Here is a 57671-nt window from a genome sequence, read left to right on the forward strand (position 1 = left end):
CGACTTGCATGTGTTAAGCACGCCGCCAGCGTTCGTCCTGAGCCAGGATCAAACTCTCCAACAAAATCTTTGGAAAAGCGTCCCGGCAACAAAAAGTTGCCAAAGGAATTTCCCTACCCATCCCCAAAGAGATAGGCCGGGGTAATGCCATAAATGGCACTGGCTTATCAAGCACCCTGTTGAGTTCTCAAAGAACAACCGCACATCGAAGTGAACCTCAGCTAAGAGGCTCGCAATCGAGGCAACCGTTCAAGATTACCTGGTCGGTTTTCGCCTCTCGGCATCGCCCAGGTCATGTGGCTCTAGCAGACGGCCGGATTTTCATCTCGCCCGTTTCCTGCTGGCTGAACCACTCTAGCCGGTCAGCGTCGCGGCCGCAAATCCAATTTCTTGGAACTCGCCGCACCACCCGGCTGTCGAGGTCAAGCTTAGCTCGCTCTCGACTGCTCCCGAGGCACCTTCCGGATTGTCACTTTCGTGCCGCTCCGTACCGGTTTCCCGCTTGCAGAGAAGAAGTTACGGGACTTGGGTAGCTGACTGCAAATCGACGTTCATGGTCCGTCCGGGCGGCGCGGCGACACACGGCGAATCGAAACCGTGACAGAGTGGCGTCATGGACGCTTCCGGGACGCTGGCGGTCGACGCGTTTCTCGGCCTCATCGTGCCGCTCTGGCAGATCGTGATCGGCTTACTTGTGCTGGTCACGGTGGTTGTCTCGGTCCATCGCATGTTCTTGCGAGGCCCCTCCCGGATGGGTGGGGCTCTTCTTTTGGTCGGCAGCGCGGTGGTCGGACTCGCCGTCGTCAGCTACCTCGTACAGAGTTTGTGACCTGGGCCTCAAAGCCGGCGATTAGCCAGGCTCGGGAGCTCGGCACGGATCGTTTCCAGCCTCTCCAGGTCCAGATCCGCGATCGCAACGCCCACCGCGTCCGGCGCCTGGGCGAGCACCGTCCCCCACGGGTCGATGATCATGCTGCGACCGAAACAGGTCCGTCCTGGCTCGTGGTCGCCGATCTGGCCGGCGGCCAGGACGTAACACTGGTTCTCGATCGCGCGGGCGCGCAGCAGGACCTCCCAGTGGTCACGCCCGGTGTGCAGCATGAAGGCGGCCGGGACCACCAAGACTTTCGCGCCGGCGATGGCGAGCTGCCGGTACAGCTCCGGGAATCGCAGGTCGTAACAGATGCTGAGACCGACCGGGACACCCGCCACCGCGGCGACCACGGTCTCCTCCCCCGGCGCCACGGTTCGTGACTCCTGGTAGGAGACACGACCCGCGATCTCCACGTCGTACAGATGGATCTTGCGGTAGGTGGCAGTGAGCGTGCCGTCCGGCGCGAAGAGCAACGTGGTGTTGTAGGTCCGGTTTTGATCGGGCCCGGTCTCGTGGAACGAGCCGGCGTGAACCCAGATCCCGAGCTCGCGGGCGGCCGTCGCGAAGAACGTGCCGAATTCACCGTCGACCGGTTCCGGCTCGGGCGTGTCGGACCCCTTCCCCAGGAAGTCCACGTACTCCGGGAGGATCGCGAGCTCGGCGCCGCCCGCGGCGGCTCGCTCAAGCAGGTCCCGGGCGACAGTGAGGTTCTGGGCACGCTCTTCGCGTGAGTTCAGCTGGCAGACAGCGACGCGCATAAGTCGAAGCGTACGACCCCGGCCGGTGAAAGAGAGCAGCAAAAAGCCGCCGCCCGGAGATCGGGCGGCGGCGTAGAGAACTCAGGCGGACTTTTCCTCGCGGTCCGGCCGGCGTCGCCGGCCGACGAATTCGCGCGGGACGATCGTGGGGTTCACGTTCTCCAGGACCACCTCGCGGTTGATCACCACGCGGGCCGCATCGGGGTTGCTGGGCACCTCGTACATCACGGAGAGGAGGACCTCTTCCATGATCGCGCGGAGACCACGGGCGCCGGTGCCACGGAGCATGGCCTGGTCGGCGATCGCCTCGAGTGCACCCTCGTCGAACTCCAGCTCGACACCGTCGAGCTCGAAGAGACGCTGGTACTGCTTCACGTAGGCGTTGCGCGGCTCGGTGAGGATCTTGATGAGAGCCTCACGGTCGAGGTTGCGCACCGTCGTGATGACCGGGAGACGACCGATGAACTCGGGGATGAGCCCGAATTTCAGCATGTCCTCCGGCATCACTCTGCTGAAGATGTCGTCGGTGTTCCGCTCCGAGATCGACCGCAGGCGAGCGCCGAAACCGACGCCGCTCTGGCCGACGCGCTGTTCGATTATCCGGTCGAGGCCGGCGAAAGCACCGCCCACGATGAACAGCACGTTCGTCGTGTCGATCTGGATGAACTCCTGGTGCGGGTGCTTGCGGCCGCCCTGCGGCGGAACGTTCGCAACCGTGCCCTCGAGTATTTTCAGCAGGGCCTGCTGGACGCCCTCGCCGGAGACGTCCCGCGTGATCGACGGGTTCTCACTCTTGCGAGCGATCTTGTCGACCTCGTCGATGTAGATGATGCCCTGCTCAGCGCGCTTGACGTCGTAGTCAGCCGCTTGGATCAGCTTGAGCAGGATGTTCTCGACATCCTCGCCGACGTAACCGGCCTCGGTCAGCGCTGTGGCGTCCGCAATGGCGAACGGCACGTTGAGCATCCGCGCCAGCGTCTGGGCCAGGTGTGTCTTACCGCAGCCGGTGGGACCGATGAGCATGATGTTGGACTTGGCAACCTCGACGTCACTGCCCCCACCGGGCGCACCGTTCGACTCGGCCTGAATGCGCTTGTAGTGGTTGTAGACCGCGACGGAGAGCGCCTTCTTTGCCTGCTCCTGGCCGACAACATAGTTGTCCAGGAACTGGCAGATCTCCATCGGCTTGGGAAGCTCTTCCCACTTCACCTCGCCGGTCTCGGCCAGCTCCTCTTCGATGATCTCGTTGCAGAGGTCGATGCACTCGTCGCAGATGTAGACCCCAGGGCCTGCGATGAGTTTCTTGACCTGCTTCTGCGACTTCCCACAGAAGGAGCACTTGAGTAGGTCGCCACCGTCGCCGATCCGTGCCACCTACGTTCTCCCTGCGTTCAATGGCCGATCGCCGACCGGTCCGTTTACGAGGACGGAATGCCTCGTTGCCATCTCATCGTCCGCCGACCCGCGTAACTGAGGATGCAGACTCGACGTTACCCGCTGTGGAGCTGTTCTCCGACCCCCCAAAACGGGCGTGTCAGGGGTCGGCCAGTCTAACCACCACCAGCCGGCCCCTCACGCGGCGCACTAGTTGCCGGCGCCGACGCCCTGCAGGCTCTTCTTACGCGTCGCGAGGACCACGTCGACCAGGCCGTACTCCTTGGCCTCGGCCGCCGTCATGATCTTGTCGCGGTCGATGTCCTTCTTGACCTTGTCGAGCGGCTGGTTGGAGTGGTGCGAAAGCATCTCCTCCAGCTGGGTCCGCATCCGCATGATCTCGCGGGCCTGGATCTCGATGTCCGACCCCTGGCCGTAACCACCCTCGGTGGCCGGCTGGTGGATGATGATCCGCGAGTGCGGAAGCGCCATCCGCTTGCCCGGCGTGCCGCCGGCGAGCAGGACGGCCGCGGCGCTGGCCGCCTGGCCGAGGCAGACCGTGCTGATGTCCGGCCGGACGTACTGCATGGTGTCGTAGATGGCCGTCATCGCGGTGAACGAGCCACCGGGCGAGTTGATGTACATCAGGATGTCGCGGTCCGGGTCGGTGCTCTCCAGCGTCAGCAGCTGGGCCATCACGTCGTTGGCCGACGCGTCGTCCACCTGGACGCCGAGGAAGATGATCCGGTCCTCGAACATCTTGTTGTAGGGGTTCGACTCCTTGATCCCCCACGAGGTGCGCTCGGAGAACGAGGGCAGCACGTAGCGGTTGTGCACCGGAGCGAAGCCGGGAGGCATAGAAAGGTCGGTCATGGTTCAGCTCCTCAGTTCAGCGTTCCGGCACCGTCCGGGACCTGAGTGGCCCCGGTGATCACCTTGTCGATGAAGCCATAGTCCTTCGCCTCCTGCGCCGTGAACCAGCGGTCACGGTCGAAGTCGGCAGCGATCTGCTCCTGGGTCTGTCCCGTGTGAAACGCGATGCGCTCCTGGAACATCCGCTTGGTGTAAAGCATCTGCTCGGCCTGGATGGCGATGTCGGCGGCCGTGCCGCCCATCCCGCCGGACGGCTGGTGCATCATGATGCGCGCGTGCGGCAGGGCGTAACGCTTGCCCGCGGTCCCGGCGCAGAGCAGGAACTGTCCCATCGAGGCCGCCATGCCCATGCCGACGGTCGACACGTCGTTGTCGATGAACTGCATCGTGTCGTAGATCGCCATGCCCGAGTAGACCGAGCCACCGGGTGAGTTGATCCAGAGGTGGATGTCAGCCTCGGGGTCCTCGGCGGAGAGCAGCAGCAGCTGCGCGCAGATGCGGTTGGCGACCGCATCGGTCACCTCGCTGCCGAGAAAGATGATGCGCTCACGCAGCAGGCGGTTGAAGACCGAATCGTCGAGGTTGCCACTGAGTGCTTCGCCCCGCCGCGCCATGGGGGTGGCGGGGATGTGGAGATCGGTCATGGCAGCCCTTCACAGCTGACTGTGTCGGCCGAGAGATCCGGCCGGCAGGTTGTCCGTCGTACGACCAACCTAACTGGTCGGATGCGCATCAGCTTCCCGCTCAGGCGGGTGTTCGCTGACAGCGCACCCGCCTCTGGGCGTACCCATGAAACGGCAGCGGCCACCGTGCAGCGCGAGCGCTGCACGGTGGCCGGCTGAACGGTGTTATCAGTGGTTGTGCCCGGCGTGCTCGTCCTCGCCCGCGGCACGCAGGTCGTCGAGCGAGAGGACGTTGCCCTCGCTGTCGGACATCGAGACCTGCTCCATGACCGACGCCAGCGCCTTGCCCCGGCGCACGTCGCCGAAGACGGAGGCCGCAGCGCCGGAGCGCACCAGCTGGTCGTAGTACTGCTGCGGCTGCATCTGGGCGCGCTGCGCCCGGTGCACGATCTCGTGACCGAACTCGTCGTCGGAGACCTGGACGTCCTCGGCGTCGGCGACGGTGTCGAGCAGCAGCTGGATCCGGACGCCTTCCTCGGCGGCCTCGGTCAGCTCCTGGTCGATCTGCTCCTCGGTCTTCTCCTCGGAGGCGAGGTAGTCCGTGAGCGTCGCGCCGATCCGCTCGAGCTGGTCGGTCATGGCCTGCTTGCGGCCCTCGACCTCGTCCTTGACGACGCCCTCGGGAGCCGGGATGTTCGCCGCCTCGACGAGCTGCTTGAGAGCCTCGTCACGGGCCGCGTAGATCTGCTCGACCTTCTTCACCTTGGTGAGACGCTCGCGCAGGTCGCCCTTGAGCTCCTCGAGGGTGTCGAACTCGCTCGCCAGCTGGGCGAACTCGTCGTCGATCTCGGGAAGCTGCTTGTCCTTGACGGTCCGCACGACGACCTTCACCTCGGCGTCCTGCCCGGCGAAGTCACCGCCCACCAGCTGCGTGGTGAAGGCGGCCTCCTCGCCACCGGAGAGGCCGACGAGCACCTCGTCCAGACCCGGCAGCAGCTGCTTGCTGCCGACCTCGTGGGAGATGTTGGTGGCAGAGCCGCCCGGCACCTCCTCGCCGTCGACGGTGGCGTTGAGGTCGAGCTGCACGTAGTCGCCCTCGGCGGCGGGCCGTTCGACGGTCTTCAGGGTGGCGAAGCGCTCACGCAGGCCGTTGATCTGCTCGTCGATCTCGTTGTCGCCGATTTCGACGGCGGGAACCGTCACGGCGATCGTGGAGAGGTCCGGGACGGTGATCTCCGGGCGGACGTCGACCTCGGCCGTGAACTTCAGCGGCGCGTTGTCGGCGAACTCGGTGATCTCCACCTCGGGACGGCCGAGCGTCTTGACGTCATGCTCCTGCACCGCGGCGAGGATCTGCTGCGGGATCGCCTCCTGCACGGCCTCGTTGAGGACCGCACCACGGCCGACTCGCTGGTCGATCACCGCTGCGGGGATCTTGCCGCGACGGAAGCCCGGAACCTGGACCTGCGCGCCGATCTCCCGGTACGCCTTCTGCAGGCTCGGCTTGAGCTCGTCGAACGGCACCTCGATGGCGAGCTTCACCCGAGTCGGGCTCAGAGTCTCGACGGTGCTCTTCACAGGCGTACTCCTTGTTGCTGCGGACAGTTGATTTCAGTCGGGGTGGCGGGATTTGAACCCACGGCCCCTCGCTCCCAAAGCGAGTGCGCTACCAAGCTGCGCCACACCCCGTGGCGTCGGCCAGTGTATGCGGTCGGCTTGCCCACGTGTGCGCTGGAGTCACCTGCTGGGGAATCCGGTTCGCGCGGACGGCAGATGATTCAGTAGAGTGTGCCTGTGCCCCCGGGTGAAACCAGGGTCATGCGGGCGTAGCTCAATGGTAGAGCTTCAGTCTTCCAAACTGACTACGCGAGTTCGATTCTCGTCGCCCGCTCGGTTACATCGGCCCTGGTCAGCGGAGATATCTCCGGACCAGGGCCGACGTGTTTCACCCCTTGGTGGATCTTGCGTGCCGATAGCGCTGCTAGTTGGCCCTCCGGGCGTCCGCGCCTCCATCGGGCCGAGGGCACCTGGTGATCCTCTTGCCATGCTGTCGGCGATCCCCTAGCCCCGGTCGCTGGATGCGCGCTGATAAATCAGCGCGGCCCGCCCATCCGGTGCATCAGCTCGCCGGTTCGAGCGTCTTGATCGGAGACGGTTGCGCTGTCGGCTCCGGCTGGACGGGCCGGGACGAACTTCGACAGACGGGGATGCCACGGCCGAGTCAGCCGCGAGCAGCCAGTTGAACGGGCTCGAGCAACAGCGAGTTGAGCTGTCAAAAGACAGGCACTCCGCGCAGACCCGCAGGAACATCGGATGGCCGGACCGAGCCATCGGTCCAGCGACGCCAAGCAATCACCGATGTCCGAATTTCGGATGACGCGATCACCAATAGGCAAGTCAGGATGCACGCTGCTGGCCGCTCTATCCATCCGGAATGGAGTGGCGCACCTGGAACGTCAGGCGGACCCTGAGCGTCGTGACAACGATCCCGAGCTTGCAGCCCCCGTACAGCCTTGCCCTTGGTCACGCCTGGCTCTGGGCAAAGGCCTGCGAGGTTCCGGCTGCTCGCCTACTCGGTGACGGCTTCGGTCTGCCGGACGCCCTTCTCCTCCTGGTCGCCCTACGTAACGTCCGGCGGGCCGCTGAGTTGGCTGGCAAGTCACTCACGAAGCCCGAGGCACAGCAGCACCTCGCGGATGCGCTGTCTAAGTTCGATGCGGCTTTGCCGGGGCTAAAGGAGGCTCGTGATGTCATCGAGCACCTGGACGAGTACGCCATCGGAGTCGGCACCGAACAGAAGAAGCTGCAAGCAGCGACACCGAGTCTCACCACGGCTGAACTTGCCGCTCGATACGCGCTTCGACTTGAGGGCACTTATAACGAGCCAATCGTGCGCGTCGGCCCCCACTCGATCGAGGCGATCAAGGTGCCGGGTGCAGCAGGCTGGTTGTTCGAGGGCATTCGGGCCGCTGTCTACGCGGAGCAAGGACACAAGAGCCTGTAGGGAACCCCGCCGAGCAGGACAGGGAGTAAAAAAAATCCTCGATCGCGTGCCGGCTCCCCGGCATCACGCTCAGCAAGGTGCGCCCGTCCGCGTTCAGGGCCACTTGGCGGTCAAGTTGGTTTGAGCGAGGTCCAACCGTTCTTGAAACAAAACGGCCGACAGGAAAACGCTCACTTGATATCCCTCATGCTCCGGCAGCCGGCTCTTGGCTCGAACAGACGTGGCCCATCACAGCGGACGAAGATCTCCCGGCGCTCAGTCGCGGCGCCTGAGCTGTCCAGGACGTATCCGTGGATCCAGGCCCACCCCTCATAGGTCGGCCTGCGGCTCACCGAGATCACCCGGAACACCAGTTGACGTAGGTCTGCGAATTGCACTGATGCCTGACGGTCAACGATCAGCACTTCACCCGGGCGCGGAATCACAGACATTTTGGTTTAGGCGGCACCGGGGCCAGCGGGCATCACTGCCAACACCTGCCTCGGTGCCGGATCATGAGAGCGTCGCCACCGACTCGCCGGTGTCCCCGGTAGTCCGCGCAGGAACGGCGTTCCATCAGCCAGGAATCACGGCGCGACTGGGCCACCATACGCAGCACGGTTCGGCGGGTCGTGTACTTCCGACCCGCCCCAGCGCATGAGCGCCAGGAGGAGGCAGCAGCGGCGGAAACAGTCATGGAGACAGGCTGTGGCCGAAACCGCCCCAGAACCCGGAAAATCATTCCGGGGTCGCCGATCTCCAAACGGGGAGGGTCAGCACATGCGCGGCATGACCATGAATCTGACAATCGGCGAGCGAGTCGCTTGGTACCGACGCAGGCGCGGCTTGTCTCAGGAGGTACTGGCCGGCCTCATCGGGCGCACCGCGGACTGGCTCGGGAAGATCGAGAACAACCGGATCGAACTGGACCGTCTGTCGGTCATCAAGTCGCTCGCCGACGTCTTGGACGTCTCGCTCGGCGACCTCCTCGCGGAGCCATCGCTGGTCGATTGGAACGCGGACAGCGGCATGGAGACCGTGCCGGCTCTGCGAACCGCGCTCATGGAGTACCAAGCGCTCACCTCACTCGGCACCCGGAACCAGGAAGCGGAGCCTCCGAGCCTGGACGGGTTGAAAACGGAAGCCGGCAAGCTCTGGGCGGCATACCAGGCATCCCGATTCGGGTACGTCACCGGCCAACTTCCCGGGCTCCTTCGTCGGGCGCAGGCAGCCGCAGACGTCCTCGACGGCCGAGACCAGGACGAAGCCCGGGGTCTCCTCGGACTGACCTATCAGCTGGCCGCTACCCAGCTCACGAAGCTGGGTGAGCCGGATCTCGCGTGGATCGCGGCCGATCGCGGCCTGTCTGCCGTGCGACCGGTCGGGGATCCGGCCATCACCGGCTCGCTATTCCGATCCGTCAGTCACGCGCTCCTGTCGACGGGGCGCTACCAGGACGCGGTGCGGTTGACCACGGACGCAGCTAACTTCCTGGATCAATACCTCACCGACGCCGGGCCGGAGTTGCCCAGTACTGCGGCGCGCACCGAGTCCGCGAACCGCCTGGTCCGCACCATTTCGCCGACCGGCACGCCGGTCGCCTTCTCCGCCTCGATGATTCGATCGAAGTCCGGTAACAGGCTGAGCACCGTCTGTTCTGCGGCTCCCGGGTTCCAGAGCAGATCCGCCAACTTCTGACACTGCGCCTTCGCAATCCGGGGGTTGGCAGGTAGTCGATCCGGACCGAGGATCCGCCATCTCAGCGCCGCCAGGATGTGATAGCGGGCCGGCCGGAAGGCTGCTCTGATCCGGCGAGTCCGGAGGAGCCACTCGATCCGGTAGTGTCCCGCCGCCGCGGCGTAGTACGGATCCGGAAGATGCTCCTCCTGGAACAGCTCGTCCCGACGCCGCAGCGTCAACTGCCGGTATCGAGCGGTCGCTGACGGATCGCCGAGGAACATCGCGGCATACGCCCTGGTGAGCTGGGCACGGTTCACAACCCTGGTCTTCTCCACGTCCTGCCGGGTCGCGTACTGCTTGGAGCGCCGTTCGTACCAAAGTCGGTGCGGCTGGGGCTGGGCGGAGAACCAGTCCTCGAGTCGGATGTGGAAGTCCTCCCGGACCGACAGGTCCTCCTCGCTGACCGCTGTCTGCCGGTTCGTCGCGGCGATGATGCCGGCGATGACCTGCTCCTCCTCGCTGTGCACGATCCGCACGCTGACCTGGACGTCCGGTGAGAGCCTTTCGCGTTCGTCGAACAGGACGTGGCAGGTCTGGCAGCCGTTCACCACCTGGAAGTCCCGGATGTGCACCTCGTCTCCGACAACGCTGAGGCTGCGGGTGACGATGGTGACCCCGTTGTTCAACACGGCGAACCGGCGATGACCGGACTCGTTCCGGATGGTGTCCCGGATCTGCGCGTTCACGCCGTTGTATCCCTGGAAGTCGCGGACGTTCTCGTGGAACAGCGCTTTCCTGATGTGACCAGTCGGATCGGTGAGCACCTTGGTGACAAGTTCCCCGGCCGGCAACAGGCCGAAGAGTGACTGCTCGACACCGGGCATCCTGGGTAGCGAGAGCTTCTTCGGCATCTCGAACGTCGCGTCGACCGCCTGAGTGGCACGCTTGTAGAGATCGCATAGCTCGTCACGTGTCACACATCGCACGTCAACCGAGTCGAACCGGCCAGACCGCATCAGCGACTTCTCGGCCGAGGTGCCCTTCCGGAACATCAGCAGTGCTACTTGATTGCCGGTCGTCGCGTACCGCACGTGCAGCCGGGGCCGCCCGCCGGCGAACTTCGCGATGTTCGCGTAGACGGCTTCCAGGCAGCCTCGGATGTTGTCGATGTCGGGCGAGGCGGGATAGGGCAGGTCCGATTTCGCTGTCAGGTGCACGAGGTTGTCGGCCAGATCCGAGATGACTTTGGCTTCGAACCGCGGGCTGGTCTTGGCCTGGACAACGATGATCCGTACGTCCAATTGCTTGGCCTGCTCGGTCGCGAGCCGGACGTCAGCCTCGTCATACATCAGCTCGCCGTTCACCATGATGCCGAAAGCGTCGATGCCCAGGTCGTTGCCGCCACCCATCCGATGCAGGTCAGGGGCGAAGTCGCTTTCATAGTACGAACTCAGTACGCAGAAGCCGGCGAACGCTTCGAACGCTTCATCGGGCGGCAGCGAGTCGAGGTCCTGGTCCGCCTGGAACCGCTTCACCAGGCTCTCGATGACGATGTCCATCCACTGCTCCTTGTAATGTCAGCCCTTGGCGCGGAGTAAGACCTCGTCCTCAGTCAGCGCGCTCTCCGGGTGATGGGACAGGCACATCGGCGTGTCCAGGCGGCGGAACGACATCCCCTCGGAGACCGCGTAGAACTGGCCGGCCTTGAGCCGAGAGATCTCGAGAACCGCGCTGCCTTTGGCCTGTGCCACCTCTTTCGCCGCGGCGATCTGTGTCGGGCTGTTGAGAAACCCGTAGAACTGGGTCGCGGCATTGCCGACGATCCTGTTGTGGATGCCTTTCGGCGCCTGCGTGGCGAAGACCAGGCCTAGGCCGTATTTGCGGGCTTGGCTGGCCAGCGCGAGGGTGCTCTCGGTACAGACGGTCGCCTGCCCGGAGGGTGCGAAGTTCTGGGCTTCGTCCATGACGAAGAGGCCGCCCAGCGGCCGATCACCCGCTGGATTCCGCTTAATCCAAGCGAAGAGGGCCATCTGCAATTGGTTGACGAAGCTTCGCCGCTGCTCGAGGTTCGGCAGCCCGATCAGGCTGATCACCGAGACTCGCGCCCTTCGCCCCGGCTCCGGGCGCAGCAACTCGCCGGGGTCCAGAGGGGTACCCACCCCGCCGAAGAGCGGATCGTTGATCATCGCCGCGCGAAGCGTTTCCGCCATGTCCGCGGCTAGATCCCGTGCACGGCCGAGCGCTGCGGCTTCGTCGGGTAGGTTGGCAAGCAGATCGATGAAGTCCGGTAGAGCCTGTCCCCCGCCCCGAGCGAAGTGTTCAAGCGCGACCCGGAGCACGGCGCGGCCCCGATCCGCTTTCGCCGTGCCGGCGTCCATCCGGGCGCGCGGCGCCAGTGCGGCCACCGAGCTGTCCAGAGCGAGGGCGAACTCGTCTGGTTCGCTGAGCACCGCGCCGAAGTCCGGCAGTGGTTGCAGGCTCAGCGGGCGTCCCGATTCGCGGCGTGGCGTCCAGACGACTACGTCCGTACCGGCTAGGTACCTGTCTGCGTCCTCGGCGTCACCCGGGAGCCACGACGCCGGCGGTTCCGGCCAGGAGTCGCCGAGACGGGCAAGGTCATTGTTCGGATCCAGCACAATCGTCGAAATGCCGCGCAACGCGCACTGCTCGATGAGCCGCCGGATCAGCACGGTCTTACCGGAACCGGAACCGGCGAAGATCGCCGTGTGCTTCCGCAACGCCGCTAATGGCAGCGGCACGATGCGGCCGTTCTCGGCCACCGTTCCGAGCACCAGGTGGTCGGCGGAGGCGACCACCTCCACTGGGGCGCGGCCAACCGCCGGCATCGGCTTCGGGCCGATGCCTGTCGCCGAACCGGGAGTCTGATCAGTGCCCGCCGAGCCGAATACCTCTCGGAAAAGGCTGCTCCGCCCAGCCGGATGGGCAGTGGTCAACCATCCGGGAAGCGCCGGATCCTGCTCCCTCAACAGCACGTCGAGAGCGGCGTAGGTGCGCAGATCGTCGGCCGATACTTTGGTCATCACCCCTCCCGCATTTAGGAACTCGCGCTTTACCCGCTGGCTGACCGGACCGTTCGGCCATTCCGGCTGACGCAGCAGGATCGCCCGGCGTTTAGAGATGCCCGGCGTCGGTTGAGCCAGTGAACGCAATCGCTCAAGACGTGCCTGTACCGCCCGCGCATGAGTGTGCGAAACCGCTCTGAAGTACCAATGCGCTTCGTCCTCGGTGTCGTCGTCCAGGATCTCGGAGAACCAGGCATGCATTGAGGGGTTTCCGCCCTCGCCGACGAGGACCCGGTAGCGGTCGGCGGGATCACCTCGCTCGATCGCCAACGCCCGAAGCCCCGCACCCAGCAGGCGGGACATCTCGCGGTCTTCGGTCGCAGGCGAGAGCGCCTGCTCGATGGTGGCCTCGGCGCGAAGCTGTTCGAACCTGCTGGTGAATTCGGTGGCCTGCTCCGGCGAGGGTGGTGGTGTTTCCGGACCGATGGGCACCGGCTCACGCAGGTCAGCAAGAGGGATCACCTCGTCGCGATCGAGGCAGACACGTACGTGCTCGTCAGCCCGTTGAAGCAGTGATCTCGGCGTGAAATCGGGCGCTGCGACGAAAGCCTCGGATAATAGCGGCCAGGTGGGGTACGGAGGATCAAAACCGGCAGCTTCGAAGAAGGGCCCGAACCGAGCCGCGACCAGAGCTGCGCCGACGTCCGCCGACGGCAGCCGGCTGAGCCGGGTCTCCTGCCGGAAACGTTGCGGCACCGGGGCCGAGGTCTGATCCCTGATCAGTGCCCAGGACGTCGGGAGGCACGCTACGACGGTCACCGTGCGGAGGAGTTTCTCCCGCAGGTCCATCAGCCCGTGCCCGAGATTCTCGGCAAGCGCGAGCGGCTCGATCGTGGCCGAGACCTGACCGGACACGTCGTCGATCACGGACGTGCGGGCCTGGGCGAAGATCGTGTCGATCTGGTCGACGGCGAGCAGCGCCGGCCCGGTGCAGGCCAGCAAGCGGGAGATCTGCACGGCGACCGACTCCGCTGATTCGTTGTCGGCCGGCAGGCCCCATCGAACGCGATCGGCGGCATCCTCTTCATCGGCTCCGGTGAGCCACGCCTCGGCAAGGTCGGTGGTGGCATGGTCCGCTGAACCGAGCATGGCCAGCGCGCGAAGGGCGTTCCGGCACTCCCGCCCGACGTCGGGTTCCGCACGGCGGAAGGCATCCACGAAGGCGTCGAGGGGTTCTCGGGCGAGCACCTGGCCGCCGCGTACCTGCTGACGCAGAACGGTCGGCACATTGGCGTGCTCGCACAGCCGGTCGAGCAACACGGCGAGTTGACTCCGCCGGTACGACCCGGAACGCCGCAGCCCTCGCAGCAGGGTCTGTACGAGGTTCGGCCAGAACATCCGGCCGTCAGAGATGCCGAGCAGAAAGAAGTACCCCCGGTTGAGCTGCACCTGTTCCCGTGCCCAGCGAAGCAGATGCGTCTTGCCGGCGCCCTGTTGGCCTTCCACGACCAGGCCGAGAGGGCTGCGTCCGCGGCTTTTCGCGGCCTCACCGAACGCCCGGAGCACCGCTGCTCCGGCATCACCGTTCAGCGCGTCAAGGTGGATGTCCAGCGGTGTCCAGACGTCCTCCTGGGTGGGTGCCCAGTCAAGGCGACGCAGCTCGGTGAGAGCTCGGCGCGCCTCCGCGTCAATCACGGCCGACCTATGGAAATCAGGTGCTTGTCCTCCCCGCCGATGGCGATCGCGGCTTCCTTCGCCCGGTCGGTCAGAGCCTTGCGGTTCGGATCCGGGTCAAGGTGAATCTCGCGCCGCCTGTCCATCTCGTGCAGGATCCGATCCAGTTCCGCTCGCGGGACGTCGGTGAGCTTCGCGCGCAGCGCGGCGAGGCTGACCAAGTCGCCGCCCTGTTTTGCGAGACCCGAGTACGCCTCCCGTATCCGCTCTTCGACACCGTCCGGTCCGGCGTACACGTCGGCGAGCCGGTAACCGGCACGCGCTGACAGCCGTGCGATGTGCCGGAGTGTGGCGTAGTGCAGCAGCCAAGGCGCGGTGAGCCCAGCCGGCGGCGGCGAGGTCAACTCGCGTTCCGCGACAGCCCAGCCCTCGTCTGTCAGTTCGTGGAAGTTGGCGTTCCGCAAACCCTTACGGACGGTGATGAGCCCGGCCTTCTCCAGCTCTTCCCGGGCCTCCCGCGTGATCGTGAACCGGTACCGGCTTCGCAATTCAGGATTCGACGCCACTTTCACGTGCACCATCAGCGCGACCAAGGCCTGACGGGCAGCTGTACCGAGCTCTTTGGGCATGTGCGTTACTCCGGATTCGAGTGGGCAAGCAGCGCCCCAGAATCATTTCGGACGCACTGCGCCTCCGCGAGACCTGAAAGGCTCGATCACTCATCGCACTTGTCCGGTAGCCGATAGTTGAGATGGCCTCGCACTCGATTGACACCTCACCCGAACGATGACCGGCTTGACAGGTGACCAAATGGTCACATAACTTTGCGTCATGACGGACGACGATCGGGTGTTCAAGGCTCTGGCCGACCCGAGCCGTCGCTTTCTGCTCGATCTCCTCTTCACGCGTGACGGCCGCACGCAGTCCGAGCTGGAGTCCGAGTTGGAGATGACGCGGTTCGGCGTCGCCAAGCACCTCAAGGTGCTGGAGGAGGCGGGTCTCGTCGTCGTGCGCCGGTCCGGCCGGGAGAAGTTGCATTTCCTCAACCCCGTGCCGATCCGGCAGATCCACGACAGGTGGATCGACAAGTTCACCGAGCACCAGGTCACCGCACTGATCGATCTCAAGCGACAACTGGAGGAAGAGCCATGAGCACGACCCAGGTTTTCCGCATCTGGATCAAGGCGACCCCGGAGAAGATCTGGACCGCTGTCACCGACCCGGAGTGGAACGCGCGCTACGGGTACGCGGCGCCCCAGTTCTACGAGCTGAAGAAGGGCGGCAAGTTCTACTCGACCGCCAGCCAGGAGATGAAGGACTACGCGGCCGCCAACAATTTCCCGATGGCCGACACCATCCTGGAAGGCGAGGTCCTCGAAGTGGATCCGCCCCGGCGCCTGGTGCAGACCTGGCGGATGCTGATGGACCCGAGCACCGCGAGCGAGCCGTTCACCACGCTCACCTATGACATCGAGGACTCCGGCCCCGGCGTCTGCCGGGTCACCATCACGCACGACGTCACCGGCGCGCCCTCGACCGGCACGATGATCAAGGGCAACCCGGAGGCCGGCGCCGAGGGTGGCGGCGGATGGGCCTGGGTCCTCAGCGACCTCAAGTCGCTGCTGGAGACCGGCACGATCCTGGCTTCCTGACGAACGAGCCTGCGGTGACCGGCCTTGTCCAGGCCGGTTACCGTCGGCGCATGACCACCTTCTTCATTCTCGCCGCGATCGCTCTGGTCGGTCTGGGAGTGTTCGTCTTCCTTCGCGACCGGCGCACCAGCAACGCCGGCGACCGCCCGACCGAGACCCGCAAGGCGGACTGGCTCCACAAATCGGAAGGCATCTGAGGCGCCTCCCACCGGGACTGGCACACTGGCCGCGTGAGTGACGGGGAGTTGGAGACGTACAGTCTCGTCGAGCTTGCCGTCGATCGACTGCGGCGAGACATCCTGAGCGGGCGCACCGATCCTGGTGAACGCCTGGTCGAAGAACAGCTGACCCGCCGCCTCGGTATCAGCCGCGCCCCTCTTCGTGAGGCGATGCGCCTGCTGGCCGAGCAGGGCCTGGTCGAGCACATCCCCCGCCGCGGCGCTCGGGTCGCCACCCTCTCCGACTCCGACGTGCGGGAGCTCTACGAGGTCCGTGACGTGCTGGAACGCCACGCCGTCTCGACGATGCCACCGGCGCCGGACCTGGCCCGGCTCCGCGTCGCGCTCGACACGATCCGCAAGGCCACCGAGGCCGACGACCGCCTGGAGCTGGCGAACGCGCACCGCCGTTTCCACGCCGAGGTGGTCGCCCTGAGCGGTAACCGCCAGCTCACCGGTTTGTACGAGTCGATTTTGGTACGCATCCAGCTGTACATGGCCGTCAACATGCGCCGTGAGGCCGAGACGGCGGCACCGGCGGACGGCGTGGTGCGCCACGAACGCCTCTTCGCGGCCATCGAGTCCGACGACCACTCCGAGATCCTCGCGGTTCTGGGCGCTCATGGAGCTCGCACCTACCTGAGCTGAGAGCAGCGCCTTTTCGGGCCCATCGTGCCTCGCCCCGCGAGTCAGGAGCACACAGACGGGTTGTGTGCGCGTTCATCAACGCTCGACGGCTCTTCCGTAGGCGCTCGGCCTCTCTGAACCGCTCTTGTGTGCGACCCCGCCGCCGCGACGAGCACTGGCTTGCGCTCGTGGTCGCGACAAGGGCTCATGCGCGACCACGGGCACAAGCCGACAACGACCGGCTTGTGCCTGTGGTCGTGAAATGCGCCCGAAAGCGACCACGAGCACGAGCCGACAGTTGTGGCGGCGCACGGCGGGCCAGCCTTGTGGCGGCGCACTGCGGGCCAGCTGTGCGTCGGCGCACGCGCGATGCCGCATACGGGGCGATGAGCGCACGACGAGAGGGCGCCCTGAACACAGCCTGGACAGGAGCCGTCCGCGCGAACACACGAGCTTCCGGGAGGCCGCCTGCGGTGCGCGGTCAACGAAGTGATCCGCTGCCACCACGACCGTGGAAGTGATGCCGCCGGCAGGTAGCTTGACCCGGCACCGGTAGCGATGGGCGCGCAGCGGCCTGGACCAGGCGATCAGGTCGCGGTGTAGTGCGGTGCGCACGTTGATGCGCTTGGGTCACGCCGAAAAGGCGTACCGAAGAAAGATCGCTCCGGGAAATCGGCGCGTAACCGGCCGTGCGCTTTTCCTGAAACGAAACTGTCGACAATCGACGATGTGAGTGTTGATGGGTCGGGTGTTTGGATCAGCCGGTTCGACGATGGCGAGCTGCGGAAGCGGGCCGCCGGAGTGGATCCGGGACTTCCTCTTGCGGGGCTGACGTTCGCGGTCAAGGACAACATCGACGTTGCCGGGCTGCCGACCACCGCGGCCTGTCCGGACTTCGCCTACCAGCCGGAACGCAGCGCCGCGGTGGTCACGCGCCTGGAGAACGCCGGAGCGATCGCGGTCGGGAAGACCAATCTGGACCAGTTCGCGACCGGCCTGACCGGCGCGAGATCGCCCTACGGATCGCCGGAAAGCGTCTTCGGCGGCGGGTTGATCTCCGGTGGGTCGAGCTCCGGATCGGCGGTCGCTGTCGCGAACGGATCAGTGGACTTCGCGCTCGGTACCGACACGGCGGGCTCCGGCCGGGTGCCCGCGGCGCTCAACGGGATCTACGGCATCAAACCCACCCGTGGCCTGCTCAGCACGCTCGGTGTGGTGCCGGCCTGCCGCTCGCTGGACTGCGTCTCGATCTTCGCGCGGGACCTGTCGACGGCGCGGCGGGTGATGCGGGTGGCGCGCGGGCCGGAGCGAGACGATCCCTGGTCGAGGGAAGGGCGCCGGCAAGGAAAACGAGGCCGGCCTCGGATCGGCGTTCCGGAGAGCATCGAGGCGGACGCCGGGCAGGAGAAGGCGTTCGCGCGGTTCGCCGGTGACACCACGGTGGACATCAGCCCTCTGCTGGAGGCCGGTGACCTGCTCTACCGCGGCCCGTGGGTGGCGGAGCGGCTGGCTGACCTCGGCGATTTCCTCGCGAGCAACCCGGATGCGTTCCTGCCGATCACCCGGGAGGTCCTCAAAACCGGGCTGGGGTACACCGCCGCTGATGCGTTCCGGGCACAGCACCGGCTTCAGGAACTGCGGGCGGCCGCCGACCGGATGTGGGAACACATCGACGTGCTGGTGCTGCCGACGATCGGGACCACGTTCACGCACGACGAGATCGCCGAGGACCCGATCGGGCACAACCTGACGCTCGGGCGGTACACCCAGTTCGCGAACCTGCTGGATCTGGCCGCGGTGACCGTGCCGAACGGGTTCACCGAGGACGGCCGGCCCGCGTCGATCACGCTGTTCGGACCGGCGTTCAGTGACGACACCCTGATGGAGCTGGCCCTGAGTCTTCCGCGGGAGGACGTGATGACGCTCGCCGTCGTCGGGCTGCATCTCCGTGGCGAACCACGCAACGACGAACTCCTCGACCGTGGCGGACGGCTGCTGCGGACGACGCGCACCGCGCCCTGCTATCGCCTCTATCAGCTGCCGAGCGGCGCTCCGGGTCTGGTCCGCGACAAAGGGGGCGCCTCGATCGAGGTCGAGCTCTGGCAGCTGCCGGCCTCGAAGGTCGGCGGCTTCCTCGCCGGCATTCCGGCGCCGCTGGCCCTGGGCCGGCTCGAGCTGGAGGACGGCGCCCAGGTCACCGGCTTCCTCTGCGAGGCGTACGCCGCGAACGGCGCACCGGACATCACCGCCAGCGGCGGCTGGCGGAACCACCGCCTGAAGGGATCTCACTCATGACCGCACGCATCGGCCCGGTCGAGGCCAACCCGTACACCTGGCCCTACGACGGCTCGGTCCCGGTGGAGCGGACCGCGCTGCTCTGCATCGACTGGCAGACCGACTTCTGCGGGCCCGGTGGATATGTCGACGCGATGGGTTACGACATCGAGCTGACCCGGGCCGGCCTGCCGAACACCGCGAAACTCCTCTCGCACGTCCGCGAGCTGGGGATGCTCGTGATCCATACCCGGGAGGGTCACGACGCGGACCTCTCCGACCTGCCGGCCAACAAGAAGTGGCGGTCGGCTCGGATCGGAGCGGGGATCGGCGATCCGGGCCCGTGCGGACGGATCCTGATCAAGGGCGAGCCGGGCTGGGAGATCGTGCCCGAGGTCGCTCCGGCGCCGGGCGAGGTCGTGATCGACAAGCCGGGGAAGGGCGCGTTCTACGCCACCAACCTCGACCTCGTTCTGCGTACGCATGGGATCTCGCATTTGATCCTCACCGGCATCACCACTGATGTCTGCGTGCACACCACCATGCGCGAGGCGAACGACCGTGGTTACGAGTGCTTGATCCTCAGCGACTGCACCGGCGCCACGGATCCGTCCAATCACACCGCCGCGCTGCACATGGTCACCATGCAGGGCGGTGTCTTCGGCTGCGTCGCCACTTCGGACGACGTGATCGCGGCGACAACAACGGAGGCCTGATGCCCAGCGTCGACGCCAAACCCGGAAATTTCACGTTCGATTTAGATAAAACCGCACTAATTGTGATCGATATGCAGCGGGACTTCCTGATGCCCGGCGGCTTCGGAGAGTCCCTCGGCAACGACGTGTCCCAGCTGCGCCGGACCATCGAGCCGCTGGCGGCGCTCATCGCGGCATGGCGCTCACAAGGCCTGCCGATCATCCACACCCGCGAGGGACACAAGCCGGATTTGTCCGACTGTCCCCCGGCGAAACTCAACCGCGGCGCGCCCAGCCAGCGCATCGGCGATCCCGGCGCCTTCGGCCGGATCCTCATCCAGGGCGAATACGGCCACGACATCATCGACGAGCTCCAGCCCGTCGGTGACGAGGTCGTGATCGACAAGCCGGGAAAGGGCGCCTTTTATGCGACCGATTTGTCGGAAATTCTCGAAAAATCGGGCGTCACCAGCCTCATCGTCACCGGCGTGACGACCGAGGTCTGCGTGCACACCACTGTCCGGGAAGCGAACGACCGGGGTTACGAGTGCCTGGTCCTGGCCGACTGCGTCGGTTCCTACTTCCCGGAGTTCCAGCAGGTCGGCCTCCAGATGATCGCCGCACAGGGCGGCATCTTCGGTTGGGTCGCCGAATCCCCCGCAGTGATCTCCGCCATTCAGGAGTGAAGATATGACCACCTCCACGGCCGCACCCGCCAAGCTGCCTTACTGGGTCCGGGGTGACACCAACGCCTTCTTCGGCTTCGGCGTCAACGTCCTGGTCAACGTGCTCACCCTCACCGGCCTCTGTATCGGCGTGATCGGGCTGCCGGCCGGCGACGTCTTCGGCGTCATCCTGCCCGCGCTCGGTGTCGCCCTGGTCGCCGGCAACATCTACTACACGTACCTGGCGCGCAGGCTCTCCATCAAAGAGAACCGCACCGATGTGACAGCTCTCCCGTACGGCCCGAGCGTCCCGCACATGTTCATCGTGATCTTCGTGATCATGCTGCCGATCTACCTGACCACGAAGAACCCGATCCAGGCGTGGACCGCCGGCATCGCGTGGGCGTTCATCATCGGCGTGATCGTGCTGATCGGCGCGTTCGTCGGCCCGTACATCCGCAAGTACACGCCGCGCGCGGCGCTGCTCGGCACCCTGGCCGGCATCTCGATCACGTTCATCTCGATGAACCCGGCCGGGAACATGTGGAGTTACGCCTGGATCGCCCTGCCGGTCTTCGGCATGCTGCTCATCGGCCTGCTCACCGACGTGAAGCTGCCCTACAACTTCCCGATCGGCCTGGCCGCGCTGCTGGTCGGCTCGGCGATCGGCTGGATCGGCGGCGCCATGAGCGTGCCGGACGTGACCGCGGCGGCACGCGACATCGCGTTCGCGTTCCCGCACCTGAAGTTCGACCTGCTGCTCGACGGCCTGCAGGACATGGCGCCGCTGCTGGCGACCGCGATCCCGCTCGGCGTCTACAACTTCACCGAGGCGATGACCAACGTGGAGAGCGCCGCCACCGCCGGTGACCGCTACAACCTGCGCAGCGTGCTGCTGGCCGACGGCGCCGGCGCGGTGATCGGTTCCTGCCTGGGCTCGCCGTTCCCGCCCGCCGTCTACGTCGGCCACCCGGGCTGGAAGGCGGCCGGTGGCCGTACCGGTTACTCGATGGCGACCGGCGTGGTGATCGCTCTGCTCTGCTTCTTCGGCCTGTTCGGCCTGCTCGGAGCGATCTTCCCGACCGCCGCGATCGTGCCCATCCTGCTCTACATCGGCCTGCTGATCGGCGCGCAGGCGTTCCAGGCGACACCACGGGCGCACGCCGCCGCCGTGGTGGCCGCGCTGATACCGAACATCGCGTCCTGGGCGACCGGGCAGATGGACAACGTGCTCTCCGCTGCCGGCACGTCGGCGGCCGAGGTCGGCAACGACGCGCTGGCCGGCGCCGGTGTCGTCTACGGGGGCCTGAAGACGCTCGGCGAGGGCGCGATCCTGGCCGGCCTGGTGCTCGGCGCGATCGTCGCCTTCATCATCGACAAACGCTTCTGGCACGCCGCGGTCTTCGCCGGAACCGGCGCGGTGCTCACCTTCATCGGTCTGATCCACGCCGAGAAGGTGCAGTGGAACGCCGACGGCCCGGTCTCGCTCGGTTACCTTTTCCTCACCGTCGTCTGCGTCCTCTTCGCACTCGGCAAGCCCACCCCGCGCGAGCCCGAGCCCGGCGAGGCCGAGCTGCTCGCCGAGGAGGAGCCGGTTCCCGCCAAGTGACACCCTGATCCGGCGCGGCCTCGCCCCCGGGGCCGCGCCGGCGATAGGAGACCTTCATGGAGAGAGATCTACCCGAAGTGATCACCGAGGTCACCGCGGCGTTCGAAGCCTACGAGCGAGCCCTGGTCGCGAACGACGTCGATGCGATCCTCGGATTCTTCGCCGCCGACGCGGTCCGTTTCGGCATCGCCGATCAGCAGTTCGGCATCGAAGAACAAACCCGGTGGCGGCGAGCGCAGAGCGCTCTGCCGCCGGGCCGCTGGCTGAAGGAGACCGACATTCAGGGGTACGGGCGAAGCACGGCGATCGTCACGACGATGTTCGGTTACCACGGCAGCGACATTCAGGGCCGTCAATCACAGACCTGGGTACGGCTACCGGAAGGGTGGCGAATCGTCACCGCCCACGTCTCCGAGCCCCGGTAAACGCTTATCCAGGCCTCCCCGGGGAATGCGGAGGGTCACGTTCCCCAACACAGGAGGCATCCGTGGACCCACGCGACCAGTACCCGAAGCCGGAATACGACGGCGGCGACCTGACACCGCCCGGCCTCACCTCGCAGATGCCCGACCGGCCCGATCACGGCGAGGAGACGTACCGCGGCAGCGGCCGCCTGACCGGCCGGAAAGCGGTCATCACGGGTGGCGACTCCGGCATCGGCCGGGCCGTGGCGATCGCGTACGCCCGGGAGGGCGCCGACGTGCTCATCTCGTACCTGCCCGAGGAGGAGCCGGACGCGCGGGAGACCGCCGCCTGGATCGAGAAGGCCGGCCGGAAAGCGGTGACCGTCCCCGGCGACATCCGCGACGAGGCGCACTGCCGGGCGATCATCGACCGGGCGGTTTCCGATCTCGGCGGCCTGGACATCCTGGTGAACAACGCCGCGTACCAGATGGCTCAGCCCGGTGGGATCGCCGACATCACCGACGAGCAGTTCGACCGGGTCATGAAGACCAACCTGTACGCGATGTTCTGGCTCTGCCGGGCCGCGGTGCCGCACCTGCGTCCCGGGGCCACGATCATCAACACGGCGTCGGTTCAGGCGTACCTGTCGTCGAGTGCGCTTGTTGATTACGCCACCACCAAGGGTGGCATCGTGGCATTCACCAAGGCGCTCGCCGAGGACCTGGCGGACAAGGGCGTGCGGGTCAACGCCGTCGCGCCCGGCCCGATCTGGACTCCGCTGATCCCGGCCACCATGCCCGAGGAGAAGGTGAAGTCGTTCGGCGGCGACACTCCGCTCGGCCGCGCCGGCCAGCCCGCCGAACTGGCCGCCGCGTACGTCTATTTCGCGAGCCCCGAGTCGAGTTACACCACCGGCGAGGTACTCGGCGTGACCGGCGGCAAGCCGGTCAGCTAGAGCCGGTCGCTAGCTCGTGAAGACTCCGGTGACCCAGTTGACAGCGGTCATCACCCACTCGGTCTGCTGCAGGTGAGCCAGGCCGACGCCGATCAGGAAGACGCCAGCGGCCATGTGGGCGCCGCGGGCGGTGTGCCGCTGACGGCCGAGCTGGCGTTCCAGCACAACGCGGCCGACGAGGCGGGACAGCGCGAACACGCCCGCGGCGACCACCAGCGACGTCACGAAGACGATGATCGGGGTGAGCATCGAGCCGTCCGACGAGAGCACCCAGATGCCCCAGGAGATGAACGCGAAGATCAGCGGCGCGTTGCTCCACTCGCTGCCCCGGCGCAGCCGGCGGATGTGCCAGCTCAGCGGCTGCCGTTCCGGGCCGTGACCGGTCTCCTGCGGCCAGCCGGTGCCGGTCGGCTCGTGCTCCGCCGTGTACTGCTCGGTGCGCTGGGTGACCCGGGCGCGGCCGCGACTGAACGGCGAGGCCTCCGGAGCGGCCGGATGCGCACCGTGCGGGCCGAACGGCGGCACCGAGGGGTTCTGCGCCTGGGTGTGCGGCGCGGGCGACTGAGGCGCCTCAGGGCGCTGGACGCGCGTGCGCTGATCAGGATGCTGGACCTGGGTTTGCGGCGCCTGGGTGTGCGGGGCCTGCTCGTGCTGGGACGAATGGGACACGGGCGTGGTCGGCGCCTCGGCCCACGGGTCCTGCGGCGGCATGTCGAGCGTCCGCTCGGACCACTGCGGTTGCTCCGGCATGGTTCCCCTCTCAACTCCGCGGTCGGCGACCTGCGTCAGTTCGAGAGTAACGAGCCAACAAATCGGTCGCCCTGGCCCACGCCAGTCCGTTACACACATGCCATGGACGAAGAGCTTTCGGTACGCCCCGCGACCCCTGCCGATTTCACCGCGATCTGCGATCTGCTGGGGACCGTGTTCCACGAAGAGGTCTTCCCCGACCTCGAGGCCGAGGTCTACGAGACCGAGCGTTCGCTGGTCGCGGATGACCGAGGAACGGTGGTCGGGCACGCCGACGCTTTCACCCGTGATCTCACTGTTCCGGGCGCTGTGGTCCCGGCCGCGCACGTCTCCGGGGTCGGCGTGCTGCCCACCCATCGACGGCGCGGGATCCTGACCCGGCTGATGCACCGGCAGCTGCGCGAGATCGCCGAGGCGGGGCGGGAGCCGCTCGCGGTGCTCTGGGCCAGCGAGACCAAGATCTACCCCAGGTTCGGGTACGGGCCGGCGAGCAACCGCCTCGTGCTGTCGATCATGAACCGTGAGGTTCGTCTCCCGGCGCCTCCGGCCGCACCCACCGGTCACCTGCGGATGGGCGATCCGAAAGAGCTGCTCGCCGACATCGGCAAGGTCTACGAGCAGCTGCGGCCGTCCCGGGTGGGCTGGGCGAGCCGGGACGACCGCTGGTGGCGGTACGTGCTGAGTGACCTCAAGGAGAAGCGTGAGGGCGCCACCCAGCTGCGTGCCGTGGTGCACGAGGGACCGGGCGGACCGACCGGGTACGCACTGTGGCGGGCCAAGGACCAGTGGACCGACCACGGGCCGGACAGCGAGGTGCGGGTCCGCGAGGTGGCGGCCGCCGACCCGGAGACGTACCAGGCTCTCTGGCGGTTCCTCCTCGGCATCGACCTGACCCGCCGGGTGAACTACTCGCTGGGCGCGCTCGACGAGCCGTTGCAATACCTGGTCGACGAGCCACGGCGGCTCGCGCCGAGAGTCTCCGACGGCCTCTGGATCCGCCTCGTCGACCTGCCGGCCGCGCTGGCCGCCCGCCGGTACCTGACCGACGTCGACGTGGTGCTCGAGGTGACCGACCCGATCCTGGAGCAGAACTCCGGCCGCTGGCGTCTGATCGGCGGACCGGACGGCGCGGTGTGTACGCGTACCACCGAGCCGGCCGACCTGGTCTGCTCGGTGACCGATCTCGGCGCGGCCTACCTGGGTTCGGCCTCGCTGTCCACGCTCGCGGCGGCCGGGCGGGTACGCCAGCTGACCGGCAACGATCCGGCGACCGCGTTCCGCTGGCACCGGCAGCCGAGTCCGACCGAAGTCTTCTGAGGTGGCGGGGGCAGCGGTACCGTCGGCGGCATGGGTCAGCCCGAACGCCGTCGCCGTCGCGTCCGTCCCCCGTCGGGGTCGGCCGCGCAAGCGGCCGACGCCCCGCCCGCCGAGACGGCCGACGAGGTACCGCCCGTCCCGAGGACCGGGCCGATCCCAGGCCCGCCTCCGGTCGTCAGCGCTCCTCCGGTGCCGGGGCCGCCGCCGGTGCCACATCCGCAGCCTGGGCCGCCCCCGGGGGCCGAGGTGAGCGCTCCGAAAGCTCGCGCCACCTTCCCCCGGCGTCCGGCGCCGGGTCAGGGCAGCGGCGGGCCGCCCGACGAGCGGGAGTCCGAGCGCGGGCTGCGCGGCCTGGTCGGTTCCGGGTCGTCGCAGGTCAGCGTGGGCGCGGCACTGCGCGCCCGGGACGCGTCCCGAGCGGGTGACGCCGAGATCGCCGCTGCCGAGCGCGACCTCGTGATCGTCCGCCGCAACTGGCTGCCCCGCGAGGAACTCCCCCGCCGCTGAGAAACGAAAAATCCGGCTGACTCCGCGGTGGAAGTCAGCCGGATAGGATCCTGGTCAGCTGGCGGGGAGCTCGGGGAGGACGCGGTCCTTCTCGTACGACGCGAGCTGGTCGATCCGGCGGGCGTGCCGGAGGTCGCCGGAGAACGGCGTGGCGATGAACGCCTCGACGAACGCGGTCGCCTCGTCGAGGGTGTGCTGCCGGGCGCCGATGGCGATCACGTTGCTGTCGTTGTGCTGGCGGGCCAGCTGGGCGATCTCGGCTTTCCACACCAGCGCGGAACGCACGCCGGGGACCTTGTTCGCCGCGATCTGCTCGCCGTTGCCGGAGCCACCGATCACGATGCCGAGCGAGCCCGGGTCGGCCACCACCTTGGCGCCGGTGTGGAAGCAGAACGCCGGGTAGTCGTCCTCGGGGTCGTAAGCGTGCGGTCCGACGTCGACCACGTCATGCCCCTGCTTGATCAGGTGGTTGACGAGGTGACCCTTCAGCTCGAAGCCGGCGTGGTCGGATCCCAGGTAGAGACGCATAATCCCAAGTCTTTCAGAAGGTGAGAGCGGATCGCAGGGCGGACGCCACCTGGTCCGCCGCGGCCCGGGCGGCGTCGATGGTGGCCAACTTTCGGGCGAAGCCGTGATTCACACCCATGTATCGGGTGTGCACCACCGGGACACCGGCGGCGATCAGGGCGTCCGCGTAATCCGCGCCCTCGTCACGCAACGCATCGTACTCCGCGGTGATCAGTAACGTCGGCGGCATTCCGGACAGATCGGCCACCGCGAGCGGGGCGACGTCCGGCGAGAAGCGCAGCGCCGGGTCCGGCACGAACGTCTCCCAGGCCAGCTTCATCGACGCGCGGTCCAGGCCGTACGCGCCGACCTCGTCGTACGACTCGGCGGAGGTGAGCGGGTCGAGAGCCGGGTAGACCAGCACCTGGTAATCGAGCGGAGTGGCCGCGTCGCGCTGCCGGCGTGCGGTGACCGTGGCGAGCTGGCCGCCGGCGCTGTCCCCGCCGATTGCCAGCCGCGACGAGTCCAGGCCCAGGTCGGACCCGGACTTGCGCAGGTACGCCAGAACGGCCTCGGCGTCCTCAAGGGCGGCCGGGAAGACGTGCTCCGGCGCGAGGCGGTACCCGACGGAGACCACGGCACAGCCGGACCGCTCGGCGACCCGGCGGCAGAACCGGTCCACGGTCTCGATGCTGCCGTAACACCAGCCGCCGCCGTGCAGGTAGACCAGGACCGGCGCGCCGATCTTGGTGGCGTACAGCCGGCAGGGCACGCCGTCGGCGTCGAAGTCGGCGACGACCGGCAGCGGCAGCGCCGGCCCGGTCTCCGCCTCGTTCGACTCCTCCATGGCGGCGCGCGCCGCGAGCAGCTGCGTGTAGGGGTCCGCGGCCAGCTCTTCGGCCGAGGGCCGCCGCCGCAGAGCCGCGGCGGCGGTGACCTGGGGGTGAAGCATCGGCTAGCCCAGCTGAGCGAGAACGAGACCGCCACGGGCCTTGGGGGTGAACCAGGTGCTCTTGCGCGGAAGCTTGAGCCGTTCCAGGTTCACCTCGACGAAGTCGTCGACGGTCACCGGCGCGATCAGCACGGCGAGCTCGGCGCGGCCGTTGTCGACCTCACCGCGCAGCCACTCGACCGGGTAATCGCCGCCGATGTACGCGATCCGCTTGTCACCCGGGTCCAGGCCCAGCGCGTCACGAAGCAGCACGCGCTCGACCAAGGCGTGGTCCAGGTTCTCCACAGATGTTCCGGACTTGTCCTCAGGAAGCCCGACCGCGAACGAGCGGCCTCCCGCGTACATCTCGATCGTGCCCTTGGCGGGCAATTGCGCGACGCGCGGCAGTTCGGTGACCGTCGCGCCTGCCTCGCGCAGGCGGCCCAGCAGATCGTCGAGCGATGCGGGAAGCTCGCTGACCAGGCGGTTGTAAGGCTGGATCGCGACCGACGCGGGCGTGGTCACGACGGCCAGGAAGCGCGGGATGCCACCGGTCTGCGCGGCGAGGCTGCGGTGGTTGCCGTCGGCGACCACCAGCTCACCGCCTCCGGCGAGAGCCAGCAGCCGGTCCTGAAGCTCGCCCGGACCGACCTGCCAGATGGCGTGGGTGCGGCCGGTCCCGTCCAGGTCGGTCGCGTCGGGCTCGCCCGCCGCATCAACCGCGTCGGCGAGGGCTGCGTGCAGCTCCTCACCCTTTCCGGTCTGGAGCAGGAGTACGGGAGACAGCAGGGTGCCGATCGCGTCAGCGAGAGCGACACGCTCACGCACCTTCGCGATGAACACGTCCTCGTTGCGGATCACCAGGCCCGGCTCGTCGGCGTTGGTCGAGATCTGCTCGGTCTCGACCGTGCTCCACAGGCCGTAAGCGGGCGCTTCGCCCGGACCGGTGATGCGGTACAGCACCACCACGTCCTCGGCGGCGCGGTACTTCCCCTCGGCCTTCGCGCGCTCCAGGCGGACGACGGCGTCCGGGAGGGAGTCGGTGAAGGACTTGCCGAGAGACTCGGGAGCCAGGTGCGGCATCTCGACGCCCAGAGAACTGGAGGCGTTGGCCTTGATGATCTCGGTGATTTCGGCGTCGTCGGCGAACTCGTCATAATTCTGGGCCCCGGTACCGCCATTGGTGACCCAGGCCCGGCTGATCGGGTGCACGACCGTCATGGGGGCAACTTACCCGGAGTGCCTGCCCAGCCCACCAACCGGCATCTGCCGGGGTGACCTGGTCGACGTCGATGCGAGAGGCGCGGTCGTGACGATCACCGGAGGCGCGATCAGGCCTGCGACATCAGGGGGCAGATCAGCCCAAACGCCACGCTGGACGCCGATCGTCGACATGGCGAACGATTCACTGTCGGGCATTTCCCTGCCTCCGCGATGAACGAGGTGATGTACACCTCATCCAACGACCGGGTGACGTCCGGGAGTCGAACTTTTGCCCGAACGCCACCCAATGGCAACCAAATCAGTCGAAGATCGGGCCCAGGTCGCGGCTGCGCTTCAACTCGTAGAAGCCGGGCGTACCGGCGACCAGTACGACGCCGTCCCAGAGCTTGCCGGCTGCCTCACCCTTCGGCGCCGGCGTGATGACCGGTCCGAAGAAGGCGACGGTCTCGCCCGGGTTCGGGCCCGGCGCGTGGATCACCGGGGTGCCGACGTCCGTGCCGACCGGCTTCATGCCGGCGTTGTGGCTGGCCCGCAACGCCTCGTCGCGGCTGTCGGTGTGCGCGGCGGCGGCGAGCTCCGGGTCGAGGCCGACCTCGGTCAGCGCCTCCCGGTACAGCTTCTCGTCGTCTACCTCGTACTTCTGGAGGTGGATCCGGGTGCCGAGCGCCGTATAGAGGTCACGCAGCACCTGCGGCCCGGCGGCCTCGGCGGCGGCGATGCAGACCCGGACCGGGCCCCATCCCTTGGACAGCAGTTCCTTGTAGCGCTCCGGGAGCTCGTCGCGGCCCTCGTTCAGGACGGACAGGCTCATCACGTTGAACCGGATGTCGAGTGGACGGACCTTCTCCACCTCCAGCAGCCAGCGGGAGGTGATCCAGGCCCACGGGCAGAGGGGGTCGAACCACATGTCGACGGTGGCACGTTCAGTCATGAGTTCGATGATCCTCCCTTCCGGGTGACCGGTCGGGGTGAGTTCGGTCGCCGTCGACGCATAGGCTTCAAGAAACGAACAAAAGTCAGCTCGAAGCTCGAAGGAGAGTGCACGTGGCCGGTGTTCACAACCTGACCCAGGTCGAGGCTGCGGAGCGTAGTCGTTTGCTCGAGGTGACCGGGTATGACATCACCCTTGACCTGACTGACGGGCACGGCAATCCCGGCTCCGACACGTTCCGGTCCACCACAGTGATCACATTCAAGTGCGCCGAGCCGGGTGCGGACACGTTCATCGAGGCCGCCGCCTCGACGATCCACTCCGCGACGCTCAACGGCGCCGCTGTCGACCTCAGTGCCTGGAACGCGGAGAAGGGCCTCGCGCTGTCCGGCCTGGCCGCCGAGAACACCCTGGTCGTCGACGGCGACTTCAAGTACTCGGCGAGCGGGCAGGGTCTGCAGCGCAGTCTCGACCCGGTCGACTCCGAGATCTACCTCTACAGCCAGTTCGAGACCGCGGACGCGCAGCGCACCTACGCCTGCTTCGACCAGCCCGACCTGAAGAGCGTCTTCACGTGGCGTGCCACCGTGCCGGCGCACTGGAAGGTCATCTCGAACATGCCGGTCGAGTCCGAGGAGGAGACCGGCCCGGGCGCCAAGAAGATCCACTTCGCCGAGTCGCCGCGGATGAGCACGTACATCACGGCGATCTGCGCGGGGCCGTACCACGAGGTGCGTGACTCGCACGACGGCATCGAGCTCGGCGTCTTCTGCCGCGCGTCGATGGCGCAGTACCTGGACGCCGACGACCTGTTCCTCGTCACGAAGCAGGGCTTCGACTTCTTCCACGAGCAGTTCGGCGTGCGGTACCCGCTGCCGAAGTACGACCAGCTCTGGGTGCCGGACTTCAACGCCGGCGCGATGGAGAACTTCGGCTGCGTCACGCACGCCGAGGCGCACTACATCTTCCGCTCGCAGGTCACCGACTACGAGTACGAGCAGCGCGCCAACACGATCCTGCACGAGCTCGCCCACATGTGGTTCGGCGACCTGGTGACGATGCGCTGGTGGAACGACCTCTGGCTGAACGAGTCGTTCGCCGAGTGGGCGAGCCACTGGTGCAACACCGAGGCCACCCGGTTCTCCGACGCCTGGTCGACGTTCCTGTCGATCCGCAAGTCCTGGGGTTACCGGCAGGACCAGCTCTCGTCGACCCACCCGGTCTACTGCGAGATGCCGGACCTGGAAGCGGTCGAGGTCAACTTCGACGGCATCACGTACGCCAAGGGCGCCAGCGTGATCAAGCAGCTGGTCGCGTACGTCGGGCTGGACCCGTTCCTCACCGGTCTGCGGGCGTACTTCGCCAAGCACGCCTGGGGCAACGCGACCTTCGACGACCTGCTTACCGAGCTGGAAGCGGCGTCCGGCCGGGAACTGCGCAAGTTCGCCGCGCAGTGGCTGGAGACCTCGCAGGTCAACACGCTGCGCCCGGTCGTCGAGGTGGACGCGGCCGGCAACTACACCAGCGTGGTGGTCAAGCAGGAAGCGCCGGTGGACTACCCGACCTTGCGTACGCACCGGATCGGCATCGGCCTGTACGACCTCGACGGTGACCGCCTGGTGCGGCGCGAGCTGATCGAGGCGGATGTGGCCGGGGAGCGTACCGAGATCGCCGCGCTGTCCGGTGTGAAGGCGCCGGACCTGCTGCTGGTCAACGACGAGGACCTGACGTACGCGAAGCTGCGGCTGGACGAGCGTTCACTCGCCACGCTGGTGGGGCACATCGCCGGGTTCGACTCGGCGCTGCCGCGTGCGCTGTGCTGGGGCGCCGCCTGGGACATGCTGCGTGACGCCGAGCTGCCGGCTCGCGATTACGTGGCCCTGGTCGTGGCGGGTCTGCCGGCCGAGACCGACATCAACCTCACCACGGCCACGCTGCGGCAGGCCGGCATGGCGCTGACCAGCTTCGCCGACCCCGCGTGGAACCCGACCGGCTGGAACCTGCTGGCCGGCCTGGCGCAGACGCAGCTCGCGGCTGCCGAACCGGGCAGCGGCTGGCAGCTCACCTGGGCGCGGGCGTTCATCACCGCCGCGCGTACGCCCGAGCAGGCGGCCGTGCTGCGCGCCTGGTTCAGCGGCGAGTCCCGTCCCGAGGGCCTGGTCGTCGACACCGAGCTGCGCTGGAGCCTGCTGCAGGCCCTCGCCGCGCTCGGCGCCGCGTCCCCCGAGGAGATCGAGCAGGAGCTGGCCGGCGACCTCACGGCGAGCGGCGAGCGGGAGGCGGCGATCGCCCACGCGCTCGTGCCGACGCATGAGAACAAGGCCCGCGTGTGGGCCGAGCTCACCGGTCCGCAGCTGCCGAACTGGAAGAACCGGTCGCTGCTGCAGGGTTTCCAGAGCACCCGGCAGGTGGCGCTCACCGAGCCGTTCGCGGCGAAGTTCTTCGAGGTGGTCGGGGACGTGTGGGCCCGCTCGGACAGCGAGCCGGCCCAGGAGTTCGCCACTCTGGCGTACCCGGCGTACCAGATCAGCGACGAGACGGTGGCGCTCACCACCGCCTGGCTTGAGCGTGACGGTCAGCCGGCGTCGCTGCGCCGGCTGGTGGCCGAGGGCCGGGACGGCATCGAGCGGGCGCTGAAGGCCCGCGCGAAGGACCGTTCGGCCTGAGTTGTCCTGACAACGCCCCCGCTTCGCAAGTGCGAGGCGGGGGCGTTTCACATGGCACGAGTTACGTCCCGATAACGCGCCGGAAACAACTCTGTGTGAGTAGGCTTGCACTCCCAGCGATGGAGGTGGCCCCGTGACGATGCTGAGCCAGGGCGCTCCGGCGCGGTGGACCGCGCCGGACGGCCGGTGGACCGAACCAGATCTGCACCTGTTCCCGCAGGACGGGCATCGGTACGAGATCGTCGACGGAAGCCTGCACGTCACCCCACCGGCCGACGACCGGCACGCCGCCGTGGTCGCCTCCCTCGTCGAGGTGCTGCGAGCGGCGGCGCCGGAGGGCTGGTGGGTGTGTGACCGGTCCGGCATCGACACCGGGTCGAGCAACCTGGTCCCCGACGTCACCGTGCTGCGGCCGCGTTCAGCCGGCCGGATCTGGGCAAACCCGGCGGACGTGGCGCTCGTGGTCGAGGTGGAGTCCGAGGAGACCCGGCGGTTCGACCGGCTGCTCAAACCCGCCGTGTACGCGGCCGCGGGCATCCCCGGGTTCTGGCGGGTGGAGCCGGGTCCGGTGCTGCGCACGTTCCTGCTGGACGGCGACGATTACCGGGCCGTGGACAGCATTGAGGGCGCCGACCACGTTCGGCTCGACGCCCCGTACCCGATCCGGGTGAAACCGTCCGGATGGATCTAGCTTCTCAGTAACGACCCGCGTGCGAAGCAAGCTGGTCGATGCCGATCAGCAGACCGCCCGCCAGGTCGCCGCCCGCGAACGACGCGGCCATCGACAGGCCGGCCAGTTTCGCGTCGCGGTCCGAAATGCGGTGCCGCGCGTCCGAGCCGGTGACGATCTCCAGCTTGCGCTGGTTCGGCGAGACCGCGATCAGCACCGACCGCTGCGGGGTCCGGGTCTGACGGTGCAGGCCCTCCGCCGTCTCACGCGAGGGATCGCCGAGATCGCCGAGGTAGATGCTGAAGTTCAGCCCGGTCGCCTGGTCGGCGATCCGGAGCGCCTCATCGAGACGCAGCAGCTGCCGGGTCGTGAAGGGACCGTCGGCGGGCTGCTCGACCTGGGTGAGTTCACCACTTGTCACTTGCGCCTCCTGTCGGGCCGGGCCGGACCGGAGCGCCGGAGCTGTCCTCGATGACGAGCCCGTGCTTCTCTGCGGGGCCGGAGATGGCCGGCGCGGCCGTTTTCTCCGGCGCGGCGCTGAACCACATCGCCGGGAACTCGAAGGTCTGGCCCGGACGGTATCGACGGGTGGGCTTGGCTCGATCAGAGTTGCTGAAGACGAGCGTCGCCACCGTGCCGATGACCGCGGCCGGAATGATCACAAAGACCAGAACGGTGCTGATAACTGACAACTGACACGCCCCCAGGCGCCGGATGATTCGCGATTCCCGAACAACAATCACGGTAGCGGAGCGCGACTCGTGTCGGAGCGTCGGGTCTCGAACCGGGGTCTCACGCCGTCGGGATCTACGCGGAATGTGCTCCGGGGTGCGAAAATCACCCTCACGCGCCGTCCGCGTCTTATTCGCCGCGGAGGGCAAGGAGGGGGGATTTCATGCGCCTGTCCATCCCCGCCGCTGCTGCGGCGCTCATCACCACGCTGCTTTTCGCACACACACCCGCTCAGGCCTCCGCTGCCGTCTTCGTGGAGCTCAACCCGAGTACGGTCCCGGCCGGCGACAACATCTCCCTACGCGCGTCCTGCGACGACAACCTCAAGCCGGCCACCGTCACCGCCGAGCCGATCGGCGAGGTGACCGTTCAGCCCGAGTTCGGCTTCCTCACGGCGACCGTCCGGGTGCCGGACGACACCGAGCCGGGCGATTACCCGGTGGCCCTGCGCTGCCCGGACAACGGCGGCGCCGCGACCGCCACCCTGCACGTCGTGGAAAAGGTGGAGCCGTCACGCGGACCGGCCACCGGCGGCGGTGGCACCGCACCGGGCTCCACCGCGTCGATATTCATCGGCGGCGGGCTGGCGGCGATAGTCGCCGGCCTGGTGCTCGCCGTCGTGTCCCTGCGCCGCCGCCGAATCGGCTGAGGCCGCCGTGGCGAGTCAGGACCGGGCGCCCGGCGGTTCCCGGGTGCCCGCCTCCGTGCAGCGCAAACGACCGGCTCAGGTGATCACCGCGCCTCCGCCCGGTGTGGTGACCGGACCGCTTCCGCCGACGCCGACTGTGCGGGGGCGGTCGCCCTTCCAGCTGCCCCTGCCCGGGCGCGGCCGTGGCCCTCGGCCCCGGCTGCGGCGGGGCCAACGGTCCGGGCCGATCGCGGCGATCGCGCTGGTGTTGACGTTCTTCGGGCTGTTCGCGGTCGGGCTCGGCCTCGGTTTCGCGACCGGCTTCAACGTCAGCGATCTGTTCCGGGGGTCGGACGAGCCGCCGCCCCGCGCTTTCCCGGTGCTCGACCCGAGCCGGCCGGAGCGGCTGGAGATCCCGGCTATCGAGGTGTCCGCGCCGGTTCTCGAGGTGGGCCTGGCCGACGACGGCTCGGTGGGCGTACCGCCGCTGAAACGGCACAACGAGGCGGGCTGGTTCGACGGCGGGCCGACTCCGGGTCAGTTCGGCCCGGCGCTGATCGTGGGGCATGCGGATACGCGTACCGGACCGTCGGTCTTCCATGACCTGCACCGGGTGAAACCGGGCCAGGAGATCAGGGTGAGCCGGGCCGACGGCACGGTCGCGGTCTTCGAGGTGAACTCGGTGGAGAAATTCGACAAGGACAAGCTGCCGGTGCAGCGGGTCTACGGCGATTACAGCCGGCCGTCGCTGCGTCTGATGACCTGCGGCGGGGATTGGCTGGGCGACTCCCGCGGCGGTTACTCCGACAACATCGTCGTCTTCGCCTCGCTGGTCGACTCCCAGTCATGAAACGAGGCCGGGCGGCTATGCCGCCTCGGCCTCGACAGGTGCGGACGGCATGTCCAGCCAGTCCATCCATCGAGGATCAGGGGTACGGTGCCCGAGCACCCGCCAGGCGACACCACGCGGGGCCGCGGGCAGGGAGTGCAGCCGCCACCCGAGCTCGGCCGGCGTCTTGTCACCCTTGCTGTGGTTGCACTTGGCGCAGGCTGCCACCACGTTCTCCCAAGCGTGCAGGCCACCTCGGCTGCGCGGGAAGACATGGTCGATGGTCTCGGCGGACCCCCGGCAGTACGCGCAACGGCCACCGTCGCGGGCGAAGATGGCCCGGCGGGAAAGCCCGACATGCGTCCGGTACGGCACCTTCACGTACCTCGTGAGGCGGACCACCGACGGGATCGTGAGGGTGTGGTGCGCACTGTGCAGAATGCCGTCGCCGTCGGAGACGGCCTCGGCCTTGGCGGTCAGCAGGAGGATGGTCGCTCGACGCACCGATACGACGCACAGCGGCTCGTAGGTAGCGTTCAGCACTAACGCGGAGGAGCCAACTCTGGGTCGTATGTCAGGCATCGCGAGTCACCCTCCGGTGTCAGTTGCTAGTAACCGCTCCCATAGCCCATGCGTGTGTGATTTGGCCCTCGATAACGAGGCCCGTGCGCCAATAGTCCCTGATGGATGACCTAATTGCCAGCACAATCTGTGGCCACGCGGTAAACGTCTGAGGTCTTCGCACAGCCGTACCCGGTACCTTGACTCCCCGTGGTTCAACTAGCTCCGACTCCTACTCCGTCAGGTTCCGGCTTCACCGTTCCGGAAGTGAACATCACCGACGCGTGCGGCAGCGATGTGCTGTGCAGCCGGTTGCTGGACTGGACCGGCAACCAGTGGCTCGCCAACAGCAGCTACGTGGTGATCATCAAGCCGCTCCGGCTCATCGGGATCATCCTGATCGCGTTGCTCGTCCGGTGGCTGCTGCACCGGGCCATCGACCGGCTGACCCAGAGCACCTCACGCGCCGCGATGCCGGCGCTGCTGAAGCCGCTCAGGGAGAAGGTGACGGCCACCGCCGAGGAGGGCCAGTTCATCCCGGAGCGGCGGCGCCAGCGCGCCGAGGCGATCGGGTCGGTACTGCGCAACTTCGTCAGCGCTGTGGTCTTCACGATGGCCGGCCTGTTGTTGCTGGGCGAGCTCGGCTTCAACCTGGCACCTCTGCTGGCCAGCGCCGGCATCGTCGGTGTCGCCATCGGCTTCGGCGCGCAGAGCCTGGTCAAGGACTTGATAGCGGGCCTCTTCATGCTGCTGGAGGACCAGTACGGCGTGGGCGACACGGTCGACGTCGGCGAGGCGACCGGCGTGGTGGAGAGCGTCGGCCTGCGGATCACCACGATTCGCGACGGCCGAGGCGTGCTCTGGTACATCCGTAACGGCGAGATCGTCCGGGTCGGCAACAAGAGCCAGGGCTGGGGCATGGTCGTGATCGACCTCCCGATCGGCTTCGTGAACGCCGAGGAGGCGGTCGTCGTGCTGCGCCGCGCCGCCGAGGCCGTCGCCGCGGAACCCGAGCACCAGACCGAGTTCCTGGAGCCGCCGGACGTGGTCGGCGTCGAGCAGCTGACCGTGGACGGCGCGGTGATCCGGACCATCGCCAAGACGACGGCCGACGCCCAGCCGGTCATCCAGGGCAGACTTCGCCGGGCACTGACCGAGGCGCTGGACGCTTCCGGTCTCTCGGAGCGGATCGCCGCCTCCCGGCTGGGACCGCGCAACGCGATCCCGCCGACCTGGATGACCGGGTCCGAAAATTCCTCATCTTCGATTTCCGAGCAGCGGCCGGGCAGCACTTCCTGACCAGCACATACTCCATCGTGCGGTAGGTGCGCCCTAGCCCGTTTGGCCGATTTTTGCCCTAACTGCCCTAGCGTGGACTAGGACGATCGGGCAGAATCCGCTAAAGCTGTCCGCATCAGACAGCTTGTTCGCGCCCGGGCAGCCCTCGGTGATCGTCGACAGCGCTGGAGGGCTCGGTGTCAGAACAACCCGCACGGCCAAGCAACACGGCCGACGCGGTCACGCAAAGCGAGCAACCGGTGACTTTCCGCGAGGTCTTCGGGTTGCCCGAGTTCCGGGCGCTGTTCTCATCGGGTGTGGTCGACCAGATCGGCGACTACCTCTCCCGGGCCGCGGTCACCGCTCTCGTCTACCAGCAGAGCCAATCGGTACTGCTCTCCGCGACCTCGTTCGCGATCAGCTACCTCCCGTGGCTCTTCGGGCCGCTGCTGTCGGCGCTCGCCGAGCGATACCCGCACCGCCGGGTGATGATCACCTCGGATCTGTGCCGGATGGTGCTGATCAGCCTGCTCCTGCTGCCGGGCCTGCCGGTGCCGGTCATGTTCGTGCTGCTCTTCCTCTCCGGGCTGGGCGCGCCGCCGTCCCGGTCGGCGCGCTCGGCGATGCTGCCGCTGGTGGTCGGGCGGGACCGTCTCGCGCTGGCCGTGGCCAGCACCCAGACCAGCGGGCAGGCCGCGCAGGTGATCGGATACCTGGCCGGCGCGACCCTCTCGGTGGCGCTCACTCCCCGGATCGCGCTCGGGCTCGACGTGCTCACCTTCGCGCTGTCCGCGGCGATCGTGGCGTTCGGCATCCGGCGCCGGCCGGCCGAGTCGGCCGGCGCCGAGCGAACCCACCTGCTCCAGGAGACATTCGAGGGCTTCCGCCTGGTCTTCGGCGATCAGGTGCTGCGGTCGATCACGATCGTGGTCTACACGGTGACCATCTTCGCCATCGTCCCCGAGGGCCTGGCCGCCGCGTGGGCCGCCGAGGGAACGTCCGGCCCGGACTCACACGGCCTCGACCAGGGCATGATCATGGCGGCCGGACCGCTCGGCTTCGTCATCGGCGGCATCCTGTTCAACCGATTCGTGCCCGCGGCCCGGCGGGTACGCCTCATCCCGCTGCTCGCCGTGATCGCCCCGCTGCTGCTGGTGCCGACCATCACCGGCCCGCCGGCCCCGATCGTGGCGCTGCTGGTCCTGCTCGCCGGGCTGCTGCACGGCTCGCTGCTGCCGACGCTGAACGCGACGTTCGTGCTGGCCCTGCCGCACGGGTTCCGGGCCCGGGCGTTCGGCGTGGTCAACAGCGGGATCCAGCTGTCCCAGTTCGGCGCGGTGATGCTCACCGGCATGCTGGCCGACCGTTTCTGGCTGCCCACGGTGGTGGGCCTGTGGAGCATCGGCGGCACCCTCGCCATGCTGCTGGTCGCGATCTTCTGGCCGCGCCCGGTGGCGTTCGCCGAGGCCGCCGAGCGGGCGAGCGCCTCGGTGCCGTCAGCCCGGCAACCCACGACGAGCGTCACAAGCGAGCAAGCCTGACCTGCTGGCAGGATGGAGCGGTGAGCGAACCCGCCAGTTTCTATGCCGCCGTCGGTGGCGAGCCCACGTTCCGGCGCCTCGTGGACAAGTTCTACGAGGGCGTCACCGAGGACCCGCTGCTGCGCCCGATGTACCCCGAGGAGGACCTCGGGCCGGCCGCCGACCGGCTGACGCTCTTCCTGATGCAGTACTGGGGCGGGCCGAACACCTACTCGGCCTCCCGCGGGCACCCCCGCCTGCGGATGCGCCACGCGCCGTACCAGGTCGACGCGGCCGCCCGGGACGCCTGGCTTCTCCACATGCGTGCCGCGGTGGACTCGCTCGGCCTGCCCGAGGAGCAGCGGACCACGCTCTGGGACTACATGGAGAAGGCGGCGTACTTCATGGTGAACACCATGGATCCCGTTTCCTGAGAGTGTCGCCTCAGCGGGTGACTCGTTGATCGGTTGACCACCTGCGACCGATCCCAGGAGCATCCCCATGCGCCGTCGTCTGCTCGCTGCCGCCGCTGCCGTGGCGGTCGCCGTGCCCGTGATGGCCGCGGCCATTCCGGCCTCGGCCGACCGTGCCCACCCGGCCGTGGTGTCGACCAACCCGGTCGACTGGACACCTCACGTCCTGGACGGCACGGTGTGGGCGCTGGCCCTGGTCGGCGACACCGTAGTGGTCGGCGGCGCCTTCACCCGGGTGGCCGACGCGAAACGCCGGGTCACCGTGGCACGCAAGAACATCTTCGCCTTCGGCCTCTACGACGGGGAGATCCGTACGTTCGCGCCGCAGGTGGACGGCGCGATCTACTCGCTGGCCGCCGGCGACGACTACACGGTGTACCTAGGTGGCGGGTTCAAGTCCGTCAACGGCGCGAACCAGCGCGGCCTGGCCCGGGTCTCGCTGCGGGACAGCGGCCGGGTCGCCCCGTTCAACGCCAAGCTCAACTGGGGTGACGTACGCGCCCTCGCGACCCGTGGCGGACACCTCTACGCCGGCGGCACGTTCACGGCCATCAACGGGGTGAACCGGGTCGCCCTGGCCCGGATGAACGCCACGACCGGCGCCGTCGACCAGGGCTTCGACGCCCGGCTGTCCGGTCCGGGGCTGAAGCGGGTACGCGTCGAGCACTTCGACGTCTCCCCCGACGGACGCAAGCTGATCGCCGTGGGGGCGTTCCTGAAGTCCGGCGGGTACGACCGGACACAGATCGCGCTCTTCGACGTCGGCGGCCCCTCGGCGATGCTGTCCAGCTGGTACACCACCGCGTACGAGCCGCCGTGCATGCAGGGCTTCGACACGTACCTGCGGCAGGTCAAGTTCTCACCGGACGCGTCGTACGCCGTGGTCGCGGCGACCGGCCGGGCGTCGTCGGCGCAGAAGCTCTGCGACTCGGCGGCCCGGTTCGAGACCAGCGGCGGCCGGCGCAATCCGACCTGGGTGCAGCGCACCGGCGGCGACTCGCTGTACGCCGTGGCGGTCACCGGCGCGGCCGTTTACCTGGGCGGGCACCAGCGGTACTTCGACAACCCGTACGGCACCGACAGCAACGGTCCGGGGCCGGGCGCGGTGTCGAGGCCGGGCATCGGCGCGGTCAGTACGAACACGGGCAAGGCACTGCCGTGGAACCCGACCCGTTCCCGGGGCGTTGGCGTCCGCGCGTTCCTGGCGACCGCACAGGGCCTTTTCGTAGGCTCCGACACCGACCAGCTGGGCCGCGAGTACCACGGCCGCCTCGGCATGTTCCCGCTGAGCTAGCCGGCTCCGCGGCGATTGCCTTGCCGCCAGCTAGAGCAGGGCGCCTTCGTCGTGCAGCCAGTCCACGAACGACGTGGCGACGGCTGCGCCGCAGTCCAGCATCTCCACGAGCAGGGTGTCGTGCGCCCCGGCCGCGAGCGGCACCTGCAACTCCGCGTATATCGGCAGCTGACCCCGCTCGGTGGGGTCGCCGACGTACGCCTTACAGAAGCGCCTCGTGTGGTTCCACTCGTTGACCACCCGGTATGCCCGGTCGGCCCAGTCCGGCGGGACCGTCGCGTGCGGGCGGGCCCGCATCACCAGGATCTCGTCGTCGGGGCCCTCCAGCGTGAACAGCACGGCGTGCCGCTCCCACATGGCCAGCAGACTGCCGCCACCGTCAGCGAGGAACCTTATGTCGAGCATGTCGAGCGCCTTGCCGATGCGCGCGAGCGACACCGGGGCGACCAGATCGGAGGACCCGGTCGTCGACAGCTCGGCCGGGACCGCTGACCGGGAGGGCTCGCGCTGGGCCGGAACTCCGACACGGACCGCGCTCTGCACCGCCACTTCGCCACCGGAATCAGGCTCGTTCGACGACGCCGATCCCGGACGCCATGACCACCACGGCATCGTGTGCACCTCACTCCCCAACAGATCCACCGCCGGACGTTGCAGTGGACCCGAGGGCCGACGGTACCCGTACAGTTCCTGAAGGTCATCCCCCCAACCGGAGGGCGGGCCCGTAAGAACGATGCCGTGTCACCCTTTCGGGTGACTTGACATCGGAGTAACGGTCAATTTGTGAACACTCTGTCGCCACGCCACTCCATATGGTGCGGAAATTCCCACCCAGCTTCCCGCCACCCGCACGCGCGCGTCGGGACCGTCGCCGAGCCCGGCGGCCGGGCGAGGGCCGAGGAATCCCATCCGCGCGACGGCCTGAACGAGTCGCTGCGAGACCTGAACGGGTGCGCCGTCGTCCGGAGTGACGACGAGGGCGACGTGATCGAGCAACGCGTCCCGGACCGCCCGCTGCCCGACCGCCCGGCCGGACATGCCACCGGTGGAGATCTCACGCAGTGTCCCGGCGGCGGCGCTCGCCAGCCGGTCCAGTTCGGCGCCGGACACCGATTCCACGGCCTGCGAGGCGGCCGGCGGCAACGCCCACCGCCAGAGCACGTCGCGTCGTTCCGGCAGGGTGTCTCCGCCTCCGGCGAGAACGGCGAGCAGCGCGGTCGCCGAGACCGTGGCGTCACCCGGCCCGGCACCGGCCACCTCACGGGTGACCAGCACGTCCCAGGGAAGATGTGCCCAGAGGGCGGTACGCCCACCGGACGACCGGAGTCGGACCGGAGCGGCCGGATCCAGGCGGGTGAGCCTCGCCAGGAACGCGCCTGCATCGGGGATCCCGAGCAGGCCGTGCTCACTCATGACCGGATCCAATAGGGCGTCAGGAAGTCCTTCTCCGCGGCCGAGAGCCTCCGCGGATGCCCCTCGGCCAGGTTGTAGGGCACGCAGACCGACCGCGCCCGGCTGGCCAGCTGGCCGTCGTCGAAGAGCTCGTAGTCCACCGTGAACGACGCTGCCTTCAGGCCCGAGATCCACATCTCGACGCGTACCGGGTCGCCGAAGTCCACCGGCCGCAGGTAGTCGATCTCGTGCCGGGCGATCACGATGCCCTCCTCGAACGAGCCCAGGCCGTGCGCACGGGCACCGACGAAGAACATCGCGACCCGGGCCTCCTCGTAAAGGGTGAGGAAGCGAGCGTTGTTGACGTGCCCGTACGCGTCCATGTCGGACCAGCGCACGGGCACGTCATATACAAAACGATCAGTCACGGGTGAGCTTGCGGTACGTCACCCGGTGCGGCCTGGCGGCGTCGGCACCCAGCCGGTCGACCTTGTTCTTCTCGTACGCATCGAAGTTGCCCTCGAACCAGAACCACTTGTCCGGCTCCTCGTCGGTGCCCTCCCACGCGAGCATGTGGGTGGTGACCCGGTCGAGGAACATCCGGTCGTGGGAGATGACCACGGCGCAGCCGGGGAACTCCAGCAGCGCGTTCTCCAGGCTGGAGAGCGTCTCGACGTCCAGGTCGTTCGTCGGCTCGTCGAGCAGGATCACGTTGCCGCCGATCTTCAGCGTCAGCGCGAGGTTGAGACGGTTGCGCTCACCGCCGGAGAGCACCTTCGTCGGCTTCTGCTGGTCCGGGCCCTTGAAGCCGAAGGCCGCGACGTACGCCCGCGAGGGCATCTCGACCTTGCCGACCATCATGTGGTCGAGACCGTCGGAGACGACCTCCCACACCGTCTTGGAGCCGTCGAGGCCGCCACGGTTCTGGTCGACGTACGACAGCTTGACCGTCTCGCCGACTCGCACCGAACCGGAGTCCGGCTCCTCCAGACCGACGATGGTCTTGAAGAGGGTGGTCTTGCCGACGCCGTTCGGGCCGATGATGCCGACGATGCCGTTACGCGGCAGCGAGAACGACAGGTGGTTGATCAGAGTACGGCCGTCGAAGCCCTTGACCAGGTCCTTCGACTCGATGACCGTGCTGCCCAGACGCGGGCCCGGCGGGATCTGGATCTCCTCGAAGTCCAGTTTCCGGGTCTTCTCCGCCTCGGTGGCCATCTCCTCGTACCGCTCGAGGCGGGACTTGCTCTTGGTCTGACGCGCCTTCGCGTTCGACCGCACCCACTCGAGTTCCTCGGAGAGACGCTTCTTCATCTTGGCGTCCTTGCGGCCCTCGACCGAGAGACGCTGGGCCTTCTTCTCCAGGTACGTGGAGTAGTTGCCCTCGTAACCGATCGCCCGGCCACGGTCCAGCTCGAGGATCCAGCCGGCCACGTTGTCCAGGAAGTACCGGTCGTGAGTGATCGCCAGGACGGTGCCGGCGTACTTGGCCAGGTGCTGCTCCAGCCAGGACACGCTCTCGGCGTCCAGGTGGTTGGTGGGCTCGTCGAGCAGCAGCAGGTCGGGCGCCTCAAGCAGCAGCTTGCAGAGCGCGACGCGGCGGCGCTCACCACCGGAGAGCTGGGTGACGTCGGCGTCCGGCGCGGGGCAGCGCAGCGCGTCCATTGCCAGTTCCAGCTTGGAGTCGATGTCCCACGCGTCTTCGTGGTCGAGCTCCTCCTGGAGCTTGCCCATCTCCTCCATGAGCTCATCGGTGTAGTCGGTGGCCATCTGCTCGGCGATCGCGTTGAACCGCTCCAGCTTGGCCTTGGTGCCCGCGACCGCTTCCTCGATGTTGCCGAGGACGGTCTTCTCCTCGTTCAGCGGCGGTTCCTGCGCCAGCATGCCGACGGTGTAGCCGGGCATCAGCCGGGCCTCGCCGTTGCTGGGGATGTCGAGACCCGCCATGATCTTCAGCAGGCTGGACTTACCGGCGCCGTTCGGGCCGACGACACCGATCTTGGCGCCTGGCAGGAAGCTCAGCGTCACGTTGTCGAGCACGACCTTGTCGCCGTGCGCCTTGCGCGCCTTTTCCAGGACGTAGATGTATTGGGCCACGTTGTGCCCTACCTCCAAGATCGTGAATGATCGGTGCCGAATCAAAGGGCAATCTTTCCAGGTACCCCCACGACTCCGAACGACGACCCCGTCAGGTTTACTCCCTGACCGCCTTCTGCTCCTCGCTCGTGCCGTCCGCGTACGCGATCGTCAGCCCGGTCTCGTCGACCGAGAAGACATTGCCGTCGACGGCGGTGGCCACGTACGACCCGTTGCTGTCCTGCCACACCCCGCCGAGGAAGAGAGCGGTCTTGTTCTCGATCCAATCGGCGTCGGTGCCGCCCTTGTTGGCGTGATAGAAGAGCTGGCCCGTCCGGTCCTGGCAGATCCAGATCACGGTCTTGCGGACGGTACGCACCCGCAGCACCTCGACGAGCTCGCCGGACGCCCCCTGGATCGCACCGGCTCGCTGGGTCTGCTCCGGGCAGAGCGGGCCGTCGACCAGCGTCACCGGCTCCGGCGTGACCTCGGCGCGGGGCTCCCGGTTTCGTTCCTCGCCGAGAAGATATCCACCGATCATCCCAATGATCGTCAGCAGCACCGTGGCAATGACCACAGGGAAGAACAACGGACGCCGCTGCTGGGAATGATCATCGAGGGGGGTCACCGGCTCAGGATGGCACCCCTGTTCCAGCCGGTCCATCGCCAGGCGTTGAACCGCGGGAGCCTACGCACAGTAGGCTCGCCTTGGGAACAGAAACCACTCGGAGGTGTACTCAGCGTGGCCGAACGAAGTTCCTTCGTCGTCGTCGCCAACCGTCTACCCGTTGACGAGATCACCACACCGGAAGGTGAGAAGCAGTGGCGGCCAAGCCCGGGTGGGCTGGTCACAGCCCTGCACCCGGTGCTGACCGAGCACCGCGGAACGTGGATCGGGTGGGCCGGCGGAGAGGGCGAAGCGCCTGAGCCGTTCGAGCTCGAAGGCATCAACATCCATCCGGTCCCGCTCAGCGCCGAGGAGCTGGAGCGCTACTACGAGGGCCAGTCGAACGCCACGATCTGGCCGCTGTACCACGATGCGGTGGAAACTCCGGTCTACAAGCGTCGCTGGCGTGAGACGTACCGGATCGTCAACCAGCGATTCGCGGAGGCCGCCGCCGAGGTGGCCGCCGAGGGTGCGACCGTCTGGGTGCAGGACTACCAGCTCCAGCTGGTGCCGTCCCTGCTCCGGGAGCTGCGGCCGGACCTGCGGATCGGGTTCTTCCTGCACATCCCGTTCCCGCCGATCGAGCTGTTCATGCAGATGCCGTTCCGCGCGGAGATCCTGCGCGGCCTGCTCGGCGCCGACCTTGTCGGTTTCCAGCAGCGTCTCGCCGCGCAGAACTTCGTACGCCTCGCCCGCCACCTGCTCGGGCTGCGTTACGAGGGCCAGTCGATCAAGGTGGACGGGCGCAGCGTCAAGGCCGGCGCGTTCCCGATCAGCATCGACACCAAAGACATGGAACGGCTCGCTGCCGATCCGGCCGTCCAGGCGCGGGCCAAGCAGATCCGCGCCGAGCTGGGCGACCCGGAAACCGTGATCCTCGGCGTCGACCGGCTGGATTACACCAAGGGCATCGAGCTGCGCCTCAAGGCGTTCCGCGAGCTGCTCGCGGACGGCAAGCTCAACGTCGGTGACGCGGTGATGGTGCAGGTCGCCACGCCGAGCCGGGAGCGGGTCGAGCACTACCAGACGCTGCGGGTGAAAGTCGAGCGCGAGGTCGGCCGGATCAACGGCGAGTTCGGCCGGGTGGGTGTGCCGGCCGTGCACTACCTGCACCAGTCGATGCCGAAAAACGAGCTGGCCGCGCTTTACGTGGCGGCCGACGTCATGATGGTGACCCCGCTGCGCGACGGCATGAACCTGGTCGCCAAGGAATACATCGCCTGCCGGGGTGACACCGGCGGCGCGCTGGTGCTCAGTGAGTTCGCCGGTGCGGCGACCGAGCTGCGCCAGGCGTTCCTCTGCAACCCGCACGACCCGGACGGCGTGAAGGACGCCCTGCTGCGCGCGGTCGGCGCGGAGCAGCCGGAACTCAAGCGCCGGATGCGCGTCATGCAGCGCCACCTGCGCACTCACGATGTGGCCCGCTGGGCGCACACCTTCCTCGATGAGCTGGGCGTCGACGAGACCCCGGACACCGAAGAGGCGTAAAACCCGTTGCTCGGCGCCGGGCCGTTTCTGGCCCGGCGCCGTGCTTGGGTACGCGTAAAAGAACGCCCCGTCAGCCCGCGGCCGGCGTGAAGACGTCGGACACGGCGACCACATCGCCGATCACGACGACAGCCGGCGGCCGGATCCCGGCCTCAGCCGTGTCCGCGGTGACCGCCCCGAGGGTGCTGCGCAGTGACCGCTGGTGAGCCGTCGAACCCTCCTGCACCACGGCGACCGGCGTCTCCGGCGACCGCCCCTCGGCGATCAGCCGCTCGCTGATCTTCGGCAGGTTCTTCAGGCCCATCAGCACCACGAGCGTGCCGCGCAGCCGCGCCAGAGCCGGCCAGTCCACCAGCGAGTCCGGGTGCTCCGGCGGGATGTGCCCGGAGACCACGGTGAACTCGTGCGCCACTCCCCGGTGGGTGACCGGGATCCCGGCCAGCGCGGGCGCCGCGATCGAGCTGGTCACGCCCGGCACGACGACAACCGGCACGCCGGCCGCCGCGCACGCGAGCGCCTCCTCGCCACCACGGCCGAAGACGAAGTTGTCGCCGCCCTTGAGCCGCACCACGAACTTCCCCTGTTGCGCCCGATCCACCAGAATCCGGTTGATCTCCTCCTGAGCCGCCGACGGCCCGTACGGAATCTTCGCGGCGTCGATCAGCTCGACCTCGGGGCGCAGCTCACCCAGGAGCACACCCGGGACCAGGCGGTCGGCGACCACCACGTCGGCCGCGGCGAGCAGGCGCCGGCCTTTCACGGTGATCAGCTCGGGGTCGCCGGGGCCGCCGCCGACCAGGGCGACGCCCTTGAGCTCGGGCGCGGCCGGCGGTGTCGCCTCCAGCGCGTGCGCGACCAGGTCACGGACCGCCATGGCCCGGCGGCGGTCACCACCGTCGGTCACCGCCACCGTCACCTGCCCGTGGCGGGTGACAGCCGGAGTCCACGCGGTCGCGGCGTCGCGGTCGTCCGCGCGTACGCAAAAGATGTGGTGAGCCTCCGCCGCCTCACTCACCTCGGCGGCAGCGATGGGGTCGTCGATCGCGACGTGGACCAGCCACGCGCCTTCGACATCGCCCGGCGTGAAGCGCCGCGGCGTCCAGACCGCACGCCCGGCGTCGACGTGCGAGCGCAACGCGGGGGTGAGCTCGGGCGTCACGATCTCGACCTGGGCGCCCGCCGCGATCAGCGCCGGCACCCGGCGGGTGGCGACCATGCCGCCGCCGACCACCAGGACGCGGCGGCCGGCCAGCCGCAGGGCCAGTGGGTAAAGGCTCATTTCTCGGATACTCCCGCGCTGTCGAATGTCGCCACCTCGTGCAGTACGCGCACCGCGGCCGACACGACCGGCAGGGCCAGCACCGCGCCGCTGCCCTCGCCGAGGCGCATGCCCAGGTCGAGCAGCGGTTCCAGGCCGAGGTGGGCGAGCGCCACGGTCGCGCCCGGCTCGGCCGACCGGTGCCCGGCGACCATCGCGGCCACCGAGTCGGGGGCGAACGCCGCCGCCGCGAGTGCGGCCGAGGCGGCGATCACGCCGTCCACGATCACCGGCACCCGGTGCACGGCCGCGCCCAGGATGAAACCGGCCAGCGCCGCGTGCTCCAGACCGCCGACCGCGGCCAGTACGCCGAGCGGGTCGGCGAGGTCGGGCGTGTGCCGAGCGAGGGCCGTGCCGATCACGTCGGTCTTGTGCGCCAGCGTGGCGTCGTCGATACCGGTGCCCCGGCCGGTCACGGTGGCCGGCTCGGATCCGGTGAAGACCGCGATCAGCGCCGCCGCCGGGGTCGTGTTGGCGATGCCCATGTCGCCGGTGAGCAGGCACTTCGCACCCGAGTCGACGAGCTGGGCGGCGACCGCGATGCCGATCTCGACGGCTGCCTGTGCTTCTTCGCGGGTCAGCGCGGGCTCGGCGGTCATGTCCCGGGTGCCGCGGCGCACGTTCACGTCCAGCAGGTTCGAGCCGCCGTGCAGCGGGATCCCGACACCCACGTCGATCACCATGACGTCCGCGCCGGCCTGCCGGGCGAACGCGTTCACCACGGCGCCGCCGGCCACGAAGTTCGCCACCATCTGCGCGGTGACCTCCTGCGGCCACGGCGTCACGCCCTGGGCGTGCACCCCGTGGTCGCCGGCGAAGACCGCGACCGTGGCCGGCGCCGGCAGCGGCGGCGGGCACACTCCGGCCAGGCCGGCCAGGCGTACCGACAGCTCTTCCAGGGCGCCCAGCGAGCCGGCCGGTTTGGTCAGCCGGGCCTGCAGCTCCCGGGCGGCGTTCATGGCCTGCTCGTCGGCGGGCCGGATGGCTGCCAGGGTGGTCTCCAGCGTCACGATCGCTCCTCGATCAGGTCGGTCAGAGTCTGCACGAATCCGTCAGTGATGGCAGTGTCGCGCACCGCAATCCGCAGCCAGTCGGTGCCCAGCCCCGGGAAGGTGTCGCCCCGGCGCACGGCATAACCACGTTCGCGCAGGTCACGGCGGATCTGGTCGGCACCGGGAAGGCTGATCGCGACGAACGCGCTCGCCGGGTTCCCGGCAACCGTGACGCTCGGCACGTGCCGCAGCCTGTCCACCAGGTGGGCACGTTCCCTCGCCATCTCCGCGGCGATCTCCCGTTCGGCAGCGACCGCAACCGGCGAGGCGCAGGCGGTGGCCGCTGCCAGCGCCGGGGTGGAGACCGCCCAGAGAGGTTGGGCTCTCGCTAGTTTTGGCAGCAGATCCGCCGGCCCGAGCAGATAACCGATCCGCAGGCCGGCCAGGCCCCACGTCTTGGTCAAGCTGCGCAGGACCACGAGGCCGGGCAGATCATTTCGTTCGGCGAGCGATTCCGGCTCTTTTTTGTTTCCCGGGCTATGGGTCGTGTCGGCGAACGCCTCGTCGACCACCAGGACCCGCCCCGGACGGGCCAGTTTCGCCACGTCGGCAGCCGGGTGCAGCACCGACGTCGGGTTGGTGGGGTTACCGACGAAGACCAGGTCGGAGTCCTCCGGCACCAGCGCCGGGTCAAGCCGGAACCCGTCCTCGGCCCGCAGCAGCACCCGGTCGACCCGGTGGCCGGCGTTGATCAGCGCGGCCTCCGGCTCGGTGAACTGCGGATGCACCACGACCGGTCGGCGCGCGCCGCGCAGCGCCTGCGCGAGCAGCACGAACGCCTGGGCGGCGCCGGCGGTGAGCAGGACCTCCGCCGGATCGCGGCGGTGCCGCGCGGCGACCGCCTCGGTCGCGGGCCGGGCATCCGGGTACGCGGCCAGCGCGCCCAGTGACGCCGCGATCGGCTCCGCCAGCCAGGCGGGCATGGGCTGGCGCCGCACGTTGACCGCAAGATCGATCAGGCCCGCGCCCACTTCGGCGTCGCCGTGATGATCAAGATCGAAGGTCATGGCCCCAGCATGCCGGATGTGGGTCCGCCGCCTCATTCCCCGGCCTTTTCACGCCTGACTTCTGCCGTTCCGGGGGAACATGAACCCTTTTGTCCTACCGTCAAGGGGTGACGAGCCGACGCCTCACCGTAGCCGGAAGAGTCGCCCTCCTGATCCGAGCCGGGCTGATCTCAGGCCTGGTCATCTCCGGCCTCTCCTATCCCCTGGCAGCACTTGCCGGGATGGGGGTCAAGGCCGGCACCGACGCGTTACAGGCCATGCCGGAAGAGCTCACCGAGGTACCGTCCGCGCAGACCACGTACGTGTACGCCAACGACGGCAAAACCCTGCTCACCATGTTCTACGAGGAGCATCGCAAGCAGACCGCACTGAAGCAGATGTCGCCGTACATCACGAAGGCGATCGTCGCCTCCGAGGACTCCCGCTTCTACGAGCACAACGGTGTCGACGCGAAAGGCGTGGCCCGCGCGTTCGTCGCCAACCAGAAGGCCGGCGGCGTCTCCCAGGGCGCGTCCACGCTGACCATGCAGTACGTCCGGATGGCCCTGCGGGACAGCGCGCGGACGCCGAAGGAAGCCCTCGAAGCCACCGAGCAGACCGCCGCCCGGAAACTGCGGGAGATGCGGCTCGCCATCGAGGTCGAACAGCGCCTCGGCAAAGGGCAGATCCTGGAGCGATATCTGAACGCCGCGTACTTCGGCCATCGCGCGTACGGGATCTTCGCGGCCTCCCAGGTGTTCTTCTCGAAACCGCCGAAGAACCTCACCCTCACCGAGGCCGCGCTGCTCGCCGGGCTGGTCAAGGCGCCTTCGGCGTACGACCCGGCGACCAAGGACCAGCGGGCGGCCAAGCAGCGCCGGAACTACGTCATCGACCAGATGCTCAAGATGGGCTCGATCACCAGCGAACAGGCCGTCTCCGCCAAGCGGGCGAAGATCAAACTGAAGCTGACGGCACCGCCGAACGACTGCGTGTCGATCGCGCGCAAGCACAACGACTGGGGCTTCTTCTGCGACTACTTCAAGAGCTGGTGGCGTGAGCAGCCGGCCTTCGGCCGCAACACCCAGGAGCGCGAGGAGAATCTGCGCCGCGGCGGATACCGGGTGGTCACCACCATCGACCCCAAGATCCAGGGGTACGCCATGGAGCACGTCCTGAAGAAGGAGAAGCGCGGCAGCCCGTTCGCGCACGGGCAGGTCGTCATCCAGCCCGGCACCGGACGAGTGCTCAGCATGGCGGTGAACCGGCGGTACTCGCTCGACCAGAAGGGCAACGGGCGGCACAGCGACTGGCGTACCGAGAGCGGCACCAAGGGCAATTACCCGAACACCGTGAACCCACTGCTCGGCGGCGGCAACATGGCCGGTTACCAGGCCGGGTCCACCTTCAAGATCTTCACGGTGCTGGCGGCGCTGGAAGCCGGGATGCCGCTGTCGACGTCGTACTACTCGCCGGAGCGCTTCTACTCGCAGTACATCACCGCGCCCGGGCCGGCCACCTGCGGCACACACTGGTGCCCGAAGAACTCCAGCAAGTCGATGACCGGCCGGCAGAACATGTGGAGCGGCTTCGGCAAGTCCGTCAACACGTACTTCGTGCAGCTCGAACAGCGGGTCGGCGCGGCGAAGGCGGTCAAGATGGCGGAACGACTCGGCCTGCGGTGGCGTACCGAGGTGGACAAGCAGCTCGCCACCCCGGACCACGCGAACGGCTGGGGCGCCTTCACCCTCGGCGTCAGCGACGCCACCCCGGTGGAGATGGCGAACGTCTTCGCCACCCTCGCCGCCGAAGGCAAGTACTGCGAGCCGCTGCCAGTGATGTCGATCCGCAACCCGGACGGCTCGCACGCCGTCCACGCCGGCAAACTGGTCGCCGCGCCGCGCTGCCACCGGGAGCTCAGCGTCAACGTGGCCCGCGCCGCCACCGACGCCGCCAGGTGCGTGACGGGTTACGGCTCGGCGCGCGGCAGCTGCGGCGGCTGGGGAACATCCGAGATGGTGCACGCCACGCTGGGCCGCCCGGTAGCCGGCAAGAGCGGCACGACGGACGGCAACAAGACGGCGTGGTTCAGCGGTTACACCCCTCAGCTGGCGGCCTCGGCCTTCGTCGCCGACCCGGACAACCCGGAGCACGTGGTGGGCACCAGCCGGGGAACGATTTCGAAATTCACCGTCGCGCAAACCCTGCGGGACGCCCTCAAGGGCGAACCCAAGAAGAAATTCACCCCACCCACCGAAAAACTGACCTGGTAAAGCCGGCCGGATGCGACCTCACCTGCGGCGGGGTGGGTGCCAGGTGGGGTCGCGGCCGGCCAGGCCCAGGGCCTGGCGCAGCGGGTCGTCGCCGGGGCCGGTCGGCAGTGCCGGACCGAACAGGCCCGGAGTGCCCTCGGCCGGGCTCTGGGAGAGGAACTCGATCAGCATTTCCAGGGTGCGCGGGTCGGCCGCGTAATCCTGGTCGGTCGCCCGGGCCAGGTCCCAGCCGTGCATGATCAACTCGTTCATCGCGAAGATGCCCATGTCAGTGGCCGGGAGGGTCACCCCGCCCACGGTGGCCGTGCCGGTCCAGGCTGACGGATCTTTCCACGCCATGGCCAGCTCCTCGAGGACCACCGGGAGGCGGCTGCGCCAGTGGCGGGACAGGTGCTCGGCCGACGGCTCAGGCGGAGGGCCGCCGGCGCCGATGTCGGAGCGCTTGCGGGCGCCCTGGGTGAACGCGTAGGCCAGGCCCATCAGATGGTCCAGCAACGCGGCGACCGGCCAGCCCGGGCAGGGAGTCGGCGTGGTCAGGTCTCTCTCGTCGACGCCGAGCAGCAGAGCCCTGATCTGACGAACCGGCGGATCGAAGTCCAGCGGCACACGATCGGCCACGATGCCCTCCTTCGGTTGTCGTATGCCTCACCGTACGAGGGGGGTACGACAACTTCCGGGTGCTGCCATCTGCTTTCGCACGCAGGGTTGTTTCCGGCTTTCGTGGCTGGTCACCGGCCACTCAGGAGTGAATCGGGATGTCCGCGGTCGGCCGGTTCTCCGGGTTGGCGGACTGGCCCTGGTTCGGCGGTTTGGCCGGGCCCTGGTTGGGCGGCGGCATCCCCGGACCGGGGCCGGACTGCATCCCGGGGCCGGACTGCATCCCGAGACCCGCTCCGGATCCCGGCATCCCCGGAGCCTGCATCCCCGGACCGGATCGAGGGCCGGGCATCAGCGGAATCTCCGGGCCCGGCATTCCCGGCCCGGGCATTCCCGGACCGGAACCAGGGCTCGGCATCGGCGGCATCATCGGAATCCCGCCCGGCGGCATTCCATTGGGCGGCATGCCGTTCGGAGACATGCCGTTCGGCGGCATCGGGGCGCCGTGCATGATCGGTCCCGGGCTGTGCTGAGTTACCGGTCCAGGGCCCTGCTGACGCATCGCCGGGGAACCCGCCTGCATGGGCACCGAACTCGCCGGCATCGGCACCGGACCGGTCGGCCCGTTCCCAGGCCCGCTTCCCTGCCCATTCCCGGGTCCGCCCGCGAACTGCTGGTCACGATGGTCCCGCTGGCCCTGCGGCCCGAGATTGGCCGTCGCCATGCCGGCGCCTGCCATGCCGGCGCCCGCCATCCCGGCCGGCGTCATCGCAGGCGGCTGCATCACCGGAGGCTGCGGCACCATGACCGGAGGCTGCGGCTGCATCGCGGGCTGCTGCATGCCAGGCCCGGACATCCCCTGCCCGGAACCCGGCGCACCGTGCCCGGAACCCGGCGCACCGTGCCCGGAACCCGGCGCACCGTGCCCGGAACCCGGCGCACCGTGCCCGGAACCCGGCGCACCGTGCCCGGAACTCGGCGAACCGGACGAGCCGGGCGACTGCCCCGGGCCCGCCAGGGCCGCCGCCACCAGGCGCTTGGCGATCTCCGGCGCCGCGGCCCAGTGCAGGCCCAGCTGCGAGGCGTGCACCTGACGCCACACGAAGCCCTCGGGGTTGCCGCCGGACCAGGTCCAGGCCGGCGTCGAGCCCGCGCGCGGGGTGACGATCGCGCGGTGCTGCTTGTAACCGGTGATGCGCGCGCCGGCCGGAGCGAGCACGGAGGTGCTCGGCGCGGTCGCCTCGCGGTAACCGGCGACGGTCTGCTCGGCGGTGGTCGCCGCGGCGTCCAGCACACCGCACATCTGCCGCCCGTCCAGCTCGCGGGTGAGCCACGGGAACGCGATGCCCTCGGCCACGACCGGCCAGCCCTCGCGGGCGAACTGGGCGACGACCGCGCTGAGCCGGTGGTTGGCGGAGAGCTCCTCGGCGTACCCCTCGGGCAGGCCCGCGCCCACCACCAGGGCACGCGTACCCGGCGGGAGCGCCTCGTCGCGCAGCGGGTCGACCACCGCGACGTCGGCGCCGGCGGCGGCGAGCAGTTCGGCGGTCTCCACGTACGTATAAGGCGCGCCCTGTCCACCGGCCAGGGCGATGATCGGGCGCTGGTCGCCGGCCTCGCCGGCCGCCTCGGACGGCGTCCAGATCGGGCCGGGGAGCGGCGGTGCGGACGCGGCGAGGGCCATCAGCCGCTCGATGTCGAGCATGGTGGCGACGGCTTCGCCGAGACGGCGGACCGCCCGGCCGGCCTCGACGGTGCGGTGCGCGACCGGCACCAGGCCGTGCGCCCGGGCCGGCAGAACGTTGGGCAGCTCGCCGCGGTGCAGCGCGCCGAGCACCGGCATGCCGATGTCGTCCATGGCGCTGCGCAGCATCTGCTCGTGGCGGGCGGAGGCCACCCTGTTCAGAATCACCCCGTTGAGGTGGACCATCTCGTCGAACATGCGGAACCCGTGGACCAGCGCGGCGAGCGAGTGGCCCATCGCGGCGACATCCACCACGAGCACGACGGGGGCGCGCAGCGCTGCCGCGACGGCCGCGGTGCCGTCCACCTCGGGCTGACCGGTGAGGCTGTCGAAGAGGCCCATGGCACCCTCGACGACGGCGAGCTGGGTGCCGGCCGCGCCATGCGCGAAAAGCGGCGCGACACGCTGGGCACCGACCAGGCGTGGGTCAAGGTTGCGGCCGGGGCGGCCGGCTGCCAGACCGAGGTACGCCGCATCGGTGTGATCCGGTCCGACCTTGAAGCCAGCCGTCGGGATGCCACGCGCCGCGATGGCGGCGAGCAGCCCGACAGCGATGGCTGTCTTGCCGTGGCCCGACGACGGCGCGCTCACGACCAGACGAGGCTGGGTGATCAATATCTCCCCCGAGGATTCCGCTATCGGCAGCCGCGTGATAACGACTGCCGGATGTCGCAGACTACCTGGCTGCGGCGGGCGTTACTGTCGCGCCAGGTAGCCTCTGGGGGTGTACCGGTTCCTGCTGACACCTCGCTGGCTTGCTGCTTTCGCGCTGACCGTCGTCGCTGCGGTGGTCATGGTGATGCTCGGCAACTGGCAGCTGCGGCGGTACCACGAGCGCACCGACATCAATGAACGGATCGATTCCGCGAGCTCGGTGCAAGCCGTTCCGTTCACGTCGATCCTCACCGCGCCGACGGCCGCCGGCACTCCGGGCGCCGCCCCGGGCAAGTCTCTGGCCTGGACAAAGGTGACCCTCACCGGTCGATACGACGCCAGTTACGAGATCCAGGCCCGCGGCCGGACGGTCGGCAGCGAGGTGGGCTTCGAGATCGTCACCCCGCTGGTGCTGGACGACGGCACGGCGGTCCTCGTCGACCGGGGCTGGGTGCCCGCCGGGGACACCGGCGCGCTCGCCGCGCCCGAGGTCCCGGCCGCGCCCAGTGGACGGGTGACAGTCGTCGGCCAGATTCACCTGTCGGAAAGCCGACCTGCCGCGGTGGAGCGCCGGGACGGCCGGTTGGACACCCGCCGGCTGAGTGTCCCGCGTCTCGCGCAGGAGCTGCCGTTCCCGGTCTACGGCGCCTACGTCCTGCTGAACGAGCAGACCCCGGCCGCCGATCCGGCCTTCGTGCAGGTTCCGATCTCGCACGAGGACTCGTGGCAGAACGGCGGTTACGCGGTCCAGTGGTGGCTGTTCGCCGTGATGGCCCTGTTCCTTTACGGGTGGCAGGCCCGCCGGGAGGCGCACGGTCTCAATACTCCGGACAACCAGCCTCGGGACAACCAGGCTCCGCGCGTACCCAAGAAGGGCGCAAGCGGGCAACGCCCGCTGGACCGGGTCGAAGCGGCTGATCTGAAACGGAAAGAGAAGGAACGGGATCTCGCGGCGCCCGGCGCCGGGGATTAATCTCGCGGCATGACCTTCCCGCCGGGAGACCCCTGGGGCACGGATTCCCCGCCGCCGAGTGCGGTGTCACCGACGGCAGCGGGCCCGGTGATCGTCCAGATCGCTGAGATCGAGGTCACGTCCTCGCTGGTGCGCACGCCTGTCGGCGATTTCCCGCTGGCCGGGTCGCATTGGCAGGTCACCGATCATTGGTACGGGCAGCGGCGCACCCCGACGTGGGCGAAACTCTTCGCTTTCATCGGCATCTGCCTGACTGCCGGTCTGAGCCTGCTGCTCCTGCTTTACAAGGAGACGGTCCCGCAGGGCACCGTCCACGTCACGGTGATGAGCGGCACCCGGCAGTACGTCGCTCGCGTCAAGATCCACCAGGAGTCCGACGCCGCCGTGATCAACCAGCAGGTCAACTATGTCCGGAGTCTCGCAGCCCTCTGACGGCATCGATCGTGTCGGCCTCCGACGCCGGTTTGTCGTCGCGGTAACGCAGCACCCGCGCGAACCGCAGCGCGACCCCGCCCGGGTACCGCGGCGAGGTCTGCACGCCGTCGAACGCGATCTCGACCACCTGCTCCGGCCGGACCCGCACGACCCAGCCGTCGTCGGAGACGGCCAGCTCCTTGAACCGCTCGGTCTGCCAGCGCAGCAGCTCGTCGGTCAGCCCCTTGAAGGTCTTGCCGAGCATCACGAACTCGCCGGTCTGCGGGTCACGCGCACCGAGATGCAGGTTGGACAGCCAGCCACGGCGGCGCCCATGCCCCCACTCAACGGCAAGAACCACCAGGTCAAGGGTGTGCCGGGGTTTCACCTTGACCCAGGCGGCGCCGCGGCGGCCGACGTCGTAGGCAGCCTCGGGTGATTTGACCACCACGCCCTCCTGGCCGGCGGCGAGCGCGGCGGCGAAGACGGCCGCGGCCTGCTCCTCGGTCTCGGCCGTGGACCGGCCGACGAGCAGCTCACCCGGAAGCGCGTCGGCGAGTGCCGCCCAGCGGACCCGGCCCGGCTCGTCGAGCAGGTCCGTCCCGTCCAGGTGCAGAAGGTCGAAGAAGTACGGCATCAGGGTCACCCCACGCGTCACCGTCTCCTGGAACGGCCGGGGCCTGCCGTCCGGGCCGAGCGCCATCGCCTCGCCGTCGAGCACCGCCTCACGCACTGGCAGCGCCCGGACGGCCTCGACCACGTCGGGCAGCCGGGCGGTGATGTCGTCGAGGCTGCGCGAGAAGACCGCCACGTCATCGCCGGATCGGTGCACCTGGATGCGGATGCCGTCGAGCTTGGTGTCCACGACGACCGGCGTGCCGGTGGCGAGCAGGGCGGCGCCGACGTCGGGCGCGCTGCTCGCCAGCATCGGGCTCAGCGGGGTGCCGACCCGCAGATGGATCTCGGCGAGGGCGGCCGCTCCCCCGGTCAGCGCCGCGGACGCGACCTGTTTGAGGTCGCCGCAGAGCAGCAGAGCCCGGCGCACCGCGGTCTTGGGAACCTCCGCGGCCGCGGCGATCGCGTCGGCCAGCAGCCCGGCCTGCGCGCCCTGCCGCAACTCGCCGCCGAACAGCCCGACGAGCAGCCGCTGCTCGTCGGCGGTGGCCGCGCCGAAGAGCGCGCCGACCAGATCACGACGCCGGGCCTGCGATCCGGCACCGGCGACCACCGAGATCTCGGCGATCGCGGCGTCGACCGCGGCGACGCTCAGCGTGGGCTCGGCCGCGGGTGGTGGCAGATCACGCAGGCTCGCATAACCGACGCCGGTCTGCCGCTGACGCAGCTCACCGGCGAGGAACGCCGCACCGGCCGTGATCTCCCCCGGCTCGAGGCGGCGCAGCGCATCAGCCAGCAGCTCGATCTTGGCTTTCCGGCCGGAGGTCGAGCTGACGGCGGCCGAGGTGGCAGCTATGTCGAGAAACCGCACGAGTCCCATCCTGGCAGGGTCACGCTGTTTCGGCGCTGGGGTCGCGCTGTTTTCAGCGCGACGGTCACGCTGTTTTCAGCGCTGGGTCACGCCGCTTTGGGCTCGGCGACTCGGAAGCCTCGGGCCCGCACCGCGTCGGCGACCCTGCTCAGCTCGGTGTCGAGCGCGCAGAGCACCTTGGAGAGATCCTCGAGATGGTCGTGGAGCGTGTCGTCGTCCCACCCGGAGACGTCGACGTCTCCCAGGGCGCTGGCGGCGGCACGAAGCCGGGCGATCGACTCGATCCGATCGCGGGTCCGGAGGCGAGCGAGCGTGTCCCGCGGGCCGGCGGGCAGAGCCCGGACCCCGCGGCTGGTCGGCGCAGGCGCAACAATCGAACGCATGTTCGAATCCTAACAGGATTGATCGCCGCACCAAAGGTCGATTTAAGTCACCGCGCCAGGGCGTAGCGGAACCGCAGCTCCGCTTCGGCGGGTTCGGAACGGGCCGCTACGAAGCCGTCCGGGCGTACCAGATAGAGCAGGCCGGGGCGCAGCGCCGTGCCCGGCGCAGCGGGGAAGAGATGCACGGATATGCCCAGGTCAGGCACCTCTTCGGCGGTCACTCCACCGTAGGCGTGCACCTGCCACTCGGCGGCGCGCAGCACGGCGTAGTTGTCGCCGCTCCACGGCAGCCGGCGACCCACCACCGGGTCGCGGCGGCCCTCGGACGAAGTCCCCCGATAGTGGATCCGCGTCTGCGACACGTATTGGAACAACCGCGTCCCGGTCG

55 protein-coding genes, 2 tRNA genes, 1 rRNA gene and 1 pseudogene (1 of these 59 running past the window's edge) are annotated in these 57671 nt (G+C 68.5%); 28 read left to right on the forward strand and 31 right to left on the reverse strand.

Annotated features, from left to right (window positions below):
* A 16S ribosomal RNA gene (locus tag B0I29_RS06910) occupies positions 1–64 on the reverse strand; the annotation flags it as partial.
* A gap of 549 nt (positions 65–613) precedes the next feature.
* Here B0I29_RS06910 and B0I29_RS06915 point away from each other — a divergent pair.
* Positions 614–829, forward strand: a complete 216-nt coding sequence (locus tag B0I29_RS06915) for a hypothetical protein (RefSeq protein WP_111648060.1) — start codon at positions 614–616, stop codon at positions 827–829.
* Between the two features lie 8 nt (positions 830–837).
* On the opposite strand, the gene B0I29_RS06920 is transcribed toward B0I29_RS06915, so the two are convergent.
* The 6 genes from B0I29_RS06920 to B0I29_RS06945 form a co-directional block, all read right to left on the reverse strand.
* On the reverse strand, positions 838–1632 hold the full coding sequence (locus tag B0I29_RS06920; RefSeq protein WP_111648061.1) for a carbon-nitrogen hydrolase family protein: 795 nt from the start codon (positions 1630–1632) through the stop codon (positions 838–840).
* A gap of 81 nt (positions 1633–1713) precedes the next feature.
* Complete coding sequence (gene clpX, locus B0I29_RS06925) at positions 1714–3006, reverse strand: ATP-dependent Clp protease ATP-binding subunit ClpX (protein ID WP_111648062.1); 1293 nt, start codon at positions 3004–3006, stop codon at positions 1714–1716.
* A 210-nt stretch (positions 3007–3216) separates the two neighbouring features.
* Positions 3217–3879 (reverse strand): ATP-dependent Clp protease proteolytic subunit, encoded by a 663-nt coding sequence (locus tag B0I29_RS06930; protein WP_111648063.1) that lies wholly within the window; start codon positions 3877–3879, stop codon positions 3217–3219.
* Between the two features lie 11 nt (positions 3880–3890).
* On the reverse strand, positions 3891–4523 hold the full coding sequence (locus tag B0I29_RS06935) for a ClpP family protease (protein ID WP_111648064.1): 633 nt from the start codon (positions 4521–4523) through the stop codon (positions 3891–3893).
* Positions 4524–4730: 207 nt separating this feature from the next.
* Positions 4731–6080 carry a trigger factor gene (gene tig, locus B0I29_RS06940; protein ID WP_111648065.1) on the reverse strand — a complete coding sequence of 450 codons (1350 nt, stop codon included), beginning with the start codon at positions 6078–6080 and terminating at the stop codon, positions 4731–4733.
* 37 nt (positions 6081–6117) lie between these two features.
* A tRNA-Pro gene (locus B0I29_RS06945) sits at positions 6118–6191 on the reverse strand.
* Positions 6192–6322: 131 nt separating this feature from the next.
* Here B0I29_RS06945 and B0I29_RS06950 point away from each other — a divergent pair.
* From B0I29_RS06950 to B0I29_RS46555, 3 genes and pseudogenes are all read left to right on the forward strand, one after another.
* Positions 6323–6393: transfer RNA gene (locus tag B0I29_RS06950), tRNA-Gly, on the forward strand.
* Between the two features lie 585 nt (positions 6394–6978).
* On the forward strand, positions 6979–7506 hold the full coding sequence (locus tag B0I29_RS06955; protein WP_146616732.1) for a hypothetical protein: 528 nt from the start codon (positions 6979–6981) through the stop codon (positions 7504–7506).
* 774 nt (positions 7507–8280) lie between these two features.
* Positions 8281–8466, forward strand: a pseudogene (locus B0I29_RS46555) (helix-turn-helix domain-containing protein); the annotation flags it as partial.
* Positions 8467–8981: 515 nt separating this feature from the next.
* Here B0I29_RS46555 and B0I29_RS46560 read toward each other — a convergent pair.
* The 3 genes from B0I29_RS46560 to B0I29_RS06980 form a co-directional block, all read right to left on the reverse strand.
* Complete coding sequence (locus B0I29_RS46560) at positions 8982–10724, reverse strand: AIPR family protein (RefSeq protein ID WP_111648069.1); 1743 nt, start codon at positions 10722–10724, stop codon at positions 8982–8984.
* Positions 10725–10742: 18 nt separating this feature from the next.
* Positions 10743–13508: an ATP-binding protein gene (locus B0I29_RS06975; RefSeq protein WP_245972312.1), complete on the reverse strand. Its 2766-nt coding sequence runs from the start codon at positions 13506–13508 to the stop codon at positions 10743–10745.
* 371 nt (positions 13509–13879) lie between these two features.
* Positions 13880–14410, reverse strand: coding sequence for a hypothetical protein (locus tag B0I29_RS06980; protein WP_111648070.1), 531 nt, complete (start codon positions 14408–14410; stop codon positions 13880–13882).
* 283 nt (positions 14411–14693) lie between these two features.
* Between B0I29_RS06980 and B0I29_RS06985 the strand changes: the two genes are divergently transcribed.
* The 10 genes from B0I29_RS06985 to B0I29_RS07030 all read left to right on the forward strand — a co-directional run bounded on the left by B0I29_RS06985 (position 14694) and on the right by B0I29_RS07030 (position 22962).
* The gene (locus B0I29_RS06985) at positions 14694–15014 is read left to right on the forward strand and encodes an ArsR/SmtB family transcription factor (protein ID WP_111648071.1); all 321 of its coding nucleotides are present in this window, start codon (positions 14694–14696) and stop codon (positions 15012–15014) included.
* Positions 15011–15514 carry an SRPBCC domain-containing protein gene (locus B0I29_RS06990; RefSeq protein WP_111648072.1) on the forward strand — a complete coding sequence of 168 codons (504 nt, stop codon included), beginning with the start codon at positions 15011–15013 and terminating at the stop codon, positions 15512–15514. The genes B0I29_RS06985 and B0I29_RS06990 overlap by 4 nt, the downstream gene beginning before the upstream one ends.
* A 50-nt stretch (positions 15515–15564) precedes the next feature.
* The gene (locus tag B0I29_RS45635; protein ID WP_181557724.1) at positions 15565–15711 is read left to right on the forward strand and encodes a hypothetical protein; all 147 of its coding nucleotides are present in this window, start codon (positions 15565–15567) and stop codon (positions 15709–15711) included.
* Between the two features lie 33 nt (positions 15712–15744).
* On the forward strand, positions 15745–16380 hold the full coding sequence (locus B0I29_RS07000; protein ID WP_111648074.1) for a GntR family transcriptional regulator: 636 nt from the start codon (positions 15745–15747) through the stop codon (positions 16378–16380).
* A 708-nt stretch (positions 16381–17088) separates the two neighbouring features.
* On the forward strand, positions 17089–18654 hold the full coding sequence (locus B0I29_RS07005; protein ID WP_245972313.1) for an allophanate hydrolase: 1566 nt from the start codon (positions 17089–17091) through the stop codon (positions 18652–18654).
* Complete coding sequence (gene biuH / locus B0I29_RS07010) at positions 18651–19349, forward strand: biuret amidohydrolase (RefSeq protein WP_111648076.1); 699 nt, start codon at positions 18651–18653, stop codon at positions 19347–19349. Before B0I29_RS07005 ends, biuH begins: the two co-directional genes overlap by 4 nt.
* Entirely contained in the window at positions 19349–20014 is a 666-nt protein-coding gene (locus B0I29_RS07015; RefSeq protein ID WP_111648077.1) for a cysteine hydrolase family protein, read from the forward strand. Before biuH ends, B0I29_RS07015 begins: the two co-directional genes overlap by 1 nt.
* A gap of 4 nt (positions 20015–20018) precedes the next feature.
* Positions 20019–21602, forward strand: a complete 1584-nt coding sequence (locus tag B0I29_RS07020) for a SulP family inorganic anion transporter (RefSeq protein WP_111648078.1) — start codon at positions 20019–20021, stop codon at positions 21600–21602.
* A 56-nt stretch (positions 21603–21658) separates the two neighbouring features.
* Positions 21659–22027, forward strand: a complete 369-nt coding sequence (locus tag B0I29_RS07025; RefSeq protein ID WP_111648079.1) for an AtzH-like domain-containing protein — start codon at positions 21659–21661, stop codon at positions 22025–22027.
* A gap of 62 nt (positions 22028–22089) precedes the next feature.
* Positions 22090–22962, forward strand: coding sequence for an SDR family oxidoreductase (locus tag B0I29_RS07030; protein ID WP_111648080.1), 873 nt, complete (start codon positions 22090–22092; stop codon positions 22960–22962).
* Positions 22963–22971: 9 nt separating this feature from the next.
* Here B0I29_RS07030 and B0I29_RS07035 read toward each other — a convergent pair whose 3' ends face one another.
* On the reverse strand, positions 22972–23712 hold the full coding sequence (locus B0I29_RS07035) for a paraquat-inducible protein A (protein ID WP_111648081.1): 741 nt from the start codon (positions 23710–23712) through the stop codon (positions 22972–22974).
* 102 nt (positions 23713–23814) lie between these two features.
* Here B0I29_RS07035 and B0I29_RS07040 point away from each other — a divergent pair, with 102 nt between their 5' ends.
* On the forward strand, positions 23815–25029 hold the full coding sequence (locus tag B0I29_RS07040) for a GNAT family N-acetyltransferase (RefSeq protein ID WP_111648082.1): 1215 nt from the start codon (positions 23815–23817) through the stop codon (positions 25027–25029).
* Positions 25030–25275: 246 nt separating this feature from the next.
* Entirely contained in the window at positions 25276–25536 is a 261-nt protein-coding gene (locus B0I29_RS07045; RefSeq protein WP_111648083.1) for a hypothetical protein, read from the forward strand.
* Positions 25537–25590: 54 nt separating this feature from the next.
* Here B0I29_RS07045 and B0I29_RS07050 read toward each other — a convergent pair whose 3' ends face one another.
* The 4 genes from B0I29_RS07050 to B0I29_RS07065 form a co-directional block, all read right to left on the reverse strand.
* Complete coding sequence (locus B0I29_RS07050; protein WP_111648084.1) at positions 25591–26064, reverse strand: ribose-5-phosphate isomerase; 474 nt, start codon at positions 26062–26064, stop codon at positions 25591–25593.
* Positions 26065–26077: 13 nt separating this feature from the next.
* Entirely contained in the window at positions 26078–26995 is a 918-nt protein-coding gene (locus tag B0I29_RS07055) for an alpha/beta hydrolase (RefSeq protein ID WP_111648085.1), read from the reverse strand.
* A gap of 3 nt (positions 26996–26998) precedes the next feature.
* Positions 26999–28195: a DUF1015 family protein gene (locus B0I29_RS07060; protein ID WP_111648086.1), complete on the reverse strand. Its 1197-nt coding sequence runs from the start codon at positions 28193–28195 to the stop codon at positions 26999–27001.
* A gap of 301 nt (positions 28196–28496) precedes the next feature.
* Positions 28497–29129, reverse strand: coding sequence for a mycothiol-dependent nitroreductase Rv2466c family protein (locus tag B0I29_RS07065; protein ID WP_111648087.1), 633 nt, complete (start codon positions 29127–29129; stop codon positions 28497–28499).
* Positions 29130–29242: 113 nt separating this feature from the next.
* On the opposite strand from B0I29_RS07065, the gene pepN reads away from it, so the two are divergent.
* Both pepN and B0I29_RS07075 read left to right on the forward strand, forming a co-directional pair.
* Complete coding sequence (pepN, locus tag B0I29_RS07070; RefSeq protein WP_111648088.1) at positions 29243–31795, forward strand: aminopeptidase N; 2553 nt, start codon at positions 29243–29245, stop codon at positions 31793–31795.
* Between the two features lie 139 nt (positions 31796–31934).
* On the forward strand, positions 31935–32486 hold the full coding sequence (locus tag B0I29_RS07075; RefSeq protein ID WP_111648646.1) for a Uma2 family endonuclease: 552 nt from the start codon (positions 31935–31937) through the stop codon (positions 32484–32486).
* A gap of 4 nt (positions 32487–32490) precedes the next feature.
* On the opposite strand, the gene B0I29_RS07080 is transcribed toward B0I29_RS07075, so the two are convergent.
* The gene (locus B0I29_RS07080; RefSeq protein ID WP_111648089.1) at positions 32491–32886 is read right to left on the reverse strand and encodes a DUF5130 family protein; all 396 of its coding nucleotides are present in this window, start codon (positions 32884–32886) and stop codon (positions 32491–32493) included.
* Complete coding sequence (gene ctaJ, locus B0I29_RS07085; RefSeq protein ID WP_245972314.1) at positions 32873–33208, reverse strand: aa3-type cytochrome oxidase subunit CtaJ; 336 nt, start codon at positions 33206–33208, stop codon at positions 32873–32875. Before ctaJ ends, B0I29_RS07080 begins: the two co-directional genes overlap by 14 nt.
* A 152-nt stretch (positions 33209–33360) precedes the next feature.
* Between ctaJ and B0I29_RS07090 the strand changes: the two genes are divergently transcribed.
* Both B0I29_RS07090 and B0I29_RS07095 read left to right on the forward strand, forming a co-directional pair.
* Positions 33361–33846: a hypothetical protein gene (locus B0I29_RS07090; protein WP_111648091.1), complete on the forward strand. Its 486-nt coding sequence runs from the start codon at positions 33361–33363 to the stop codon at positions 33844–33846.
* 7 nt (positions 33847–33853) lie between these two features.
* Positions 33854–34675, forward strand: a complete 822-nt coding sequence (locus tag B0I29_RS07095; RefSeq protein ID WP_111648092.1) for a class F sortase — start codon at positions 33854–33856, stop codon at positions 34673–34675.
* A 15-nt stretch (positions 34676–34690) separates the two neighbouring features.
* On the opposite strand, the gene B0I29_RS07100 is transcribed toward B0I29_RS07095, so the two are convergent.
* Entirely contained in the window at positions 34691–35236 is a 546-nt protein-coding gene (locus tag B0I29_RS07100) for an HNH endonuclease (RefSeq protein ID WP_111648093.1), read from the reverse strand.
* 246 nt (positions 35237–35482) lie between these two features.
* On the opposite strand from B0I29_RS07100, the gene B0I29_RS07105 reads away from it, so the two are divergent.
* The 4 genes from B0I29_RS07105 (at position 35483) to B0I29_RS07120 (ending at position 39780) form a co-directional block, all read left to right on the forward strand.
* The gene (locus tag B0I29_RS07105; protein ID WP_375790650.1) at positions 35483–36514 is read left to right on the forward strand and encodes a mechanosensitive ion channel family protein; all 1032 of its coding nucleotides are present in this window, start codon (positions 35483–35485) and stop codon (positions 36512–36514) included.
* 239 nt (positions 36515–36753) lie between these two features.
* A complete protein-coding gene (locus tag B0I29_RS07110) occupies positions 36754–38034 on the forward strand; it encodes an MFS transporter (RefSeq protein ID WP_111648095.1) in 1281 nt (426 codons plus the stop codon).
* Between the two features lie 20 nt (positions 38035–38054).
* Complete coding sequence (locus tag B0I29_RS07115; RefSeq protein ID WP_111648096.1) at positions 38055–38447, forward strand: globin; 393 nt, start codon at positions 38055–38057, stop codon at positions 38445–38447.
* Between the two features lie 67 nt (positions 38448–38514).
* On the forward strand, positions 38515–39780 hold the full coding sequence (locus tag B0I29_RS07120) for a delta-60 repeat domain-containing protein (protein ID WP_111648097.1): 1266 nt from the start codon (positions 38515–38517) through the stop codon (positions 39778–39780).
* A gap of 30 nt (positions 39781–39810) precedes the next feature.
* On the opposite strand, the gene B0I29_RS07125 is transcribed toward B0I29_RS07120, so the two are convergent.
* From B0I29_RS07125 to B0I29_RS07145, 5 genes are all read right to left on the reverse strand, one after another.
* A complete protein-coding gene (locus B0I29_RS07125; protein ID WP_111648647.1) occupies positions 39811–40392 on the reverse strand; it encodes a type III secretion system chaperone family protein in 582 nt (193 codons plus the stop codon).
* Between the two features lie 129 nt (positions 40393–40521).
* A complete protein-coding gene (locus B0I29_RS07130; RefSeq protein ID WP_111648098.1) occupies positions 40522–41193 on the reverse strand; it encodes a DUF8185 domain-containing protein in 672 nt (223 codons plus the stop codon).
* Positions 41190–41600, reverse strand: a complete 411-nt coding sequence (locus B0I29_RS07135; RefSeq protein WP_111648099.1) for an acyl-CoA thioesterase — start codon at positions 41598–41600, stop codon at positions 41190–41192. Before B0I29_RS07135 ends, B0I29_RS07130 begins: the two co-directional genes overlap by 4 nt.
* Positions 41593–43269, reverse strand: coding sequence for an energy-dependent translational throttle protein EttA (gene ettA, locus B0I29_RS07140; protein ID WP_111648100.1), 1677 nt, complete (start codon positions 43267–43269; stop codon positions 41593–41595). The genes B0I29_RS07135 and ettA overlap by 8 nt, the downstream gene beginning before the upstream one ends.
* Positions 43270–43366: 97 nt before the next feature.
* Positions 43367–43876 (reverse strand): hypothetical protein, encoded by a 510-nt coding sequence (locus B0I29_RS07145; RefSeq protein WP_245972316.1) that lies wholly within the window; start codon positions 43874–43876, stop codon positions 43367–43369.
* 114 nt (positions 43877–43990) lie between these two features.
* Between B0I29_RS07145 and B0I29_RS07150 the strand changes: the two genes are divergently transcribed.
* On the forward strand, positions 43991–45403 hold the full coding sequence (locus tag B0I29_RS07150) for an alpha,alpha-trehalose-phosphate synthase (UDP-forming) (protein WP_111648102.1): 1413 nt from the start codon (positions 43991–43993) through the stop codon (positions 45401–45403).
* Positions 45404–45473: 70 nt separating this feature from the next.
* On the opposite strand, the gene cobA is transcribed toward B0I29_RS07150, so the two are convergent.
* Genes cobA through cobC form a run of 3 tightly spaced genes read right to left on the reverse strand, consistent with a single transcriptional unit; the run spans position 45474 to position 48780 of the window.
* Positions 45474–46682, reverse strand: a complete 1209-nt coding sequence (cobA, locus tag B0I29_RS07155; protein ID WP_111648103.1) for a uroporphyrinogen-III C-methyltransferase — start codon at positions 46680–46682, stop codon at positions 45474–45476.
* Positions 46679–47731 carry a nicotinate-nucleotide--dimethylbenzimidazole phosphoribosyltransferase gene (gene cobT, locus B0I29_RS07160; RefSeq protein WP_111648104.1) on the reverse strand — a complete coding sequence of 351 codons (1053 nt, stop codon included), beginning with the start codon at positions 47729–47731 and terminating at the stop codon, positions 46679–46681. The genes cobA and cobT overlap by 4 nt, the downstream gene beginning before the upstream one ends.
* Positions 47728–48780 (reverse strand): Rv2231c family histidinol phosphate aminotransferase CobC, encoded by a 1053-nt coding sequence (gene cobC / locus B0I29_RS07165; protein ID WP_245972318.1) that lies wholly within the window; start codon positions 48778–48780, stop codon positions 47728–47730. The genes cobT and cobC overlap by 4 nt, the downstream gene beginning before the upstream one ends.
* A gap of 107 nt (positions 48781–48887) precedes the next feature.
* Here cobC and B0I29_RS07170 point away from each other — a divergent pair, with 107 nt between their 5' ends.
* Positions 48888–51032 (forward strand): transglycosylase domain-containing protein, encoded by a 2145-nt coding sequence (locus B0I29_RS07170; protein ID WP_111648106.1) that lies wholly within the window; start codon positions 48888–48890, stop codon positions 51030–51032.
* Between the two features lie 18 nt (positions 51033–51050).
* On the opposite strand, the gene B0I29_RS07175 is transcribed toward B0I29_RS07170, so the two are convergent.
* Both B0I29_RS07175 and B0I29_RS07180 read right to left on the reverse strand, forming a co-directional pair.
* On the reverse strand, positions 51051–51650 hold the full coding sequence (locus B0I29_RS07175; protein ID WP_111648107.1) for a TIGR03086 family metal-binding protein: 600 nt from the start codon (positions 51648–51650) through the stop codon (positions 51051–51053).
* A 121-nt stretch (positions 51651–51771) separates the two neighbouring features.
* Positions 51772–53964: a cobyrinic acid a,c-diamide synthase CobB gene (locus B0I29_RS07180; protein WP_111648108.1), complete on the reverse strand. Its 2193-nt coding sequence runs from the start codon at positions 53962–53964 to the stop codon at positions 51772–51774.
* A gap of 133 nt (positions 53965–54097) precedes the next feature.
* On the opposite strand from B0I29_RS07180, the gene B0I29_RS07185 reads away from it, so the two are divergent.
* Together B0I29_RS07185 and B0I29_RS07190 are read left to right on the forward strand one after the other, a co-directional pair.
* A complete protein-coding gene (locus B0I29_RS07185; RefSeq protein WP_111648109.1) occupies positions 54098–55000 on the forward strand; it encodes an SURF1 family cytochrome oxidase biogenesis protein in 903 nt (300 codons plus the stop codon).
* Between the two features lie 9 nt (positions 55001–55009).
* Positions 55010–55432 (forward strand): hypothetical protein, encoded by a 423-nt coding sequence (locus tag B0I29_RS07190; RefSeq protein ID WP_181557725.1) that lies wholly within the window; start codon positions 55010–55012, stop codon positions 55430–55432.
* Here the strand turns inward: B0I29_RS07190 and B0I29_RS07195 are convergent.
* The 3 genes from B0I29_RS07195 to B0I29_RS07205 form a co-directional block, all read right to left on the reverse strand.
* Positions 55401–56909 (reverse strand): ATP-dependent DNA ligase, encoded by a 1509-nt coding sequence (locus tag B0I29_RS07195; RefSeq protein WP_181557726.1) that lies wholly within the window; start codon positions 56907–56909, stop codon positions 55401–55403. The genes B0I29_RS07190 and B0I29_RS07195 overlap by 32 nt on opposite strands.
* Before the next feature lie 77 nt (positions 56910–56986).
* Complete coding sequence (locus B0I29_RS07200) at positions 56987–57184, reverse strand: hypothetical protein (protein WP_111648649.1); 198 nt, start codon at positions 57182–57184, stop codon at positions 56987–56989.
* A gap of 146 nt (positions 57185–57330) precedes the next feature.
* On the reverse strand, positions 57331–57671 hold the end of the coding sequence (locus tag B0I29_RS07205) for an FAD-dependent monooxygenase (protein ID WP_111648111.1). 1114 nt of this gene lie beyond the right edge of the window; the window shows 341 of its 1455 coding nt (coding positions 1115–1455); the start codon falls outside the window, past its right edge; it ends in the stop codon at positions 57331–57333.

The sequence above is a fragment of the Actinoplanes lutulentus genome, assembly GCF_003259845.1.
Lineage (GTDB): Bacteria > Actinomycetota > Actinomycetes > Mycobacteriales > Micromonosporaceae > Actinoplanes > Actinoplanes lutulentus.

Bases quoted from the DNA above. Each gene is read 5' to 3' on its own strand.
- cobC (WP_245972318.1), bottom strand. From the start codon at position 48,780: ATGACCTTCGATCTTGATCATCACGGCGACGCCGAAGTGGGCGCGGGC.
- B0I29_RS07195 (WP_181557726.1), bottom strand. From the start codon at position 56,909: ATGGGACTCGTGCGGTTTCTCGACATAGCTGCCACCTCGGCCGCCGTC.
- cobA (WP_111648103.1), bottom strand. From the start codon at position 46,682: ATGAGCCTTTACCCACTGGCCCTGCGGCTGGCCGGCCGCCGCGTCCTG.
- B0I29_RS07050 (WP_111648084.1), bottom strand. From the start codon at position 26,064: ATGCGTCTCTACCTGGGATCCGACCACGCCGGCTTCGAGCTGAAGGGT.
- B0I29_RS07025 (WP_111648079.1), top strand. From the start codon at position 21,659: ATGGAGAGAGATCTACCCGAAGTGATCACCGAGGTCACCGCGGCGTTC.
- B0I29_RS06935 (WP_111648064.1), bottom strand. From the start codon at position 4,523: ATGACCGATCTCCACATCCCCGCCACCCCCATGGCGCGGCGGGGCGAA.
- B0I29_RS07065 (WP_111648087.1), bottom strand. From the start codon at position 29,129: ATGACTGAACGTGCCACCGTCGACATGTGGTTCGACCCCCTCTGCCCG.
- B0I29_RS07190 (WP_181557725.1), top strand. From the start codon at position 55,010: ATGACCTTCCCGCCGGGAGACCCCTGGGGCACGGATTCCCCGCCGCCG.
- B0I29_RS07130 (WP_111648098.1), bottom strand. From the start codon at position 41,193: ATGAGTGAGCACGGCCTGCTCGGGATCCCCGATGCAGGCGCGTTCCTG.
- B0I29_RS06990 (WP_111648072.1), top strand. From the start codon at position 15,011: ATGAGCACGACCCAGGTTTTCCGCATCTGGATCAAGGCGACCCCGGAG.
- B0I29_RS45635 (WP_181557724.1), top strand. From the start codon at position 15,565: ATGACCACCTTCTTCATTCTCGCCGCGATCGCTCTGGTCGGTCTGGGA.
- B0I29_RS07035 (WP_111648081.1), bottom strand. From the start codon at position 23,712: ATGCCGGAGCAACCGCAGTGGTCCGAGCGGACGCTCGACATGCCGCCG.
- B0I29_RS46560 (WP_111648069.1), bottom strand. From the start codon at position 10,724: ATGGACATCGTCATCGAGAGCCTGGTGAAGCGGTTCCAGGCGGACCAG.
- B0I29_RS07055 (WP_111648085.1), bottom strand. From the start codon at position 26,995: ATGCTTCACCCCCAGGTCACCGCCGCCGCGGCTCTGCGGCGGCGGCCC.
- B0I29_RS07020 (WP_111648078.1), top strand. From the start codon at position 20,019: ATGACCACCTCCACGGCCGCACCCGCCAAGCTGCCTTACTGGGTCCGG.
- B0I29_RS07100 (WP_111648093.1), bottom strand. From the start codon at position 35,236: ATGCCTGACATACGACCCAGAGTTGGCTCCTCCGCGTTAGTGCTGAAC.
- B0I29_RS06915 (WP_111648060.1), top strand. From the start codon at position 614: ATGGACGCTTCCGGGACGCTGGCGGTCGACGCGTTTCTCGGCCTCATC.
- B0I29_RS07015 (WP_111648077.1), top strand. From the start codon at position 19,349: ATGCCCAGCGTCGACGCCAAACCCGGAAATTTCACGTTCGATTTAGAT.
- B0I29_RS07060 (WP_111648086.1), bottom strand. From the start codon at position 28,195: ATGACGGTCGTGCACCCGATCAGCCGGGCCTGGGTCACCAATGGCGGT.
- B0I29_RS07125 (WP_111648647.1), bottom strand. From the start codon at position 40,392: ATGCCGTGGTGGTCATGGCGTCCGGGATCGGCGTCGTCGAACGAGCCT.
- B0I29_RS07090 (WP_111648091.1), top strand. From the start codon at position 33,361: ATGCGCCTGTCCATCCCCGCCGCTGCTGCGGCGCTCATCACCACGCTG.
- B0I29_RS06920 (WP_111648061.1), bottom strand. From the start codon at position 1,632: ATGCGCGTCGCTGTCTGCCAGCTGAACTCACGCGAAGAGCGTGCCCAG.
- B0I29_RS07120 (WP_111648097.1), top strand. From the start codon at position 38,515: ATGCGCCGTCGTCTGCTCGCTGCCGCCGCTGCCGTGGCGGTCGCCGTG.
- B0I29_RS07075 (WP_111648646.1), top strand. From the start codon at position 31,935: ATGCTGAGCCAGGGCGCTCCGGCGCGGTGGACCGCGCCGGACGGCCGG.
- B0I29_RS07040 (WP_111648082.1), top strand. From the start codon at position 23,815: ATGGACGAAGAGCTTTCGGTACGCCCCGCGACCCCTGCCGATTTCACC.
- B0I29_RS06985 (WP_111648071.1), top strand. From the start codon at position 14,694: ATGACGGACGACGATCGGGTGTTCAAGGCTCTGGCCGACCCGAGCCGT.
- biuH (WP_111648076.1), top strand. From the start codon at position 18,651: ATGACCGCACGCATCGGCCCGGTCGAGGCCAACCCGTACACCTGGCCC.
- B0I29_RS06930 (WP_111648063.1), bottom strand. From the start codon at position 3,879: ATGACCGACCTTTCTATGCCTCCCGGCTTCGCTCCGGTGCACAACCGC.